We start from the raw sequence: 50,958 nt of genomic DNA, 5'->3' as shown, positions 1-50,958 counted from the left end.
AGGTAAATTCAAATTAGGAACTGATTTGAAAAGCGCTAAGGTATCTGCTACGATCCTGTCTCATTTAAAAGGTGATAAAGTAATTATCTTCAAAAAGAAAAGAAGAAAAGGTTACAAGAAAAAGAACGGTCACCGTCAGCAATTTACCAAGATAGAGATCACTGGTATAACATTATAATTAAAGTTTAATCGGGGGCCGTTATAGCTCCATAAAGATATTAAGAAATGGCACACAAAAAAGGGGCCGGTAGTTCCAGAAACGGCCGCGAGTCACATAGCAAACGTTTAGGTATCAAGATATTTGGTGGTCAGCCGGCAATTGCAGGTAACATCATTGTTCGTCAGCGTGGCACCAAACACAATCCGGGCCTTAATGTAGGTATCGGCAGAGATCATACCTTATTTGCATTGGCTGAAGGTATTGTAACATTCAAAAAGAAAGCAGACAACCGTTCATACGTTTCTGTGTTACCTTTTGAGCTTGAGCCTGTTGCTGAAGTTGCAGCACCAAAACCAATTGTAAAAGCTGAGAAAAAAGTAGTTGAAGCAAAAGTGCCTGTAGCAGAAGCTGCACCAGCAGTTGAAGAAACTCCTGTTGCTGAAGAAGCAGCTCCAAAAGCAAAGAAAGCAGCTGCTCCTAAAAAGAAAGCAGCTGATACGGAAGAAAAAGCAGCTGAGTAATCAGCATAAGCTAATCATATTGAAAAGCCCGGATTTATTTTAAGTCCGGGCTTTTTTTTTTGCTGTAGTTTTACCAATATTTATTTTAAGCTTCCTTCGGCACACAAGCGCTCCATCTCTTTGTCCTATGCTGCTCCTCGCCAGATTGGGCCAGATCTCGCAATCGCAAGCCCAGTCTCTATTTTACTCTTACAAAGTCAACATCTTGCCAATACACCTTATTTTTAGTAGTAAATACTAATTGGTTATCGACATCCGCACGTTCAACATAACAATCGTTAAAGTCAGTGAGTTTTATCGTAAAATAGTTTGACTTTGTATCTAATTTATAGTCATCAAAGATGTTGAAATAAATTCGCTGATAACATCTTCCATTCAATTTACAATTAAGTGGAGAAAGATCCTGAATTGTTAGACCCAAATGATAATACAGATTACCGTTTTCAAATATCTTTTTCTTGGGAAGAACTATAATATGGGCTGTTGATTCCAAGAAATCTATTTTACCCATTACTGTAATTTGATATTTAAATCTCCCATCAAAAAAAGCATCATCTTTAGGTAAGTCTATCTTTAGATAAATGCTGTCTCCGGATAATCTATTTTCCTCCGATATGTTAAATCTAACGTTCTGAAAAGCTTTATCATTAGATAACTTTAGTGCCGATTTCGAAAAAAAATGCCAAGTCCCTTTTGAAATTGTGTCACAACCAGAGATGGCCGCATCAAAGGCTTTATTGTGCCCTTTCAACATACAGAAAGAGCTGTCTTTTCCAATAACAAACTCCAGCCCCTCATTAGATTTGTATTGACCTACTGGATCTTTTATATGATAATTTTTATCATTAGTTTGTGGATACGCTTTAGTTAAAATCAACAAAGATGAAAGAAATAATAAAAAGTGAATGCTGATCTTTTTCATATATTATTTTTGCTGATATAATAAGTGCAAGAACTAAATCTTCTCGAATTGTCAGCCATCGGATCGATCATATTAAATCAACCAATTACCGGATCATAGAACCTTGCGCCATAATCAATCTTATCATTCTATAATCACCTTTTTCAAATAATAAGTATCCGCATCAATAACAGGCATTGTCTTACTATCAACCCTGATCCCTTTACTATCTACTATCATTCGTTTTGTACCGGCATCAGTTGTAACATCAATGGGTAATGGAATAGAAATGTTGTCAAGCTGAATTAAATACTTATCTCTCGGTTGCTGTTTAATATGCACCTCAAGCTTCTTAACTGAACGCAAATAAAGATCGAACAAAGGTTTTAAATCTTTTCCTGATTCCTTGCTGAAAAATTGCTCTACATCATCAGTATTTACCAGGTTGCTGTAAGTGTATTTTGGGGATGTGACAAACTTTTTAAGCGCAGGGAAAAATGTACTATCATCCATTATATAACAAATAGTATGCATGAAGAAAGCCCCTTTACCGTAGATATCACCGTTGTAGGCTGCTTCTTCATCAATATCTTTCCCTATTACAATTGGGATCTTATTTCCAAAGGTAGGCGCAGATCGCTGGAAGAATTTGATATAGGCCTCTTTACCTTCAAATTCTCTTACGTATAAAGCATCGCCGTAGGTGCAGATCCCTTCATGGATCCAATAATCTGCCCAGTCTTTTGCAGTTACTTTGTTGCCCCACCACTCGTGTCCAAACTCGTGGTGCATCAGTCCATCATAATCAGTGCCGCCAACCTTTGTGTAATGGAACTTATTGCCATAAGCATTCATGGTTTGGTGCTCCATACCCAGGTGAGGTGTTTCGCAGATGGCAATTTTTTCTTTTGCCCAGGGGTATTCGCCAAAATATTTTTCCTGTTCGTGGATGGTTTTTTCAAATATATCCAGGTGATGCTCTGCTTTTGAAAGATGCTCTTTTAATACATAAAACTGCAGGGGTGTAACATGCCCGTCAATAGTAGTGTATTTACGACTTACAACTGCAAAATCACCGACATTAAACAGGATGCTGTAATTATTAATGGAATAATTAGTTTTCCAGTGGAAGGTTGCGGTTTCGCCGTGTTTAGTTACTTTTTGTAGCAAGCCCGGACCTGCAACTACCAGATCTTTTGGTACAGTAATTATCAGGTCTACACCCTCATTCGGTTCATCAGAAGGATGATCCTTGCATGGAAAATACAGCTTACCACCTGTTCCCTCGGCTGTAATGGCCATCCATTGGTGCCCGGTTGAGTCCCTTGACCAGATGAACCCATCATCCCAAGGTGGTCTGCGGGCTACATGGGGCTTACCACCGTAGATCACTTTTACGCTGGCTTTACCGGCAGGCAGCTCATTAGCAAGGTTGATCCTGATTAAGTTATTTTTATATTCAAATGGTTGTTTTTTATTATTCACCAAAACCTGGCTGACATTTAATGAATCAAGCAGATCGAATAGTAATACATGTGTTGGCTGCGCCATTATAACATCAATGGTTGCAGAGCCATCGATTGTTTTTTGCTTGAAATCTACATTTAAACTGATGGTGTAATGTCTTACATCCATAATGGCCTGCTCTGGCTTTAATTTGCCGCCTGAGGTAAGTTCCTGGGCGAAATTTTTGCCTGCAAGTATTAGAAAAATGATTGTGAATAGTTTACGCATTTGTTTGGTGATAATTATCCAGCAGTATAAAATTTGATTGGAACGGTATATTTTGATTTGATAAACTTATTGTTTTTCATAGCTGGGATCCATTTCGGTGAAAGGTTTATAACCCTTAATGCTTCTTCATCAAAAGCTGCACTCATACTTTTGGCAACCTTTATTTCTGATAAACGACCATCTTTTTCTACAAAAAAACTTATAATAACTATACCTTGCGATTCACCGCCATCAGCTGTTGGCCATTTTAAATTTTTGTGCAAAAATGCGCTGAATGCCTCCTTGCCTCCCGGAAATTCGGGTGGAGTTAGAACTTGTGAATAGGCTTTTTCAATAAAAGAAAATAATAAAACAGCAATAATGGTTATCAGTAATCTTTTCACGCATTAAATATAATTAATTCTCCCGTACCAACAACCCATCCGCAAAATCGCGCAGGTATTGTTTGTGCTCTTCGGGTAAATTAATGGCATCAAGTGCATCAAAAGCCTTATCGGCATAGGTTTGCATAGCTTCTTCGGCGTATTGCCTGATATTCAAAGAATTATAGATAGAGGTAACGGCCTCAATCTTTTCGCTGTTATCAAACTGTTTTGAAGTAATCCAATTATTTAATTCAACAGTTTGTTGCTTATCCGCCAACTCCAATGCTTTTATTAAAAGGAATGTTTTTTTGTTGGAGATAATATCCCCACCAACCTGCTTGCCAAACTTTTCAGGGTCGCCGTATATATCAAGGATATCATCCTGCAGTTGAAATGCCAGTCCCAAATGCTCGCCGAAGCTGCTCAGCAATTCTGCGTCCTTAACATCGGCACCGCCTATTAATGCGCCTATTTTTAAAGCGCCTCCCAGTACAACTGCTGTTTTCAGGCGGATCATGTTCATATACTCATCAATATTTACATGGCTCAGCATTTCAAACTCCATATCCAGTTGCTGGCCCTCGCATACACCAACAGCTGTGGTATTAAAAATATTGAGTATAGGACGCAGTAAACGGTCTTCAACCTGCATCATTAATTTATAACCCTCAACAAGCATAACATCACCAGATAGGATAGCTGCATTTTTATTCCAGCGCTCGTGCACAGTAGTACTGCCCCGGCGTAAAGGCGCATTATCCATAATGTCATCATGCATTAAAGTGAAATTATGGAATACCTCAATGGCAAGGGCAGGAGAGATAGCCGCATCCACATCACCGCCAAACAAGTCGCAGGCCATTAAAAGCAGGGCGGGGCGCATCCTTTTGCCACCCAGCGAAAGAATATAGCTTATGGGGTCATATAACGCCGCAGGATACAAGGGAAAGCTAAGCTTGTTAACAGCCTCACTTATTATCTCCTGCAAATCTTCAAGTTTCTTCATTTATTTTTTGGATTTCACCGATGTAAGGATGATTTCACCGATTTAATTTTGATCGATTAAGTGAACGGTTAGAGAAATTTAACTTATCCAACTCAATCAACCTAATCTAACTTATTCAACCCCTAATTACTCCTGTACCAATGTAAAGTCGATTTGTTTTTTAGTCAGATCAACATTTTTTACTCTTATTTTAACTTCATCACCCAGCTGGTAAACTTTCTTTTTACGCTGACCGATGATGGCATAGTTTTTTTCGTCTAAAGTATAAAAGTCATCTGAAATATCGCGCAGGCGGATCATACCTTCACATTTATTTTCGATGATCTCTACATACATACCCCATTCAGTAACGCCGGATATAACGCCACTGAATACATTTCCAACCTGGTCGCGTAAATACTCCGCCTGTTTATATTTTACCGATGCGCGTTCAGCATCGGCTGCCTTTTTCTCCATTTGCGAGCTATGCTGACACAGTTTTTCATAATGCTCTTCGTTGGCAGACTGCCCACCGTTTAAGTAATGAAATAACAACCTGTGCACCATCACATCCGGGTAACGCCGGATAGGAGAGGTGAAGTGGGTGTAATGATCAAATGCCAGCCCGTAATGGCTGGAACTTTTAGTGGTATAAATAGCTTTAGCCATTGAGCGGATAGCAAGCTGGGTAAGCACGTTCTGTTCTTTCTTGCCTTCTACATCCTCCATTAAAAAGTTAAGGGATTTTGCAGTTTCTTTATCAGATTTTGTGTTGATCTTATAGCCAAACCTTGCAGCAAACTGGGCAAAATTAGCCAGGGCCTCGGGCTTGGGTGTATCATGCACACGGTAAACAAAAGTATATTTGTGCTTGCCTTTGCCCATTTTGCTTACGTATTCGGCAACCTTGCGATTGGCCAGCAGCATAAAATCTTCAATCAGTTTATGGGCATCCTTGCGTTCTTTTACATATACGCCTGTTGGTTTACCGTGTTCATCAAGCTTAAATTTTACTTCGGTAGTTTCAAAGCTGATAGCACCGTTTTTAAACTTGCGTTCACGAAGTTTGTAGGCTAATGCATTCAGCATCAGGATCTCCTTATCAAAATCGCCAACCTCGTTTTCTATTACTTCCTGCACCTCTTCATAAGCAAAGCGCCTGTCGGAGTGGATCACTGTTTTACCGAACCATTCGTTTATGATATATGCATTTTCATCCAGCTCAAAAACTGCTGCAAAACAAAGCTTATCTTCTTTTGGCCGTAATGAACATAATCCGTTTGATAAACGTTCGGGCAACATTGGTATTACCCGGTCAACCAGGTAAACAGATGTGCCGCGATCAAGTGCTTCTTTATCCAGTGCGGAATCCGGGAAAATATAGTGCGATACATCAGCGATATGCACACCAACCTCATAGTTGCCATTATCTAATATTCTGAATGACAGCGCATCATCAAAGTCCTTGGCATCAAACGGGTCGATAGTGAAAGTGGTAACATTTCTAAAATCGCGCCTTTTGGCAATTTCTTCATTTGTAATTACATCAGATATTTCTTCCGACTCATGCTCAACTTCTTTTTGGAAAGATAACGGGAAGCCATATTCCGCTAATATGGCGTTCATTTCCGTATCATTCTCGCCCTGCCTGCCTAAAATGTGCTTTATCCTGCCTATCGGGTTTTTGGCTTCAGCAGGCCAGTCGGTAATCTCGGCAACCGCTTTTATTCCATTTTTAGCACCGTTGAGCTCGCTCATCGGGATAAAAATATCATGCATCATTTTGCGGTCATCCGGAATAAAAAAGGCAAAGCGCTCGGATAATTTTACTATCCCTGTAAACTCCATTTTGGCGCGCTGCAGGATCTCAATTACTTCGCCTTCTTTATGTTTGCCTTTGCTTTTCGCATATACGTAAACCTTAACGCGGTCGCCATTTAAGGCATTTCTAAGTTTGCGGGGAGCAACAAAAATGTCGCTTTCAAATTCATCGTCGGTAATTATAAAAGCTGAGCCATCATTAGTAAGATCAACCTTTCCTTCAATAAATGTTTTAAGTTCCAGTAATTGAAACTTACCCGGAGCTACTTCTTTTAAGGCGCCTGTTTTTGTTTCATCCCTAAGGATCTCAAAAATTATATCCCGGGAATCCGGGTCGCGAACGTTTAATTTAGCAGAAACTTGTTTGTAATTTAACGGTGTATTACCGTTTTGTTCAAATATATCAAGTACCATTTGAGTAAGTACTTTTACTATAGATGAACTGTTTTTCTTTTTAGACATATGTATTATTTGTGCAAAGATACGATGTTTTCAATGCGGAAGGCGGAATGTCGATTGCGGAAGTTTTGAATGCGGAAATCGGAATGCCAATTGCGGAAGTTTTTTTAAAGAGCTTGCAGCTCGGAATGCCGATTGCAGAGGTATTTAAAATGTGGAGTTTGAACGTCTAATTTTCATTTCGCAATCCACATTCTGATTTCTGCATTTAATCTCCTTTATTTTTTCTTGCTATTTAAATTATTTTCCTTGGCTGTTTTGCCAGAGCTTGTAAAAATTGCTGTTAATTCGTTCGATTCTTTATGCAGGAATTTGGTGAAATCATTAATTAAAGTTTCTGATTCCATAATCAACTCTAACCAGAGTGTTGTTTCGTCTGCTTCTTCTTCTACAATTGTAATTTTTGAAATAAAATCGGCCTTTGAACGGGCTTTGCATGCAGATCTATAATTAGCAGCCACAGAAGTACCAGAACGTAAAATTTGATTGCCTAGTACTCTTCCAATTCTGTCTTCAGGCATTGCCTTAACTAATTTAATAATATTAAGAGCGAATGTTTTGTTCTAAATTTAAGGTCGTTTAAAGGTTGCATATGAAATGTTTTATGTGGGTTAATTAATCCCAAATTATGAAATCTCTTAATAACTTAACACATTTAATATTCTAATTTCACATTAAAAAGTTTTTCAATTAAAACTTCCGCAATCGACATTCCCACTTCCGCATTACAATATTCCCGGAATAGAACTGATCAATTTTTTCGTATATTCCTCTTTCGGATGATAATAGATCTCATCCGGGTCGCCCATTTCAACAATTTCTCCTTTGTTCATAACCATCATGCGGTCTGAGATGTGTTTAATCACAGCAAGGTCATGTGAGATAAAAATATAGGTCAAATTAAATTCCTGCTGTAATTCGCGGATCAGGTTAAGTACCTGGGCCTGTACGGAGACATCCAGTGCCGAAACGGATTCATCACAAATAATAAACTTAGGTTGTAAGGCCAATGCACGCGCTATAACAATACGTTGTCGCTGACCGCCTGAAAACTCATGTGGATAACGGTTAAAATGCTCTGGTGAAAGGTTTACCCGCTCAAGTAATTCCAAAACCTTCTTTTTTCGCTTACTATCATTTGTATAAAATTGATGTACCTGTAAAGGCTCCATTAATGAATCACCAACAGTTAAACGAGGGTTAAGTGATGAATATGGGTCCTGGAAGATAATTTGTATATCCCTGCGGATCTCACGTAAATCATCTTTTTTAAGGCTACGCAAATCAATGTTTTCAAAGTGGATGCTGCCGGATGTAGGTTCAATCAAACGCAAAATGCTTCGACCTAAAGTAGTTTTACCACAACCTGATTCGCCAACCAGACCAAGCGTCTCGCCGGGATATACATCGAAGCTTACCTGCTTAACGGCTTTTACAAATTCCTTTTCCCGGTTAAAAAAACCATTATTCACCGGGAACCAGGTATTAAGGTTGCTTATTTTTAACAAAGGCTCTTGGCTGTATAGTTTACTTTTTCTCGCTTTAATTTCATCAGTTGGATAAGTATATTCTTCTCTTATTTTTTCAATACTTACCGTTTTTTTTGCATCGGTATCTAAAAAGTCGGCAATAATGGGCAATTTTTTTAAATGCAGATCAGGGGATGGGCGGCAGGCTAATAATCCTTTTGTATAGGGGTGTTTTGGATGTGTGAACAATTGTTTTACAAGAGATTCTTCAACTACTTCGCCTTTATACATTACAAGCACACGGTCGGCAATTTCGCTGATCACTCCAAGGTCATGCGATATAAAGATCAGGCTCATATTGCGTTCGGCTTTTAGCTTTAGCAATAGCTCGATTATAGCTTTTTGTACGGTTACATCAAGGGCGGTAGTTGGCTCATCGGCAATCAGGATCTCCGGGTTGCAGGATAACGCCATCGCTATCATTACCCGCTGCTTTTGCCCGCCCGAAATTTGGTGAGGATAGCTGTCAAAAATAGCTTCAGGCCGGGGTAACTGCACCTCTTTAAATAATGCTATCGTTTTTTCTTTGGCTTCGGCTTTTGTTGTATTGAGATGTAATTGTATGGCTTCGGTTATCTGGTAGCCACAGGTTAAAACCGGATTTAGCGAGGTCATCGGTTCCTGGAAGATCATAGCCATTTGATCTCCTCTTACCTTACGCATTTCACTTTCAGGCAGTTCGCATAAACTAATGCTATTCAATAAAATACGACCACTTATTAAAGCCTGGTTTTTATCCAGCAATCGCATCAGCGCAAGTGAAGTAACCGATTTTCCGGAGCCCGATTCGCCGACTATGCCAATAGTTTCACCTTTTTTTAGATTGAAAGAAATGTCCTTAACCGCCTCGAAAAGACCATTTTGTGCTTTGAATTTAATGTTCAGATTATTTACCTGCAGCATTATACCCCAACTATGGTTATACACTCATCTGTAATCAGCTCTTCTCCACGATAGCGCCTTAATAATTGGGCGGTTGCGACCACATCCTTTTGGCAATAGATGCAAATTCTTTCCAGCTCATTATCAATCCAGTAAACTTTGCCCACCATGCTGCCATCAATATCGTCTTTTGGGGTGGGAATATTAAAAATTGCGGTAAGTAAACTTAACGAGGTATAGTTTTTATAATCGCCAAACTTCCACAGCTCCATAGTATCCAGGTGATTTATCTCCCATGGTTTTTTGCCCGATAGTTCTAATTGTGATGGGATCTTAATACCATTTACCAGCATGCGGCGGCAGATATAAGGAAAATCAAATTCCTTACCATTATGGGCGCAAAGGATCAAGCTCGCAGGCTGACTAAGCAACAGCGCCGAAAACTCTTCCAATATCTCTTTCTCATCATGCGACGCAAACGATTTTACCCTTAATCCAACGTTGCGGCCATTAATAAAGATCCCGACTGAAATACAAATAATCTTCCCAAACTCAGCCCAAATTCCGGCCCGTTCATAAAAATCCTCTGCAGTTTCTTCCTTTCGCTGATGCACCGTTTTTAAATCCCATAGCTTTTGAAAATGCTCCGGCACCTCATCAAAGCTCTTGTATTGAGGAACGGTTTCAATATCAATAACCATCAGGTTATGAAGGTCGTATTGTTCAAGCATTGGGCAGTATTTATTTTTTGAGCAATATAAGGAATCAGTTTGCAGTTTTTAGTTGGCGGTTTGCAGTTTTTTGTCAAAATATAGTGAACTACGCAGAATAACACCTCCTACAAATGGCCTGCTGCTCACTGTCAACTATTTCTGAAGTACCTCAAACCCTATGTGAACTGTATTGCCATTTCCATCCACAAGGGTAAGCTGATGTTTGCCTGGTGAAGGATTTAAAGCCATCTGGTGAAAATCCTTAGTTTCACCTACATATTTATCATCCAGGTGCCAGAAGATCTTAACACCTGCCTGCCTGTGGGCAGCATTAAAGATCACCCTGCCGCGACTGCCATCCGCTTCCAATGGCACATATATTTTTGCACCGTCTTTTGGGTAGATAACTTCCATTGGTGCAGCATTTTCGGCCTGTACACAATCCGGTCTGAAAGGTGGTAAAACTCTGTATTGGTAGTTTTTGGTCTTATAATAATATTCCATTGACGGAGGCAGCACAAGCCAGTTTTTATTAACGATTTGGTTTGGCGGGGCACAGTTGCCGGTTACCTGCCATTTTTCATCAGCACTTAAGTGTACCAATTGATGATAAGGGCAAACAAGTGCTTTTAACCCACTTTTAGGTACCCACATATCATCTGTATCATTGCAATATTCCCCGGCGCGGTAACCGCTTTGATGACATACTTTTATTTTTACCATCTCGCCAACCGGCATCTCAAACCAGTCGCGGGTAACGGGCAGTAGCCGGAAGATCTCAAAAAGGGCTGGGGCAGCAGTGCTGATCCCTGTTAAATTGGGTCTTCCTTCGCCATCAGTGTTACCAACCCATACGCCAACTACATATTTTGGTGTAATGCCAATTGCCCATCCATCCCTAAAACCAAAGCTGGTGCCTGTTTTCCAGGCAACCCGCTGGCTTGAGCTAAATTGCTGCCACAACATTTCTTCGCCTGGGCGCATAACTTCTTCCATAGCCTGAAAAGTATAATAAATTGAACCCGCATCCAGCAAGCCTGACTTTTCAAAGTCAGGATTCTTTTTTTCTGATGAGACGCTGTAAACCGGGTTATGATAATCCGTCGGATCATACCTGCCATTATATTTGCTATAATGATTTAGTATGCGCGCCATATCAGCATATACGCCACTTAGTTCCCACAAGGTGTTTTCGCCTCCACCCAAAATAAGCGACAGCCCATAATGATCTGCCGGCTTTTTTAATGTGGTGATCCCCATTTTTTGCAGCACATCGTAAAAGCGTTCATACTTAAATTGCTGCAGCATTTTTACCGCCGGCACATTTAATGAACGTGACAATGCCCTTGATGCAGGCACAGCGCCATCATACCCCAAATCAAAATTCTCCGGGTGATAACCAGCAATTTGTGTAGGGATATCAGGCATTAAGCTATTTGGCAGCAGCAAACCATCATGCAGCATTGAGGCATACAGCATGGGCTTTAATGTACTTCCCGGGCTTCGGGGAGCATTTACTACGTCTACATCACTCTCCATTTCCGGATCTTCCGGGTGGGCAATATTGCCGGCGTAGGCCAATGTTGCACCTGTTTCCACATCCAGCACAACTGCAGCAATATTATTTATATCATTAGCTTTTAAAACTTGGTGATGCCGTTCTAAGATCTCATTTACCTGTTGTTGTAATGCTGAACGAATACTGGTTCTCAATCTTGTTTCACCATGCCCGATAGTCTGATAATCTGATTTAAAACGTTGCAGCAGGTGAGGGGCAAGTTGCGGTAAAGGCATAGGCCTGTCGGGTACGGGCTCAAATTTGGCAAGAGCTGCTGTAGTAGAATCAATTATTCCCTGGTGATAAAGCTTATCCAAAAGCAGGTTACGCTTTTTTAACAGGATAGCCCGGTTTTTTCCAGGATGTACGAGCGAGGGCGAGTTTGGCAGTACCGCCATCGCTGCCATTTCACCCCAGGATAGTTTATCCGGACTGCGGCCAAAATAACGCCAGGATGCAGCATCAAGCCCTATAACATTACTGCCAAACGGGGCATTGCTTGTATAAAGAGACAGGATCTCGTTTTTGCTATAGCCTGCTTCCAGTCTCATCGCCATAAACATCTCGATCAGCTTATTCCAGATATTGCGTTTATGTTTAGTTGCCAGCCGGACTACCTGCATGGTTATGGTACTGCCACCACTTTTTACCCTTTTTGAATGAAAATTTTGTTTGATCGCCCTGCCTAATGCTAAAATGTCAAAACCCGGATGGCGCATAAAGCGCTTATCTTCAAAAGCTATGATGCATTCTTTAAATTTCTCTGGTACATCGGCATTGGGCGGGAACCGCCACTGCCCGTCGGTAGCAATGGCAGCACCGAGCAGTTGCCCGTCAGTATCGTCAATAACATAGGAGGTTGGACTATTGAATAATGGCTTTGGTAAGCAAAACCAGAATAGCAGGAACATGGCCAATAAAAACGAAAGTATTATTATTACTTTTGGTTTTTTAAGATAAGTTTTAATTCGATTTAAACCCAGTCGCATTTATTGGAATGAAGATAGAGAAATTATCAATTATTATCCCTGCATACAACGAAGGTAATACGATCCATTTAATTTTAGATAAAATTAAAGCTGTTAACCTGATTGATAATATTCGAAAAGAAGTGATCATTATAAATGATTTCTCTTCTGATCATACAGAACAGGCGGTCCAAAGCTATCAGCAAAATAATCCGGAATTATCTATAAGTTATTTTAAGCACGAACATAACAAAGGTAAGGGTTCTGCCTTGCACACAGGAATCTCAAAAGCAACAGGTGAATACCTCATTATCCAGGATGCCGACCTTGAATATGACCCTGAAGAATACAATGATCTGTTAAAACCAGTTTGTGCCGGATTTGCCGATGTAGTTTACGGATCCAGGTTCATGGGAAGCAATCCGCACAGGATCTTATTTTTCTGGCACACCATTGGTAACCGCTTGTTAACATTTGCATCAAACATGTTCAGTAACCTTAACCTTACCGACATGGAAACCTGTTATAAATTGTTTGATACCAAAATAATCCAATCCATCAAACTAACGGAGCAACGTTTTGGTTTTGAGCCGGAGGTTACCCAAAAGATTGCCCGCGTAGCTAAAATCAGGATCTACGAAGTTGGGATCTCTTACTATGGCCGCACTTACGAGGACGGTAAAAAAATTGGCTGGAAGGATGGAGTAAGGGCGATATACTGTATTTTGAAGTATGGGTTGTTTAAGATATAGTTGATTAAGTTGGATGGAGTTAGATTAAGTTGATTTAGTTAAGGTTTAGAAAGTTAATCCATCTCATTATTCTTTTTTCTTTTAATAAATTGAATATACCCATTTAATAGTTTGGAGCATTGGTCATATTCTGCCTGAAATGACTTTAGGAATTCCTCTGTTATTAATTCCTCATCCAATGCAACTATCATATGATCAAGTGTTTCAGATAATGAACCTCTTGCTATAATGCAAAACCGGATATTGTCCTGGTAATGAAAGCGTCCATGTCCCTCAGCAATATTATTTCCTATTGATCTTGAACATCTTATTATTTGATCAGTGAGCCTAAATTTTTCCTCCGATGGGAATTTTTTCACCAAAGCAGATACAATATTTCTTATCTTTCTTGCTTGTTTCCATGTTTCCAACTCTGTAAATGAAGCCATTCTCTAAGTAACCTTCCTAAAATTTTATAACCTAATCAACTCAATCTAACTTAATCACCCCAATCCAACTTACTTAACCACCACCACCCATTGCCCCTTTATCAAGGCAGTAATCGAATTATTATACATCGCCTCGCAATAGGTTGCGGGTAAATAATATTTACCGGCATAGGCTGCGTTTAGCATCACATAATAAGTCACTTCTTTGCCTTCCATCAAACTGAAATAAGTATTCACACGGTCATCCCTTATATCCCGGTAATCTGACGGGGAGGACGGAAATGCTTCTGCGCCGTTCATCATCCGGGTGTTCAGGATCTCCCATCCTGATGGGAAGATCTGTGTAAGTGCCAAATTATCATACCGACCACGTTTACCTGGATTCTTTATAGTTACCTGTGCTACAAAATCGGTTCCCTGTTTCAGACTGGCAGGATCTAATTGTTTGCCGCCAAGGGTGGTGTAGGCAATACGCATTTGTAAAATATCTTCATTAATCCGCGTTTGTACATCTTCTCCGGATGATGGCTGCCCCTGCTGGATCAGCCTGATGTACAGTTTATTGTTGCCGCTGTTTTTTAATGATACATTACCGCCCCTGGCATCAATAGGAAGCTGCCATAAATATGACTGTGAGCTAACGGTTAATTTTGAATTGCCCGCCTGGTAACTAAAAGATAACTTTGCTGAAGATTTGTGTTCGCCGCAATATTGAGCAATAGCAATCAATGAATAAGCCGTGGTTTGCGTGCTATACCAGCGGTCTTCTGAAAGTTGTGTAGCCACTGTTTGCAACAGACCGGAAGCTTTTTGCTGCTGCCCAAGCAAGGTGAGTGTCTCCAATATCATAGCCTCATCGCGCAGATCGGAACCATAAGTGCCATACATGGAATTGTAAGGCTTAACAGTTAACGGTAAGCCCGCAATCATTTGCAAGCCAATTTCTGGCTGACCAGCTAGTTTATAAGCTGCTGCCAACCGCCATTTTGCTTCAATACTCAAATATTTAAATTCTCTAAGCCGGTTCATCGCGCCGAGCTCTGGCGACCGTCCAAGGGCTAACAAATACAAACGGTAAGCCTGGACGAGATCCGCGCCATAAAAGCTCCTTGGATCAGGCGCCCAGGTTAGGGCCTTTTGTTTTTGATATTTTTTCCACTGATCTATAAAACCAAGCGGAAGACTATAGCCTTTTGCTTGTGCCACCAGCATAAAATGCCCGGCATAACTGGTGCCCCATTCGTCGGCCTCGCCAACACCCGGCCAATAGCTTAAGCCGCCACCGTTTACCTGGAAACCATTTAACCGGTTTATAGTCGCTTTTATATTACGTTCGGTTTCTGCCTTTTGCCTTGCTGTAAGGTCAAGCAACTGGTTAAGGAACAATTGGGGGAACGCCGATGATGTGGTTTGCTCAACACAGCCATAAGGATATTCTATCAAATAACTCAATCGTTTGGTAAGGTTTAAGGGTGGGATGGAAGCAACTTCTAACATAGCCTTATTGGTGCCATTTATGCCAATTGCTGAATATGCAGCGCTCCAGACTTCACCGGGTTTAAGCTCTTTCTCCTGGAGCCTGGTAACAGGCGGATTTGGATTGCGTACATTCAGTTCCACATCATAAGCAGCTGTTTCACCGCCACTTTTTGCTATTATCCTTACTTTACCAACGCCAACAAAATCTTTAACGCTAAGATCAAATGTTACCAGTTGATCGCCTGTTTTTGCAAAGGTGATCGTCTTTTGATTATTGCCGCCCAGGTTACTGAATGCGTTAGACTGTACCTGTATACTTACCGTTTTGATTCTGTTTTCCATAGCGAAAACAGTTACCGGCAACTGGATCTTTTCTGACGGGCCTAAAACCCTTGGCAGTGTAGCCAGGATCATTAAAGGCTTCTTAACCGCTACCACTTTCTCTGCACGGCCGTAACTACCATTGTGCCCGGCAATAACCATTGCTTTTACCGAGCCGATATACTGTGGTAAGGTAAAGGTATGTGTTTGCTTATCGCCTGCATCTAAATGGAACGGTCCTAAAAACTTCACAACCGGTTTAAAGCGGTTTACAGAAACGTTGCGGTTGGTGCCTGCTGTTCCATCACCGCCAATGCTTAAAATCCGCTCCAATCCGCCTCCGTAAGCGCCAATTATGTAATCAAACAAGTCCCATGTTTTTACACCCAGGGCTTCACGCGCATAAAATGTTTCATGCGGATCAGGGGTTTTATAATTGGTGATATCCAGCAAACCTTCGTCAACTATAGCAACCGTGTAGGTCATTTCCTTGCCCGATGCTTCTGATACGGTAATTGACGACTTCGTTTCCGGCCTGATCTTGTCAGGCATGCTGATAACCGGCTTTAAAATAGTTTCGGGGTTGTCAACGGAGAGCGGAATAGTGCCATACATCCTGATCGGCAAGTCATTAACTGTTTGCGAATGGCGCTGCAACAATGTAACGTTCACGAAAATATTGGGCGCCATATTTTCATCAATTTTAAAAGTATAGCGGGTTTGCCCTTTTTTGGTGTCTATCCATGCAGTTTTTAAAACCTTGCTGCCGGTTTCAAAGCTGATCAATGCCCGGCCATCGCTCATTGTAGGAATAGTAAGCGTAGCATTCTCACCAACTTTATAATTGGTTTTATCAGCTGTAAATGATAGCATAGCAGCTTCGGTAGGGTTGGTTTGCTGTAACCTTTCCGACCAATTTGACCAATCAACATACAATATTTTACCGGTTGAGTGCCCGGTTTCCTCGTCTTTAACCCTTATAAGGTACCGTCCCCAATCAGCCTGGTTAATATGCAGGTTCCATTTGCCGTGCCCGTTCACCACCTTTACCGTTGCTGTTTTTATCAGCTTGTTATATTTATCCTGGGTGAAATTGCTCATTTCATTGCCCGTTTCATCCCACCACCAGCGCCATTGAATCTTGTAAAGCTCCAGCTCAACATTACGTGTGCCTTCAAAAGGCTTGCCATTTACATCCACATCGGCAATGTCAATATCATGGTCTTTGTCAGTCACCAGCATGCCAGAAAGATCGCTGCCCTTTTCTGTTTTGATCCCCACATAACCCGGGTAAACATTGTATGGCATGCTTAATGACTGAATGCTAAAATTTCCGCCCGGTTCAAATACCTTAACTAAAAAGTTTGCGGTTAGCTGACCGGGAGCTTGTTTTTCAATGTTAATGTTGGTGTTTACTGATGCTTTCCCACTTTCATCAAGCCTGCTATCAAATATGGTTTGGGTTTGCGTGGTAAAGGCAAGGGTAGGATCATCAAAAACATAATCTTCGTAATTTTTAAAAGATGTTGTTTTGGGGGATAAAAAGGCATCAACTTTAGCCTTTAAGCTTTGCGCCGTGCCGCCAAACAGCCATTGTGCAGTTAAGTTACCGATCACATCACCACCCTTTGTTAATTCTTTTGCACCGCCAAATGATAAACCGATCTTCAAGCGGTTAGGCATTATGGTTTCAATCTTAACGCTCTTTTCAAATACAGCACCACCAACTTTTACCTTAGCCGACCAATTGCCTGTCGGAGATGAGGTTTCTGTAGCTGTATGAAAACTATAAAAGCCATCCAATGATTTGGTTTGGGTGATCCGCCGGTACAATTTTCCGTTAACATCATACAATTCAAACTGAACGGGAAGATCTGCCGGTAAGGTTTTTAGCTTATCTTCCAGTATAAACGACATAAATATCGAGTCGCCGGGGCGCCATACCCCGCGTTCGCCATAAATAAATCCCTTTAGTCCGCTTTGGATCTGCTCGCCTCCAACATTAAAGCGGGAAAGGGGTAACGAGCTGCCATCATCCAGCTTTAAATAGCCGCGTTCTTTGCCGTTTTTAGCAACCAGCAAGTAAGGCTTGCGCTTCATATCGAATTTGGCCAGGCCATCGCCATCTGTTTTGATTTTAAATATTACCTGTTTTTGGTAATCCAGCAATTCCAACTCAACGCCGCTCATTGGTTTGGCGCTTAGTATATTGGTTACTGCCACCAGCATGCCGTTATCGCTGCCGCGTTTGGCTATTAAGCCAATGTTTGATGCGATGATATTCCTAACAGCCCAGCGCTCTTTGGAGAAGTATGAATTGGTACAGGGATCATCGCGGTCCTTCCAGTTATAGCCATCAGGATAATAATTATCATATTTCGACCAAAAATTATCATCTTCATCGCTTATTGTGCCTGAATTACTACCAAAACTTCCGCTCCCTTCATAACCATATTCATCATCACCCTCTGTTTTTAACACCGGAGAACCGGCTTTACAATTGTATATGGAATAATCCTTTCTGAACCCGATTATTACCCGGTAAATAGCGCCGGGTTCGGTACGTAAAAGCTGGTCAATATCCAGCATAAAGCGGTTCTTTTTGCTTAGATTAAGACTTTTGTCCGCATCAAGCCTGATGATTTTTTGAACTACCGGCTTTCCAACATGCCGCAACTCTTCGCCGCCGTTAAAGCCGTTGTTCTGGAAATATTGGGGTACATTGTTCTCGTAGATCTTTATAATGCTTACGTCTACCGCATTCAGATTTGTGGCTTCAAAGGGCATCATCAGCTTACCAGAATCAGGCAAAATAACGCCTTTACCCGGAATAGTTACTGTAGGCAAGCGATTTTCAAAAAACACGTTGGCAGTAAATGCTTTTGTGATCTTTTTGCGCGATATATTTTCAACGCCCTCGTTTACAAATACGCTGTAATTTCCTTGCAGGCGCTCAGGCCCATAAACTTTTACAGTACTGCCTTCTATGGTGTATGCAGCATCGGCTACATTGCCAAGGCCTATCAATCCATTTAATTCCTGTCCGATCATTATGTTATCTGAGAACTGAACCAACACGTATTGATCGTTGTCCTGCATCGCTTTGATATCAAGCACCCTAAAATCACCAATAGCAGGAATGTCAAAACCCTGGTTGCCTTTTTTATCGATATTTAAGCTACTGCCATCCCAATTAACGGTGAGCTTGTTTATTATTCCGTTGCCGCGGTTTAATTGGGTTACTATAAAATGATGGGTTTTAGTAATGGAATTATGCTGCCAGGTTATGCTAACAGGATTTACAAAATTTGTACTGATTATCTTTTCTATTTCAGCAGGGTCTTCATTATCAGCAGTCTGGACGATACCACCAAGCTTCATTTTGTCGAGAGAAGTATTTGTAGCTGTTTGTAAACCGATAAAGGTTACTGTGTAGTCGGGTTTTATGGTTTGGAAATTGAATTTAAAATCTTTAAATTTTCCAGGTACATCAATTATTTTTTTTAATTTAAAATCGCCCGTGTAATTTTTATCGGGATCAAGTTTTCCTTCTGGTCTAAACTCAATGGTGCGGGCATCTATCCAGTATGCTTTACCCTTAATGGATGGAGAGAAGCTAAAGATATTATCACTCAATTGCGCATTCTGCTCATGGCTTACCTGTACCTCGCTGGCCAGCCTTATTTTAATGGTGCTCCTTTTGGATATTATCCCTGTGGTGTATGATTCAATGTATTTGCTGAATTCAGGATCGACGCTAGTTTTTTGGCGCTGGCGGAAAACTATAAAAACGACCAGAATTGCCAGTATAAGAAAAATACCGAGGCCGATTAATCCTTTCCGGCTACGGAAAAGGCTGTAGAAAGTATCCATGGATAGGTTATTTATTATCATGTAAATTATAAAATTAATGACAATAAAAAGGGTTGATTAAAAAAGATTTTTTGATCGCTGATTTAGATAATTCCAGGCTAATTCATTAATAAGAAAGCGAGATAAATTTCAGATTTCATCAGTTACAGAATATGAAATTTTCGTAGGTTCTACATTAGGCACACAGAAATTGGGGAAACTCCTGGAAAAAATAAAAGTATTTGCATTGATCAGGATGCAGTTAAAATAGCTGTTGAAATCAACAGTAAATTAAAGCTAAAAATTGATTTTACTAGTTATTTATAATGTGATTACACCGGTTGTTTTTTAAAATCGGTGTAATCAATCCAAAAATCAGTGTAATCCTTATAAAGCTTCTGATACAACCTCTGTAACCTCAGGCACCATACGTTTCAGTAAGTTTTCAATACCCGCTTTAAGTGTTACGGTAGATGAAGGGCAACCACTGCATGACCCACGCAACTCTACTGTTACCACACCTTCATCAAACGATTTATAAGTAATTGCACCACCATCCTGCTCAACAGCCGGGCGTACATAATCATGCAGTATCTGCTGGATCTTAACTTCAGTTTCTGAACCTTCAAAATCGCCTGCTTCGGCTTGTTCCTCTTCCTGAACTTTTAACTCAGACTCTACAGCACCCTTTACAAATTCCTTTAGTATTGGTAATATATCTTCCCAGTTGTCATCCTCAAACTTGGTTACGGTGACAAAATTGCTGGCAAAGAAAACACCGTTCACAAATGAAAACTTAAAAAGCTCTTTGGCAAATGGTGATTTTTCGGCACTTTCTTTTGTAGCAAAGTCAACGCTCCCATTTATAAGCAACTTGTTCACAATGAACTTTGTTGTTGCCGGGTTAGGGGTCGATTCTGTATATACGTTAATGTTCATCTTATTTTTTAATTAGTCTTATGTTAACAAATTTAAGCAGGTTTTTGATTTAAATATGCTTATTTTATTGTTATGACCGGATTGTGACTGATTGAGCGGAAAGCCGAAAGCAAAAAGCATAAAGCGAAAAAAGCTTTATGCTTTCACCTTTTCGCTTTATGCTTAAATCCCTGTATAATTACTTGGCGTTATCTTCTTCAGTTCTTCTTTAATAGCATCACTTACCTGCAGGCCATCAACAAAAGCGGCAATTGTTTGGGCATTAACTTTTGTGTTTGTACGGGTAAGCTCTTTTAATGCTTCGTAAGGGTTTGGATAAGCTTCGCGGCGCAATATGGTTTGGATAGCTTCGGCAACAACCGCCCAGTTGTCTTCCAGGTCGGCACTAATAGCGTCATTATTAAGCAACAGTTTGTTCAAACCTTTTACGGTTGATTTAATGGCAATTAAAGTATGTCCAACCGGTACTCCAATATTACGGAGCACTGTTGAATCGGTAAGGTCGCGCTGTAACCTTGAAATAGGCAGCTTGGCTGCAAAATGTTCGAACAATGCATTGGCAATACCAAGGTTACCCTCAGAATTTTCAAAATCAATAGGATTAACCTTGTGCGGCATTGCCGATGAACCAATTTCGCCCTCTTTTATTTTTTGCTTAAAGTAGTTCATGGATATATATGCCCACATATCCCTGTCCAGGTCTATCAGAATGTTATTGATCCTTTTTAAGGCATCGCATTGGGCTGCAAAATTATCATAGTGCTCTATCTGTGTAGTAAACTGCGAGCGGCTTAACCCTAAAATATCATTTACAAAATGATTGCCGAACGCTTTCCAGTCAATTTCAGCATAGCCAATATAATGCGCATTGTAATTACCTGTCGCACCGCCAAATTTGGCAGAATAAGGTATTGGTTTTAAATGGTTCAGCTGATTTTCAAGGCGCTCAACAAAAACCATTATTTCTTTTCCCAGGCGACTTGGTGAAGCCGGTTGTCCGTGGGTGCGCGCCAGCATAGATACCTTTTCCCAATCTGTTACATACTTTTTCAGTACATTAACCAGCTCATCAATTGCAGGGTAGTATGAATTATTTAATGCTTCCTTAAAGGAATAGGGGATTGCAGTATTGTTAATATCTTGCGATGTTAAGCCAAAATGAATAAATTCCTTATAAGCTTCAAGCCCAAGGTTATCAAATTTCTTTTTAATAAAATACTCAACTGCTTTAACATCATGGTTGGTTGTTTTCTCAATCAGTTTTATACTGGCCGCATCTTCTTCGTTAAAGTTATTATAAATGTCGCGTAACTTTTCTGCTGCATTTTTATCAAACTTTTGTAATTGCGGCAACGGATGTTCACAAAGGGCTATGAAATATTCAATTTCAACAAACACCCGGTATTTGATAAGCGCATATTCAGAAAAGTAATCAGCAAGCTCTGCTGTTGTATTACGGTAGCGGCCATCAATAGGTGAAATTGCTGAAAGAGGAGTAAGGGTCATGTTCTTTTAAATTTTTGCAAAGATAAGGATTTGGGTGATAGTAGCAGTTTTAAGTGGCAGTATTGAATTAGTGGCAGGTTTAAGTAGCAATAGCAGTTTTAACTAAAAAAATACTGCTACTACTTACTGTCACTGCTACTTCCTCCACAGGGATTGTCAGGTAAAGGTAATTTCAAATGGAAACTTTGAAATCTAAAAATGTTTCCTTAGTTTTGACCCTGAAAGTCAATGAGTCAAATAGAAAGAATAATTCAGGGCGGCGAGGAACTGTTTTTAACAGCAGGGATCAAGAGCGTAACGATGGATGATATAGCCAAACATTTGGGCATGTCAAAAAAAACCATCTACCAGTTTTTTAAGGATAAAAATGAACTGGTGATAGCTTTGGTAAAGAAAAAGCTAAAGGAAGATGAAGACCAGATATCGTCTATTATTAGTCAGTCGGGCAATGTTATTGAAGAGTTGATTAATATGATGAAGTGTTCAGAAGATATTTTTTCAAGGATCAACCCGATAGTTATACATGATATGCAAAAGTATCATCCTGATGCCTGGGCAGAGTTTCAAAAGTTCAAAGCCGAAGTTTTGATCAGCACGCTGGAAGAGCTTTTAACAAAAGGTATTAAGCAAGGTTACATAAGGCCTGATATTGACGCAAGGATTATAGCCAGGATGCGGGTGAGCCAGGTAGAAATGGGTTTTAATACTTCCATATTCCCGATGGCTGAATTTAACCCATGGAAGGTACAGGTGCAATTTTTAGAGCATTTTAATTATGGGATATGCACGCTTAAAGGTTATAAGCTTTTAAATCAGTATAAAAATATAAAAGAAGAATAAAAACACTGCTGACATAGGGCTGTCATTAATAGCCGCGATTTTTGGATCAGCATAAAAATAATAGCAAACAAATCACAATTATATAAAATGAAATATATACTAATACTAATGTGCCTGTTATGTGGAATGGTCTTAAAAGGCTTTTCGCAGCAAGCTCGACCCGATACACAAAAATTTAATTTTAGCATTCAGGATTGTATAAACTATGCTTATGAGCACCAGGATTCTATGCTAAACGCGTCGCTGGATATAAAAAGCGCCGATTACAAAGTAAAAGAAACTATCGGCATTGGATTACCCCAAGTAAGCGGATCGGCAGTTTTTCAGGATTATTTAAAAACGCCTACAGTTATTTTTGGTGGGCAGAAATTTAGTATTTACCAAAGATATAACAACACAAACAGTATCAATTTAACCCAGATCTTGTTTGACGGATCATATCTGGTCGGTTTACAAGCAGCTAAAACATATAAAGAATTATCACAACGTAGCTACACGCGGTCTAAAATTGAAGTGAACGTTAATGTAACCAAGGCTTATTACCAGGTACTTGTTAGTAATGAACAGCTTAGATTACTTGATGCCAATATTAAACAAATAAAGCAGCAATTGGACGAAACGATACAGCAAAACAAGCAAGGCTTTGTAGAAAAGATTGATGTAGACCGTTTAACCGTTCAATATAATACCTTGATTAGCAATATGGAAAATACTGTTCGTCTGCTCGTTTTAAATTATCAAATGTTGAAGTTTCAAATGGGAATGCCAATTGAAAACGAACTTATATTAAAAGATAAACTTGAGGATGTTAATCTCGCCAATAATCTGGCTGATTTTACAAGCGACACTACATTTTATCGCAACCGTATTGAATACGGACTTACCGAAACTAATCTGAAATTGAATCAATATGACCTGAAACGTAAGAAAACGACTTTAATTCCAACATTATCATTTAATGGAAGTACTGGATTACAATTTCAAAATGAAGCGATCGGGAAATTATTTAATACTAGTTATCCCTCAACTTACATTGGCGTTACTTTAAATGTTCCGATTTTTAGCGGTTTTCAAAAATCTAATCAGATAAAGCAATCGCAAATAACCGTTCTTAAATCTAAAAATGACTTGTACAACCTTAAAAATGCTTTAAGTCTACAAGCAAGTCAAGCGAGAATTACATATGTAAATGGCTTGCAAACCCTAAACGTCCAGAAACAGAACCAGGCGTTAGCCGAAGAAGTTTTGCGGGTGTCAAGAATTAAGTATCAGCAGGGGGTAGGCTCGAGCATCGAAGTAACCCAGGCTCAATCTGCGTTAGAAGACGCTGATAATAAATACATACAAGGCCTTTATGACGCGCTAGTTAGCAAAGTTGACCTCGATAAAGCATACGGACGAATAAAATAAATCAAACAATCACAATATACTATAGAACATGAAAAAAATATTATATATACCAGCTTTAATTTTACTTGCAGCTTGCTCCAATAAGCCAAAAGATAAAAAAACGGAGCTTGCCGAGCTGAAAAAACAACAGGCGGATCTAAGCTCAAAAATTACAAAATTGCAAGCGGAAGTAGGCACTACCGATTCAGCCAAAACTACAGATGTTAGCTCTGTAGTATTAAAGCCGGCAAATTTTACCAATTATGTCCAGATCCAGGGTAAAATTGATGCTCAGGATAATGTTACAGCTTACCCGCAGGCACAAGCTATTATTACCGGCATTTATGTTAAGCCCGGCCAGCATGTTAGCAAAGGACAAACATTGGTACAATTGGATAATAGTGTATTACAGCAAAATATTGCACAATCAGAATCACAGGTCACTTTAAATCAAACTTTGTTCCAGCGTCAAAAAAACCTATGGGATCAGAAAATAGGAACCGAGGTTCAATATTTACAGGCACAAACAACATTGCAAAGCAGTAAGAAAGCTTTGGCAGCACTTAAGCAACAGGCAGACCAATACCGGATTGTATCGCCAATTAACGGAACTGTTGATCAAATGGACCTTAAGCTTGGCCAGGCTGCGGCACCGGGACAAACAGGCATCCGTATTGTAAATGCCGATATTTTAAAAGTTAAGGCTGATGTTCCTGAATCATATGCAGGCACCGTTAATACAGGCAACACGGTAAAAATATTAATTCCCGATGCAAATGATTCATTGGTTACAAAAGTAACTTTTGCAGCCAAGGTTATTGACCCAACTTCTCGTAGCTTTGGTGTAGAAATAAAATTACCGGTGCGTAAAACTTTACGCCCGAACATGACGGCTATTATACAGATTGCCAATTACTCAAAGCCAAATATTATAGTGGCCCCGGTAAAAGCAATTCAAAAATCGGAAGCCGGTGATTATGTTTTTGTTAATAACAGCGGAATTGCAAAAAGAGTAAATGTTAAGGTTGGCGCTACTTATGGCGGACGGTCTGAAATATTATCAGGTTTAAAAAGCGGTGACGAATTGGTTACCGAAGGCGCCACTGAAATTGAAGATGGCGACAAAATAAAGATTTTAGCTTCTGGTAATTAATTAAATAACAATTGATCTGTTTATTATGAAAGATCTGAACAAAGAATTTGGGCCCTCAAGCTGGGCCATCGAAAACAAAACAGCCGTTTATGTACTCATATTTTTGATTACAGTATTGGGGCTTATCAGCTATAATAATTTGCCAAAGGAAAATTTTCCGGATATAGCGCAATCAAAGGTGTTTGTAACGACCCAGTTTTTAGGTCAGTCGCCACAAAACGTAGAGAATTTAGTTACGAGGCAAATTGAAAAGCAATTAAAATCATTAAAAGGTTTAAAGAAAGTAACCTCTAATTCAGTTCAAAATGTATCTATAATTACAGCTGAATTTCAGGCGAATATCAAAGTTAAAGATGCTAAAATTGATGTAAAGGATGCAGTAGATAAGGCTAAACAGGATTTACCGCAGAATGACGTCAATCTTAAGGAATCAGTTATATCTGATATTAACGTTGCCGATCTGCCTATTTTATACATTAATATATCAGGCGATTACGATCTGAAAAGGCTTAAGGAGTATGCTGACATCCTAAAAGATGAAATAGAAAGCTATAAAGAGATCTCTAAAGTTGATGAAGTGGGTGCTTTAACCCCCGAAATTCAAATCAATGTCGACATGAATAAGATGGCTGCTGCTCAAATCAGCTTCAATGATATTATTCAGGCAATAGGGAACGAAAATATTTTATCATCTGCAGGCAGTGTTAAAAGTGATGGCGTACGACGCAGTATTGACATTAAGCAGGATTTTAAAAATGCAGATGAGGTAAAAGCAATGGCTATAAGAAACCCCAAAGGACAGGCAGTTTATCTGCGTGATATAGCCGATGTAAAAGATTCATTTTTAGAGCAGGAGAGCTATGCACGTTTAAAAACCAATGATAACCCAAACTTTAAAAATGTAATTACATTAAACGTTAGTAAAAGGGCCGGCGAAAATTTGATCGAGGCATCAGACAAAATAAATCAACTAATAAAGCAAAAACAAAAAACAGTTTTCCCTAAAGGATTAAATATCACCGTTACCGGGGATCAGTCTGATAAAACACGTACCACGCTTAATGATTTAATTAATACAATTGTAATCGGTTTTTTGCTGGTAACCATAATCCTGATGTTTTTTATGGGGACTACCAATGCCATATTTGTAGCATTATCCGTTCCTTTATCTTGTTTTATTGCCTTTTTAGTGATGCCGGTCATCGGGTTTACGCTAAATATGATCGTGCTGTTCTCCTTCCTGCTGGCATTAGGTATTGTTGTTGATGATGCCATTGTGGTAATTGAAAACACGCACCGGATATTTGCCAATGGGAAAATACCGATAAAGCAGGCAGCTAAAATGGCTGCAGGTGAGGTGTTTTTACCTGTGTTTTCGGGTACAATGACTACCCTGGCTCCATTTGTTCCATTAGCCTTCTGGAATAGTTTGATAGGACACTTTATGTTTTTTTTACCTATTACGCTGATTATAACCTTACTTGCATCATTGGTGGTAGCTTACATTATGAATCCTGTATTTGCGGTGGATTTTATGAAACCGCACTACGAAGGTGAACATGATAATCCCAAATTTGACAGGAAGGTAAAACGTGCATTAATATTTTTAGCTATTGCAACTGTTCTTGGTTATCTGATCAACGTAGGGTTTGGTAATTTCATGGTACTCATCATATTTTTATACCTGCTAAATCACTTTGTGTTGCTGAGGATCATTGACAAGTTTCAGAAAAATGCCTGGCCACGCTTCAAAAACTGGTACGCTAAATGGCTGGAGCGAGCTGTTCGTCGTCCGGTGCTGGTGCTTTTTCTCACTTTTGGCTTATTTATATTTGCCATAGTATTGATGGTTGTTAGAGGTAAAACCCCTGAATTTTTCCCTTCGGGTGATCCTAATTTTGCTTATGTTTATATAACGATGCCAATTGGCACTGATCAGGCTTATACCAATGAGGTAACCAAAAAACTCGAAAAGCGTGTTGCAGAAGTGGTTGAGCCCGATAAGGCTATTGTAACATCCATCATATCCAATGTTACCAAGGGCGTTACCGATCCAACTGATGAAGATCAGGGCGATTACGAAAATAAGGGAAAGGTAACCGTTGCCTTTGTAGAGTTTGGTAAACGAAATGGGAAAGACACTAAAAAGGTTTTGGCTAATATTCGTGCAGCAGTACAGGGTGTTCCCGGTGCAAAAATATCCGTAACCCAGGAAAACAGCGGGCCGCCAGTTCAAAAGGATATCAGTATTGAGCTTATTGGTGATAACCTTGACTCATTAGTAAAAACGGGAAATCGCTTAAAAGCATTCATCACTAAGCAAAATATTGCTGGTATTGAAAATCTTGTTGCCGATGTACAAAACGACAAACCTGAAATTGTTTTTGATATTGATCGTGAAAGAGCTAATCGTGAAGGCATTTCCACAAAAACAATTAATGATAACCTTCAGGCAGCTGTTTTTGGAATTCCTGCTGCAAATTTCAGGAATACCAAGGAAGATGATTATAAAATACAAGTAAGAGCGTTAGAAAGTCAACGTGGAAATATTGATGAACTCCGTAATTTGAAAGTTACTTATCGCGACCTTGCAACGGGAGGCGCTATCCGACAGGTGCCGATATCCGCTTTTACAGATGTCCGTTATACCACCACATACAGTAACATTAAACGTAAGCAGCAAAGACGCGTACTTACCTTAGGTTCAAACGTGATCAAGCCATTTAATCCCAATGATGTTAACGCAAACATACTTCGGGCTATAGGTAATTTTAAAGCACCTGATAATATTTCCATCAGGCAAGGCGGTGGTCAGGAAGATCAAATGGATGCAATGAACTTTCTATTAGGTGCATTAGCCACATCATTCGGTTTAATATTGATCATATTAATGATGCAGTTTAACTCTGTTGGCAAAACATTTATCATCATCAGCGAGATCTTCTTTAGTATAATTGGGGTATTGCTGGGGGTAAGCATTTTCGGGATGACTATGTCTATTGTAATGACGGGTGTGGGTATTATAGCGCTGGCAGGTGTGGTAGTGCGAAACGGGATCTTGCTGGTTGAGTTTACCGATATGCTGATAGCGCAGGGCGTAAGCCTTCATGATGCTGTTGTGGAAGCCGGGCATACCCGTATGACTCCGGTATTATTAACAGCAACTGCTGCCATATTGGGTTTAATACCCTTAGCAGTAGGTTTCAATATTGATTTTGTTGGCTTATTCACCCATTTTGCGCCGCATATTCACTTTGGTGGTGATAACGTAGCTTTCTGGGGCCCGTTAGCATGGACAATGATCTTTGGTTTAGGCTTTGCAACCATTATTACCTTAATATTAGTGCCTTGTATGTATATTATAAGGGTTAACATTAAAAATAAATTATTCGGCAAAAAAGAAAAAGTAACAGAAGAAGAATTTGAAGAAGCTACTGCCTGATAATTGAGAATCCGACATTAAAAACAGCCTTTCAATAATCTGGAAGGCTGTTTTTTATTGATCCGAAATTTAAGATCTGTTTTTCAGGTTAGTTACCTACGCAGTATATTAGCCAGTTTATAAAAACGTCTATGATACCTGGATCTTGTATAAAGAGCATCATAAACAACGCCGGTTGCCAGGGCATATACTGCATGGTGTAAACCATCAATGGCTATAGCCCCAGGGGCTTGTTCGATAACAGGCGGACTGGCCTTAAACGCCGGCAGCATAACCATAGAAGTACCCCAAATTGTTGCGAAATGAACCGCCGTTGCAGGTAAGCCTTTTAAACCTATAAGGCCAATTATTCCGCGGGCTATGCCCCATACAGTACCGTATGCCCAATGAATTTCCTGTGATACTTTTTCTTTTTGTTCTTCATCTGCAGGTTTAATGCCGGCGGTTTTCTTTGCTACCTTAACAGGAGCTTCACTTGGCTCCCTTTTAGTTATTTTCATTTCAATTGCCTGCGATAAAGTAATGGCGGCCGTACCTGCCAGGCCAGCAAGCAGGCCAATCCCTATCGCTGCACTTAATTCGCCTAAAACATTATTTTCACGAATTTTCATATTGTTGATGTTTATTCTATGAGTAACAAAAATTATCAATTATTGATTTATAATTATCATAAACATTAAGGGAGTACTATTTTAGGAATGATTGTTGTATTTGTAATTACTAAAAGATTAGTAAAAAAAAAATCAGGTAGTATGAAACAGCTGAAAATATCAAAACCATTTTGTCAGGTATTAGCATTAGGTGTACTGGCAGGTACGCGCGCAACTTCGGCACCTGTTATTACCAGCCACATTTTAAGTCGGCATCAATCTAAACAACTTTCTAAATCACCGTTAAGCTTCATGCAATCGGGCAGTGTAGCCCTGATAATGAAGATCTTAGCGGCGGGTGAATTGGTAGGTGATAAATTACCTAATACACCAAACCGTACCAGCGCCGGCGGAATAATAGGCAGGTTCTTGTCAGGTTCATTAGCGGGAGCATCTATCTATAAAGCAACAGGCAAAAACGCATTAACAGGGGCCTTGCTGGGTTCAGTAGCGGCACTTGGCTCAACATTTGGAAGTTACTATTTACGCAAATTTACAGTTAATAAAACTCATGTTTTTGATCCTTATATAGGTGCAATTGAAGATGCTTTAGTGATAGGTGCGGGCACCGGCTTAATCATTACAGCGTAATTTTGTTACCATATTGTAGCATTCATCTGTTCAGAATCGTATGTATATTTAGAAAAATTGATAGTTTTGTTAAAAAAGTCAGGATATAGGATGACCAATTTACCTTACACAGTATACTACTATATAATTACTTAAAATGATTTCAGCTACAGATCAGCAGGATGTAAAAAAGGAGAAGATTTTAGAAGCTGCCCACCACAGGTTTTTACACTTTGGTTATTCAAAAACCACGATGAATGAAATAGCTGGCGACCTTTCAATGTCAAAGGCGTTGCTTTATTATTACTTTCCGGATAAAAGTCAGCTGTATGTTGCTGTTATGCGTAAAGTTGCAGATGATTATTTAAAAAAATTAGCTGATAAAATAAACACCTTTGCTGATTTAAAGGAAGCTTTTATATTCCAAATTGATACGCAACATGATTTTATTGTAACAAACTATAATTTTTTTGATTTCTTCAGGTTGAATGAACAAAATTTGCCCGATATGATTTGGGAAATTGTTAAGCAGGTGCATGAATCAGAAATAGAGTTGTTGGTTAGCGCTATAAAGACAGAGGTTGAAAGAGGGCAGATTAAGCCGGTTGCCAATCCAAATGAAGTTGTTGATCTTTTGTTGGATGCTTTGCATGGGGTTAGGGCGAAATCTTTATCCCATAAAAAAACAATGTTCCCCAATAAAGAGCACCTGGATGAGATCAGATCAAAACGGTTATTGCTTGCCGATATATTCATTAAAGGATTGATGTATTAATCTCATCTTGCCGGGATACTGTCACCTGCCAGTCAAAAGAAGCCTGCAAATATTTAATAGAAAAACATTATTTAATATATTTGACTAAATAATTTATTTAGTCAAAAACTATTTGAATTATTTAAATACTTCTAATTATAGAGGTGATTGTTTTAGAGTGATTGAAGCAGGCCCGAAAATATTCCGGGCCTGCTTTTTTAATTTACAGGCCTTAAATTTTATGTCTGTTTCAACCTGTCAGAATTAACCAAAGAACAAATAAGCAACAAAAATTGCTGCAATAATTCCGGCAAGATCGGCAAATAAACCGGCCGGAATAGCATAACGGAATTTTTTGATCCCCACAGACCCGAAATAAAGGGCTGCAATATAAAATGTAGTATCAGCCGAACCGTTGAATACGCAGCCGAGACGCCCGGCAAAACTATCTGGCCCATAGGTAGTCATGATATTTATCATCATCCCTTTCGAGCCTGATCCGCTGAGCGGCTTCATATACGCTACCGGCATGGCATCAACAAAGCGGGTATCCAGGCCCAATTGAATCACAACCCACCGTAAGCCATCATTCATATAATCCAAAGCGCCGCATGCACGAAAAACAGCTATACCAACAAGCATAGCAACCAAGTAGGGTATTATTTTAACAGATGTTTCAAAGCCGCTTTTCGCACCATCAATAAAGGCTTCAAAAACGTTTATCTTTTTTAATAGGGCGCCTGTAATAAATATAACAGGTATTGAATACAGCATTAAGTTACTGGCCACTTTTGATACCAGGCCAATTTGCCCCTTTGTTAAAAACTCAGTAAAATACCAAACCAGTAAAACAATAAAGCAGGTAATGCCACCAAGCCAGCCAATTATCACCCTGTCAAACAGGTTTATTTTTTGTTTTATGGCAACCAGCAGCATGCCCGACATTGCTGATACAAATGTTGCTATAATACAAGGAATAAAAATGTCAGTAGGGTCTTTTGCGTTCAAAATGGCGCGCTGGGCAATTATGGTAACCGGCAATAGCTGCAAGCCAGAGGTTAGCAACACCAGGTACATTATTTGCGCGTTTGAAGCAGTCTCTTTGTCTTTATTTAAATCCTGCAGGCTGCTTATAGCTTTAAGGCCAAGCGGGGTGGCTGCATTATCAAGCCCTAATAAATTTGCCGAAAAACTCATTAGCACCTGCCCGGTAGCCGGGTGGTTTTTAGGAACTTCGGGGAAAAGTCGGCTAAAGAACGGGCCTACTATGCGCGAAAGAAACCTGATAGCGCCCGCCTTTTCACCAATATTCATAATACCCAGCCACAAAGCCATGTTACCTGCTAAAGGCAATGCTATAGTCATTACTGATGACTTGGACGAATCAAACATCGCGCTAACCAAGTGTGAGAAGATCTCGGTATCACCAAAAAATATAAGCCTGGTGAGTGCTATTACAAATGCAATAAGGAAAAATGCTATCCAGATATAATTAAGGGCCATGTTAAATATTCAAGGTTTGAAGATAAAGTTTTTTGATAATTAATTGCGAATAACCATCTTTAAATTGAATTTAAAACTTCGGTGGCTTTGATCCGTTTATATATAATTTACCATGATTGATACTGTAAAAAAATTGAATGATACCATTGACTATCTTTTAAACGCAGATATTGATGCTATTAATTGGACATACAAGCCAGGGCCCGAAAAATGGTCAAAAAAACAAATTATCGGCCATTTAATAGACAGCGCTCAAATTAACCTGCAACGCTTTGTGCGTTGCACTTATGAAGAAAATTTCAGGTTGACATATGAGCAGGTGAAATGGGTTGATGCACAGCATTACCAGAAAGCGAATGTTAATGAATTATTAGGTTTATGGAAATTATTAAACCTGCAGATTGCACGTGTATTATTAAACTATCCTGCCGAAAGATTACAGGCAAAATGTGATAACAGCAAAACAACTGCAAGCTTGCATTCGGTTGAGTGGCTTGCTGCAGATTATGTAGAGCACATGAAGCATCATTTAAAACAAATAATTAATTTAAAAGAGCTATGAACACGCTAACTGAAACCTGGCAAATTCACAACCGCATTAATTTGTATTTGCTTGATGGTATTGATGAAGCGTATTTGAATGATGTATCTGCTTCAAAAGGGCGAACTGTTGGTGAGCAATTTGCGCATTTACATAATGTACGTCTGATGTGGTTAAAAGTGGCAGACCCTTTACTTTTAGGCACACTTATTAAAATAGAAAAAGAGAATATAAGCAAGGATATATTGGTAACAGGGATGAAAACCAGTGGGATTGCAATAGAAACGTTGTTTGAAAATGCTTATGCCGATGGTAAAATAAAAGGCTTTAAACCGCATGCTACCGGTTTTTTAGGATACCTTGTTTCACATGAATCTCATCATCGCGGACAAATTATGCTTGCTTTAAAACAATCAGGTCATCCGGTAGATAAAAAAGTACAATACGGTATATGGGAATGGGGGACAAGATAATAACACAGCCGACAGGGTATTCGGGTACCCCGTTAGCTAAAAAGCTGGGCATTAAGCCGGCATTTAATATGATGCTTATCAACGCGCCTGCTTATTATTTTGATCTGTTTACTGATTTACCTGCTGATGTGCAAATAAATGATGATGTGATAGATAAAAAAGACCTCATCCATTTTTTTACAAAACAAAAAGATGATTATATAAGCATATTGCCCGGGCTAAAGGATCAAATTAAGCCCAACGGTATTATCTGGATCTCGTGGCCCAAAAAAGCATCTAAAATTGTTACTGATATTACAGAGGACATCATTCGTAACTATGCCATACAAACCGGACTTGTTGATATAAAAGTATGTGCTGTTGACGAAATATGGTCGGGCTTAAAATTGGTTATACCCGTTAAGGATAGGGGGTAGTTGGAATTGTTGTAAGGGTTGTAGAAGTTAAAATGTAATATTTTTTACAACTATTACAACTTCTAAAACCCTTACAACCTCTCCCAACTAATTATATGCCGTAATATGCTTATCACCAACAACCTGGATATCATAATCCTTCCTCATGGGGTCATAAGGCATAGTATCATTTATAGTGATGTAAATGTTGCCCAGTTCTTTTACCGTGTACGTCTGAACATCAGCAGCCATACCGTCTTTTATCAAATATTGAGAAATAGATTCGCGGATGAGGTTGTATTGATTTAGCTCATTTGTTTCAATTTCAATAAACAGGCGTCTTCCATCTGCCCGGAGAGAAATATTATTGTGAGTGCCCCCTGGCAGCGTTAAGGCATATTTCCTGTTTTTTGTATCATTATCCTTTTTAGCGATGATATATCCTTTGGCTATCAAAAAAGTATCAGCCTGGTGTATATTATTGTTTAGCAGGTATTTAATATCATCGTATGAGATCAGGCTTTTTTGGCTGAAGCCTTGCAATGCTGATAATATTAAAATGACAAAAAAGATACACCTCATAATACGATGTTAATATTACATCCAAGTTAAACTTTCATCCCGGTAAAGTATTACCTTAGCTTCATTGTTACAAAAAAGTATATGCCTAAAATAGAACTTTCTCGCGTAAAAGGCGATTTCGGCTTCGAGGCCAAAGATGAAAATGGACATGTTGTAAGGATGGATAGCAGCCCTGAAAGCGGTGGCTGGGATTTTGGCGTACGCCCCATGCAAATGCTGCTTATGGGGCTTGCAGGTTGTTCAGCCATTGATGTTATTGCCATATTAAAGAAACAGCGCCAGGAAATTAAGAATTACAAAATGATTGTTAATGGTGAGCGGGAGGCTGGGAAAGAACCATCGTTATGGAAAGATATTAATATTGAATTTCACCTATATGGTAATATTGACGAAAATAAAGCCATAAAAGCTGCAGAGTTATCACTTAATAAATATTGCTCCGTAGCAGCCACTTTAGATAAAGCAGGCGCCCAAATTAAGTGGCGGGTATTTGTACACTCGGCCTGATAGCAGGTACAAATTTGTTACAACATGCTATGAGTAAGCTGTGCCTATTCAAACGCTGAACCTATTCCCTGTTTTAAACAATTTGCTGATCGAACTGCTTACTTCGCTTGAGCCGGGTGACTGGAACAAACCTACCATAGCGCCGTTGTGGACAGTTAAAGATATTGCCGCCCATTTGTTGGATACCAATATGCGTGCAATAGTCTCAGCTAATAATTACAGTGGCAAATCTCCCGAAAACATCAAGTCGTATACTGACCTGGTAGGTTACCTGAACGAGCTTAATGCGGTTTGGGTAAAAGCTATGGACAGGGTTAGCCCGCAGAAACCGGTGAACCATATTTTAACTATTTAGCATCACTTGATCCATTCGGTACTGCTAAATATGCTGTTTCCTGGGCAGGGGAAGAGCAATCCGAAAACTGGTTTCATATTGCAAGGGAGTATACAGAAAAATGGCACCACCAGCAGCAAATTCGGGATGCGGTCAACAAACCCGGTATAATGCACAGGGAGTTATTTATCCGTGCATGGAGACATTTATGCGCGGGCTGCCACATACTTACCGCAATATTGCGGCCGATGAAGGTACATTGATAGAGGTTACTATAAATACCGAAGCAGGTGGAAACTGGTATTTGCAAAGAAACACAGAGAACTGGATTTTAATTAAAGATACAGAAGGTAAAACCCCCGACGCAGCAATTACAATTAAGCCTGATACAGCCTGGAAATTATTTACCAAAGGTATAAAGCAACAAGCAGCAATTAAGGAAGCAAATATGAGGGGCGATGAAAAACTAACAGAGGTTATGTTTAATATGATCTCGGTTATGGCTTGATAAAAGGGAGACCGTTTAACATAATAAAATTTATTATACTTTAATGAACCTTAGTTGCCGGTAGGATTGAAATGCTTAAGGAAATAATACTACAAAGTGTACACTTTTAAGCTCATAAAAGGAGGGAAGATGCTTTTTTTGTATGCAGGCTGTTTTATGTGAATGAATTTGCCTGGTTTGATTTTTATAGTCGGTGTTTATCAACCCTTTACAGCCTGTATTTAATTAATAGTTACTCCCTGGGTTACTGATGTGTTTTCATGATATATTTTATATGGCATTAATGTTGCCAAAAGGGTATATGTTCTAAAAAGAACATATACTTAAATTAAAAATCATGAAATCAAATTTAAAGAAAGCCAGCCTGCTCCTGACGGGACTATTGGTAGGTGGCCAATTATTCGCTCAAACCATTGATACAACCAAAACCTCCACAGATTATGTAAAACCATTTTCAGGCGATAACGCATTTAACACCTGGTCTATAGGTGTAAGCGGTGGCATTTTAACGCCATATACAATCTTCGGATCTAACAGGAAACAGGATTTTACATCGCCAAAAACACAATTTGGATACGGCGCCTATGTTAAAAAGCAAATACTTCCATCGTTTGGTCTTCAATTAGACTTTTTTAGAGGAAAATTGCAAGGTGAAAACTCTCAGACTTTGCCAGATGGTTCAACCCCTTTTAGCAAGTACAGTACCCAATTGCAATATGCTGCGAGTTTAAGTGGTAACTTTACACTGGCTAATATTAACTGGCATTATAAGTCAACCGGCATCCAGCCTTATTTTACCGCCGGTGGTGGATTTATGGGTTATAAACCGGTATTTACCAGGACAACCGGAGAAACAACAAATTTTAAAGTAGATAATAACGGAAACATACATGAATTTTTTGTACCTGTAGGATTAGGAGTAAAGCTTAACGTTGCCCCCGGAATAAACATAGATTTAGGGTACCAGGTGAACTTTGTTTATTCTGATAATATTGATGGATACAACTATGGCTCAAATAACGACAGATTTTCATATGCACATGCTGGTTTAGAATTTGCATTAGGTAAAAAATCCAAACCACAATTGGCTACACATAATCCTGTTTCATCAATGAGAACAGAATATATGATGGAAAATCAAAACACAAAAAATCAACTACAAAGTGAAATTGATGCCCAGAAAGCCCAGAACGATCAGTTAAAGGCCGACCTGGCAACTACAAATGCTAATCTTGCCAAATTCACTACTGATAGTGATGGTGATGGTGTACCTGATTTTTATGACAAATGTCCTAACACACCAGCCGGAACAAAGGTTGATGGTTCAGGTTGTCCGCTTCCTGTTGCTAAAGATGTAAAGGTTTATGTTACTGAAGCAGATAGACAAGTTGTTAGAGAAGCAGTAAAAAACCTGGAATTTGATTTTGGTAAAGCAACAATACGCAAGCATTCTGATGAAAGCTTAAACAAATTAGCTCAATTGATGGTTGCAAAAAAATTCAGCTTAAAATTGTCAGGATATACTGATAATGTAGGATCTGTTGCAGCAAACCTGAAATTATCAAAAAATCGTGCTGAAGCTGTTAAAACATACCTTGCAACCCAGGGTGTTGATCCGTCAAAAATTACAGCAGAAGGTTACGGAAAAGCCAGCCCTATTGCAACTAATAAAACTGCAAAAGGCCGTCAGCTAAACCGTAGGGTTGAATTTAGTTTATATTAATAGAAGTAAACCCTCTAAGCAACAAAAGCCGCTCTTTCAAGCGGCTTTTGTTGTTTATTACATTCTGATAAATTAATATTCTACCTCAAAAAACTCTGCCAGGGAGCCAAAATAGCTATTATCCCAGCCTTCGGCAAAGCCTTCATATTCAGCGTCAGGAATATTTGTATGCTTTAACTCAACAGATGTTCCGCCTTTATCGGGATGTAGTTTAATGGTTACGATAGATTCCTCAGGCTGCCCGTCGAAATACCATTGCTGAACTATCTTTTTACCTTCTTCAAACTCAAGGTTTTTACCTGAAATGCTTCCTTCCCACATGGAAAACTCGGAGCCGGGTTCGATTGACATTTCTGCAGTTTCGCCAGTCCATAACTCAATAGTAAGCGGATTGGTTAACGCGGTGTAAACCTCCTCTGGTGTTGCGGGCAGTCGGTAATATTTTTTAAAGTCTTTCATTTAACACGATTAATTGATTTAAAAGATTTTCAGGATAGTGAATTTCAAATATTAAATCTTAGTTTCAATTTGTAAAGATATTAAAGCTCGGTAATTTAAATCTTGTAAATCCTTAAAATCCCTAAATCGTGTTTTATCCAAGCGGCAATACCGTTTTGCCATAAACTTCATTTAATACATTGGCCATACCGGCATAAACAGCAGATGCTCCGCAAAATATACCTTCATATCCAGCCAGTTTGCCTATACTTTCATTCCCGGTGCCGTGTTCTGCCGCCAATAAAAAGAAGAGTATAACCAAACTGCCAAAAACAACCTGCAGGGCGCGGTTTAGTTTAAGGGTGCCGAAAAACAGGAATAAAGTAAACAGACCCCACATTAACAAATAGGCGCACATAGCACTTTCTGAAGGTTTTGCTGCCCACCCAAACTTTGGGATAACAATTAAGCCTACTAGAGACAGCCAGAAGAAGCCATAAGAGGTAAAGGCTGTTAATCCAAAAGTGTTATTCTTTTTTGCTTCAATAATACCGGCAATTACCTGTGCCAGGCCGCCATAAAAAATACCTACAGCAAGTATCATCGAATTCATTTCAAAGAAACCGGCATTGTGCAGATTTAGTAGAACTGTGGTCATGCCGAAAGCACAAAGACCGAGTGGGGCAGGGTTGGCAATGCCTTCCTTTACCGCAACTGGAGTTGTTGGGATCATAGTTTAAAGGTTTTTTAGTTGGTTAATCGTGCAATTTAATGGTTCTGAATGCATTTAACAATTTTTTATGCAAACTGATCTGTAACTTTATAGTTAACCATTTAGCTATGCAAAAATTAGTACTGTTGCGCCACGGTGAAAGTGTATGGAATAAAGAAAATCGTTTTACAGGGTGGACGGATGTAGACTTGTCAGCAGAAGGGCTTAACCAGGCAAAAAGGGCGGGGAAGCTACTAAAGAAACAAGGCTATAATTTTGATATCGGCTTCACTTCGCTTTTAAAAAGATCAATAAAAACTTTACACATTGTACTGGAAGAGCTGGATCATTTGTGGATCCCGGTTCAAAAATCATGGCGGTTAAATGAGCGTTTTTATGGTGCATTGCAGGGGTTAAACAAGGAAGAAACCACTGCCAAATACGGCGCTGAGCAGGTACGGAAGTGGCGCCGTGATCCCCACGAGCTGCCTCCAGCCATAACAAAGGATGATGATCGTTATCCAGGCAAAGATATCAGGTATAAAGACCTTACAGAACGTGAACTTCCTTTAACCGAAAACCTGAGTGAAACTATGGTTCGTGTATTGCCTTTCTGGAACGAATTTATAGTACCGGCCTTGCGGAGGGATCAAAAAGTAATTGTATGCGCCCATGGGAATAGCTTGCGTGCACTGATACAATATATCGATCATCTTACTGATGAAGAAGTTGCGCAATTAGATCTGCCGACCGGAGTTCCTTTAATTTATGAATTGGATGAAGGACTGAATAGGATAAAGCATTATTATTTGGAGTAATTTTTATCGATTTTCTTAGATAGTTGAAATTACCTGGATATTATTACATTTGATAAACCTGCCCCCTCAATGGAGTTTAAAATCCGCTACAGCAATACCTTTGTAATGAATATGTCCCTGATAATTATTGCCTTATTGATGGCGTCATGGGATTTTATTTCACCTACTTTTCAACATGGATTTTTGCATTACAAATATATTTTATGGTTGGTACTTGCTCTTGTAAGGTTTCTTCATTACAGAAAATATATTTATTTAGGATTAGCTAACAAACCTGTCCTAATAGTTAATGAAACTTATATTTACGATTTAACAAAGAATATAAAATACTATTGGGAGGACATAAAAGAGGTTTATGAAAGAAATGCATACCTATATATAAACCTTTATAAACCAGACGATTATTTGGATAATTTCCATAACCCGATTAAAAAATTAATAGCAAAGAATATTATTGCCGCCAAAGACAGAACTCCGTACAATATAAACATTGATCTAATTAATGTTAATCCCAATGTTTTTTTGGAAATTCTGGACGATTACAGCATCAGGCATTAGTTGCAAATGATTGAATAGTTATGGATGAAGAACTAAAAAGAAAAGCCTACCTGGAAGGCATGAAGCTTAGAAAGGCAGGTTTAGATAACGAAGTTATTTATGCACGCCTTGAAAAGCAGGGAATCCCTGATGAGCTAATAAAAAATGTGCTTCAAAACATGAGCATTCAAAAAAAGATTGATGTAACTGAAGAGCAAAAGCCCTCTTATTATTCAGGGCTTTTGAAGGCCGGGCTTGGCTTTTTATTAGCAACAATAGTTTATTTTATATATCCGGGTGTTATAATTATCCCGATTGGCCTCATTATTAGCGGTATTGCATATGCCATTATATCTAAAGGTAAAATAAGGTGATGCAATTACCCCATCGCCTTATTCAACGCAATAATCGCCGTATCAAAATCCTCACGTGCTATTAAAAACTGGATGTTTACTTTACGTAATGCAAAGCCGGCACTTTTAATGTTTATACCATTTTCGGCAAGTGCATTTGCTGATTTTGCCAATAAACCAGGCCTGTCCATATTTGAGCCTATTAAACATACCATAGCCGCTTTTTCAACGGTTACTTTTTCGAAGCTTTCTTCCAGCTCATGGATCAGTTTTTTATTAAAATCTTTTTCCCAGATAACTATTGAGATGCTGTTGGCATTAGTTGCCTTAAAGTTATAGCTGATATTATGATCATAGAAGGTTTGCATGATGCTCAAATCGCTGCCGGGTGTGCCCACCATTGACGGATCATAAATATCAATGATCATCACCTTTTCGGTACCGGTAATTACTTCAACCCGTTTATGCTCGCAAATGTAGTCTTTTGTTATCAGCGTGCCGGGGTGTTCCGGATCAAAAGTGTTTTTAATCCGGAGATTTATATTGTTGATTTCCAATGGTTTTGATGCCTTTGGGTGAATAGCTTCCATACCTACATCAGCCAACTGATCGGCAACGTCATAATTGGTATTGCCTACCGGGTAACAGTTATTAATACCCACCAAAACAGGGTCGGCGGTACATAAATGGTATTCCTTATGGATGATGGCTTCCTTGGGGTTAACAGCAACGGCTATTTTACTAAAAGTAACTTCCGAGTACCCACGGTCAAACTCACGCATGATACCTTCCGTCCCTTTTGCATAACCTGTTACTATACATATAGTATTCTCAAAATCAATATGTTGCAGCTCTCTTTTAATGCGCTGGTCAATAGTATAGGAGTGATGGTCATGAAAGCCGCTCAGGTCAACCAGCGTAGCGTTAATACCCATGTTTTGCAAAATATTGGCGAAGTTAAACGCTGAATGACTTTCGCCAATAGATGCCAGTATTTCACGCGCAGCCTGTAAAATACCTTCGTTGCTTACATATCCGGATGTAAGGATATTTGCAAGATTCTCCAAATAAGTTTGTGCTTCCTTTATCCGCATTTCAATAAACCCGTCGGCTTCGGCTATATTTAAACCGAGGCTTTGATAGCTCTTGTTGATCTGCTTAAGTTTTACTACAAGGTCTTTTAACGGTTTATGAAAATCCTTGAAATTAGCCAGGTTATGATAAACACCAGGCTCGCCTGTTTTTTTATTTTCGAGCAGCAGGTTGGTTACTCCTGAAAATGCAGACACTACAAAAATGCGGTTGTACAATTCTTTACCGCTGCGATTAAAAAGGATGATGTTGTTTATTACATCATTTAATGCGGTCATGGAGGTGCCGCCAATTTTTTCTACTGTTAACATTTTTTAAAATATACGCTTTGAAGCGCAGGTACTAAAATTATGCCCGTTACAATAAATAGTATATTATAAATTGATTTACAGGTTGTTATGATTGATATTGAAATGATTAGTTTAAAACTTTTTGGTGTTATTTGGTAAGCTTGTTATTAAAATGGAATGCTTTATTCCGGCTTATGATAAAGTTCGCCTGCTTTTGCAGCAGATAACTTTATTCCCTTTATCATTGCAGAACTGAAACCATTATGCTCCATCTCGTTTAACCCCGCAATAGTACAGCCGCTTGGTGAGGTTACCTTATCAATTTCCTGCTCAGGGTGCGATGCAAGCTGCAATAACAGGTCGGCTGCGCCCTTGGCCGTTTGCGCTGCCATCTTCAGGGCATCATGCGCATGAAAGCCAATTTCGGTACCACCCTGTGATGCTGCACGGATGGACCTTAAAAAGAAAGCTATTCCGCAAGCACATAAAGCAGTGGCAGAGGTCATTAATTCTTCATTTATCTGTATGGTTACACCCACTGTATCAAAAAGTGACCGTACAAAATTTATATTCTTTGGTGTGCTGTTGTCGGTGGCAATACACGTCATGGAGTGCCCTATGGCAATAGCTGTATTAGGCATAGCACGTACTACCTGCACATTAAGGTCAAGCTGAGTACGGATATCGCCACAGCTAACGCCTGATACAACAGAGATGAGCAGTTGCTTTTCTGCTTTTATTGATGGCTTTATTTCATCCAGTAATTTATTTAACTGATGCGGCAAAACGGCCAATACTATAAAATCGGCTTTTCTTACAGCTTTTAGGTTATTATCGGTTGTATGGTAACCCAATTCCGCATATGGAACAAGCGCACCAATATTTCTGCGGGTTAAGGAAATTTGCTGCGGCTTGCAGATCCCCGCCTTAACCAATCCTTTAGCTAAAGAAAGGCCTATATTACCACTGCCTAATATGGCTATATGTTGTTGTGAGTTCATTTGCTTTTGCTTAAAAGTGTTCCAAATGGTTTATTGTGTTTCAATTTACCCAGATCATTTGAGTGGCCTATAATTACAGCTTTAACCCCGCATGCTATTGCAGTAAATGCATTATCCAGCTTGGGCAGCATCCCGCTGTGAATTATTTGCTGTGTTTTTAGTTCTTCATATCGTTGAGGGTCAATTTCCTTTATCAGCGAATCCTCGTCATTAATATCTTTTAATACACCCTTTTTTTCAAAGCAGTAAATAAGAGTGGTATGGTATAATCCCGATAAAGCAACAGCCAATGCTGATGCAATTGTATCGGCATTGGTATTTAATAGCTGGCCTTCACCATCGTGCGTTAATGCACTAAAAACAGGGGTAAAGCCGGCCTCCATCAGGCTTTGCAGGTTTTTAGGCTTAATAGAGTTTTCATCGATATCGCCTACAAAACCATAATCAATAGCTTTAACAGGGCGTTTTTTTGCCCGGATAAAATCTCCGTCTGCTCCTGTAAGGCCAATTGCATTGGTCCCAAACCGTTGTAACTGCGCCACAATGTTTTTATTAATGAGGCCACCGTATACCATAGTTACCACCCGCAACGTTTCAATATCAGTGATCCTGCGGCCATCAACAAGCTTAGGCTCAATGCCTAATGTTTCTGAAAGCTGCGTAGCAACTTTACCGCCACCATGTACCAATATTTTAAAGCCCTCAAGCGCTGTAAAATCCTTCAAAAAATTATGCAGGTTTTCGGAGTTATCAATAACGTTTCCGCCAATTTTTACAATATAAAGACTGTTATTTGCCTTTACCTTATCATCCTGACTTAAAACTTTGCCAATTCGACCCATATTTAACCTGCTATTATCAAATAGAAGTTAAAAAACTTCTATTATTTCCTCCCTGCGGTTAAAAATAGCAAAAAAAAGCCTATTTGTTTAAATAAATGGTGAAAAAAAGCTCATTTTATTGTTAAACCCTATTTTAACATAAGGTTGTGACAATTTACCCCATTTAAAAATTTATATTGTTTGGATAGGCAATTTAAAAACTGATGAGTCAGCCAATTGTATATAAATGGCACGACGTGATAAGTTTATATCAGGTTAAAGAAAGATTGTGTATAATTGAAATTTATAAGTAGATATGTTTACTGTTACATCCGAGAATAAAAATAGCGGTTCCAGGCCAAAAGTTGTGATAATAGGTGGAGGATTTGGTGGTTTGGCCTTAGCACAAAAACTAAAAAAAGCACCTGTTGACATATTGCTTCTTGACAGACATAATTATCACACCTTTCAGCCTTTACTTTACCAGGTTGCCATTGGCTCGATAGAAGCCGATTCCATTGGGTTTCCTATCCGCAGGATCTTCACAAAACAAAACAACTTTAGCTTTAATGTTGCCGACGTACAAAAGATCAATCCTGAAAGCAACACTATAACTACAGATATTGGCACTGTACATTACGACTACCTGATAATTGCCACAGGTTCAAACACTAATTTTTTCGGAAATAAAGAAATTGAGCATTTTGCTATGCCGATGAAGAATATTCCCGAGGCATTAAATTTGCGCAGCCTTATTCTTCAAAATCTTGAAACCGCATTGGTTACCACTGACATGCGCGAGAAATTTGCGTTGATGACATTTGTGGTAGTAGGTGGAGGGCCCACGGGTGTTGAATTATCTGGTGCGCTGGCAGAGATGCGGCATTTAATTTTGGGTAAGGATTACCACGGTTTAAGTAAATACGATATGCGGGTTTACCTGGTTGAAGGTAAAGACAGGCTGCTGGCTGCGATGTCGCCCCAGGCATCAGAAAAGGCAAAAAAGTTTTTAACCGATGGCGACGTAATTATTTATAACAGCGCACATGTGCAAAGCTATGACGGCTTTTATTTGACTATTGATAATGGCAAAACTATAAAAACCCGTAATGTATTGTGGGCGGCAGGTGTAAAGGGCGAAGTTCCTGAGGGTATTCGTCCGGATATTATAACAAGGGGGACCCGCATTCAAACAGATGAGATAAACAGGGTAAAAGACTATCAAAATATATTTGCTATAGGCGATGTTGCCGCAATAATAACCGATGAAACACCATTCGGGCATCCGGGTGTTGCGCCGGCAGCCATACAGCAAGGCCAATGGCTGGCTAAAAACCTGGTTCATATAATTAAAGGCGAAGCTGCCGAGCCGTTTAAATATGTTGATAAAGGTACATTAGCTACCATAGGCCGCAACAAGGCCGTTGCCGATTTGGGCAAGCTTCGCTTCCAGGGTTTTTTTGCATGGCTTTTGTGGGGATTTGTACACATTATGTCGCTGGCAGGATTTTCAAATAAGGGTATTATATTTTTTAGCTGGTTTTTAAATTATTTTACTAAAAATAGTGATAACAGGCTGATAATAAGAGAATTTAATACTGAAACCAGAAAGACTAACCCGGAATCCACATAGAAAATAGTTCGTTTTAAAAACATTGTTCCGTCAATTACATTACTAAGATAATTAATTGCCAATGGGATTATTTTTAATCATTGCCCTGCTGATAATAGTCAGCGCCTTTTATTCATACATCAATGCCCGTTTTTTTAAGTTACCGGGCACAATTGGCATTATTACCATAGCTATAATTGTTTCGGTAGTCACTATTATTATTGATAAGCTCGACCCGACTATAGCGCATTACCTCACTATATTAGCAAAACACATTAATTTTTCGGGCACTGTTTTGAACATAATTCTGGGCTTCCTGCTTTTTGCTGGCTCATTTAATTCGAACACCAAAAAACTAAAGAGAGAGTTAAAGCCGGTATTTGTTTTAAGCACACTCAGCGTAATTCTGTCCACAATTGCTTTTGGTACCTTATTTTATTATGGTACTATGCTGTTTAATATCCACATGTCTTTTGTGTATTGCCTATTATTTGGCGCATTGATCTCGCCAACAGATCCGGTTGCTGTAGGTGCCATCATTAGAAGCTCAAAGCTGCCTGCAAATCTTGCTACCATCATTTCGGGCGAATCATTATTTAATGATGGGGTAGGCCTGGTGCTTTTTATTACCATTCTCGAAGCTATAAATTCGGGTATTGATAATGTGACTTTTGCACAAACTGCGCTGTTATTTTTAAGAGAAGTTTTTGGCGGCATTGCATTGGGTATAATTTTAGGCTTTATAGCTTTCAAGCTGATGAAGTCGATAACAGATTTTCAGACCATTGTACTGGTTTCATTATCGCTGGTGATGAGTGTTTCGGTTATAGCGACCTATTTGGGTTTGTCTATTCCTTTAGCCGTAGTATCCGCAGGATTGTTTATGAGTAACAGGACGATCAATATTGATGAAAAAGAACGGTCGCACGAAGCGCTCGAAAAATTCTGGCAGCTGATTGATGAAATGCTGAATACTATTTTATTTGTAATGATAGGCTTGCAAATGGTAAACCTGCCTTACATTACCAATTATTGGCTAACCGGCGGTATCGCCATAATACTAATTCTGATAGCCCGCTGGATAAGTATTTTGCTGCCGCTCACCTTTCTTCGTCAAACATTAAATGTAAATTATAAGCATATTAATATCCTAACCTGGGCGGGGGTAAGAGGTGGAATTTCCATTGCTTTGGCCTTATCATTGCCGGCCAGCCCTTACCGGCATGTTATACTTTGCGGGAGCTATTTTATAGTGATATTCTCTATTGTAGTACAGGGTTTAACCCTAAATAGGCTGATCAATTCATCATTGAAGAAGCAGGAAGTAAATTAGCTACTTCTTTAATGAAGACATATAAGCGGCAATTTCCTTTTCATTTAGATTGCCCGATCTGCCTAAATCATCAATAATGTTTTCCTGTTCCTTTTCGGTCCTATTTTGGCTCAGTTTCTTTTTTGCCTGCAGGTCATCCACAATAATTTGAAAAGCGACAATGCCCTTCATCATTCTTTGTTTATAATCATCAGGAAGGCTTTCATATTGTTTTAAATAATCAGCTTCGTAATATTTAATGGTTTCCTTCAATAAAGCTGCTTTATTTGCTTCACCATCCAATAGTATGCAATTGCCATAAGCATGTACTGCTAAATAGTTCCAGGTTGGTACGTTAGTTTCCTTTTCGTAATTTTTAGGTGAGATATATGCATGTGGCTCGGTAAAGATAACTAAGGCCCTGTTATCAATAATATCTGCGGATTGTGGATTTGCCTTTGCAAAATGGGATGAGATAACCACCTGTCCGTCTGTTTCTTTTACCAGGAAAGGTAAATGTGTAGCGGACGGAACACCATCTTTAACAGTAACTATAGTTGCAAAGCTGTAACGCTGCATAAAGCTGATAGCTTCCTGCTGGTTTGGGAACTGGTTAAAAGATGGGATATACATATTTTAGTTGTAATGGTTGTAAATGTTGTAAGAGTTATAATCGTGGTTTAAACCTAATCGACTTAATCCAACCTAATCTAACTCAATCAACTTAAAGTCTCCAGCATCCGCTTCAACACTGCTTGCGCTGCCCAAACGCGGTTTGCGGCTTCATGAACCACTATAGAATTTTTACCATCTAAAATCTCATCAGACAACTCCAAATTACGCCTTACCGGCAGACAATGCATTATTTTTGCATTATTGGTGATTTTTAACCTTTCGTTGGTAAGCATCCAATCTTCATTGCCGGAGAAAATCTTACCGTAAGGCTCATAGGCCGACCAGTTTTTTACATAGATAAAATCTGCATCAGTTAAAGCCTCATCCTGGTTATTGGTAATTTTGGCGCCTTGTGTAAAATTGGTACTAAGTTCATATCCTTTTGGATGTGTTATGGTAAAATCAACATCGGCTTTGCACATCCATTCGGCAAATGAGTTGGGTACAGCTTGTGGCAATGGTTTTATATGTGGCGCCCAGGTCAAAACCACTTTAGGTTTGCTGCAGGTTTTTAATTCTTCAATAGTAACCAGATCTGCCAGGCTTTGCAGCGGGTGACGGGTAGCTGATTCAAGGCTTACAACAGGCACACCACAAAACTCAACGAATTTGTTAAAGATCATTTCACTATAATCTTCGTCACGGTCTTTTAACCCCGGAAATGAACGCACCCCAATAATATCTGCATACTGACCTATAACAGCAGCCGCTTCGCGAATGTGCTCAACAGTAGTGCCATTCATTATTACATTATCACGCAGCTCTAATGCCCAGCCTTCCTTATCCATGTTCAACACCATCACATTCATGCCCAGGTTAAGGGCAGCTTTCTGCGTGCTCATGCGGGTGCGAAGGCTCGGATTCAAAAAGACCAATGCCATTGTCCTGTTTTCTCCCAGATCTTTGTAGGCATAAGGGTATTGTTTAAGATGCAATGCCTCTTTAACAAGCTCATTTATATCAGGAACATCGTTTACGGAAGAAAATAGTTTCATGGCGTGGTAAAATGGTGATAGTTACTGATTTAGTACAGTAATAAACGTCTCTAAAAATCTGTCGGCGTGGGCTTTAGTTAAATTAAGCGCAGGTAACAGCCTTACCACATTTGGTTTGGCCTCACCGGTAAATATATGGTGCTTAAATAACAGGTCCTTGCGTACATTGGCAAGTTCGGCAGGCAACTCAATGCCAATCATTAATCCACGGCCCCTAACTTCGGTAACTTGTTTAATCTTTTTAAGCTCACTTATTAGGTAGCCGCCAACTTCTGCAGCATTTTGCATCAGGTTATCCTGCTCCATTACTTCAAGTACGGCTAAACCGGCAGCACAAGCAAGGTGGTTACCACCAAATGTAGTACCCAGCATGCCATAAGCAGGCTGAATTTTTGGCGATATAATGATACCGCCAACGGGGAAGCCGTTACCCATACCTTTTGCCAGGGTATAAATATCGGCATTAATGCCTGCAAAATCATGTGAGAAGAATTTGCCTGTCCGGCCGTAACCGCATTGCACTGAATCTGCAATAAAAACGGCATTGTTCGCATCGCATAATGTCCTTATCTTTTGTAAAAAACTCTCAGGCGCTACCTGGATGCCGCCAACTCCCTGGATGCCTTCGATAATTACAGACGAGATTTCATTTTCGGCAAATGCCTGTTCTAATGCTGCTTCATCTTTCCAATGCAAAAAGATAGCATTGTCGGTCTCGTTTACAGGAGCAACAATTTTAGGATTATCAGTAACGGCAACAGCTAATGAGGTGCGGCCGTGAAAAGCTCCTTTAAAAGCAATTACTTTCTTTTTCCCGTTATAAAACGATGCCAGCTTTAGCGCATTTTCGTTAGCTTCTGCACCTGAGTTACAAAGAAATAATTGGTAATCCTCTTTACCTGAAACATGACCCAATTTCTCAGCCAGTTGTTTTTGCAAAGGAATCTCGATAGAGTTTGAGTAGAAACCTATCTGGTGCAGCTGATCTTCCAGGCGTTTTACGTAATGTGGATTAGTATGCCCGATAGAGATAACAGCATGACCGCCATAAAGATCTAAATACTCAGTGCCTTTGTCATCATATACCAGGCTGCCAACACCTTTTACAATATTTATTGGATTGATAGGATAAACGTCGAATAGTTTCATATGCCCCAAACCCCTAAAGGGGCTTTAAAAAGTTAAATAATCAATTTATAACAATGCCAACCACAATTCCCCCTTTAGGGGGTAGGGGGCTAAAATCCAGTCGCCTTTAAACGAAGGCCAGCCTTTTCATCCAGCCCAAACATCAGATTCATATTTTGTACAGCTTGACCAGATGCACCTTTTAGCAAATTATCCAAAATACTAATGATCAAAAGCTTGTTACCATGTTTCTTGACCTGGATAAAGCATTTATTGGTATTTACAATTTGCTTTAAGTCGATATCATGACTGGTTACATGCGTGAATGGGTGCATATCATAATATTGATGATACAGCTTTAATGCGTCAGCTTCCGGCAGATCGGTATCTACATACATAGATGCAATTATGCCTCTTGTAAAATCACCACGATAAGGAATGAAATTTATTGGCTGGTTAAAGCCCGATTGTAATTGCCTTAGCGATTGACCGATCTCATTTAAATGCTGGTGTTCAAACGCTTTATAAACTGAAAGGTTATCATTACGCCAGGTAAAATGGGTCGTTGCCGATGGACTTTGCCCGGCACCGGTTGAACCTGTGGTAGCAGTAACATGTACCTCGCTATTTAATATACCTTTTGATGCCAATGGGAGGAGACCTAATTGTAAACAGGTAGCAAAGCATCCGGGATTAGCAATATTGGTTGCTTGTTTAATAGCATCTCTGTTTAACTCCGGTAATCCATAGGTAAAGTTTTTTGCTTTAAGCTTCGAGCTTTGAGTCAATCTAAAGTCCTGGCTAAGATCAATGATCTTAATGTGGTCAGGGATTGGGTTTGCTTCCAAAAACTTTTTAGTATCGCCATGTCCGACACAAAGAAAAAGCACATCTATATTATAAGCCAGTTCAGCGGCAAATTTAAGATCGGTATCACCAAACAGGTCGGTATGCACATCATAAACGTGGTTACCGGCATTGCTGGTGCTATGCACAAATGAGATCTCTACATTAGGATGGTTGATCAGGATCCGCAGCATTTCGCCTCCGGTGTAGCCTGCTCCACCAACAATTCCTGCGCGTACGTTGCCCCCCCCGCCCCCTAAAGGGGGAGCTTGATTAGCATAATCATTGCTTTTTGAATTCATAATGTTTTCTGTTTAAGAGTTTAAAGAACTCCCCCTTCAGGGGGCTGGGGGGCATTAACCTTATGATAGATCATTACCTGGTTGCCAAATATTTTTGAGAACCCTTTAACATCTTCGCCGCTCCAGGCATTGTTCATCTCGCCGTAGCTTCCGAATTTATTAGACATCAGATCATGTGCTGACTCAATACCTATAACCTGGAAACGATACGGGTGGAGCTGTACAAATACTTTACCGCTTACATACTGCTGTGTATCTGATAAAAAAGCCTCGATGTTACGCATGATAGGGTCATGAAACTGTCCTTCATGCAGCCAGTTGCCATAGAAAGATGATAACTGATCTTTCCATGAGAGCTGCCATTTGGTGAGCACATGTTTCTCTAAAGTATGGTGCGCCTTTATAATAACCATTGGTGCAGCCGCCTCAAAGCCTACACGGCCCTTTATGCCTATAATTGTATCACCTACATGGATATCCCTGCCTATGCCATAAGGTTGCGCAATAGCCTGTAGTGCCTGGATAGCTTTTGTTGGATGATCAAACCTTTCACTGTCGATTCCAATTAGTTCCCCTTTTTCAAATACTAACTCAATACTTCTGACTTCAGACTCAGTGACTTGAGTTGGCCACGCCTCTTCAGGCAAACCGAGGTTTGATGTTAATGTTTCCTTACCGCCAACTGAAGTTCCCCAAATGCCTTTATTGATAGAGTATTTTGCTTTTTCAAAGTTCATCTCCACGCCATGATCTTTCAGATACTGGATCTCTGCCTCACGGCTTAATTTT

The 50,958-nt window shown here is 39.5% G+C and carries 47 protein-coding genes and 1 pseudogene (1 of these 48 cut by a window edge); 22 read left to right on the top strand and 26 right to left on the bottom strand.

The window, feature by feature from the left end; genetic code table 11:
* Both rplU and rpmA read left to right on the top strand, forming a co-directional pair.
* Window positions 1-178 (top strand): 50S ribosomal protein L21 (gene rplU, locus JWQ54_RS28765; RefSeq protein ID WP_299591518.1); only part of this gene is annotated, 178 nt, incomplete at its 5' end.
* Window positions 179-225: 47 nt separating this feature from the next.
* On the top strand, window positions 226-681 hold the full coding sequence (gene rpmA, locus JWQ54_RS28760) for a 50S ribosomal protein L27 (protein WP_299591514.1): 456 nt from the start codon (window positions 226-228) through the stop codon (window positions 679-681).
* Between the two features lie 178 nt (window positions 682-859).
* Here rpmA and JWQ54_RS28755 read toward each other — a convergent pair whose 3' ends face one another.
* The 5 genes from JWQ54_RS28755 to rnr all read right to left on the bottom strand — a co-directional run bounded on the left by JWQ54_RS28755 (window position 860) and on the right by rnr (window position 6,949).
* Window positions 860-1,603 carry a hypothetical protein gene (locus JWQ54_RS28755; protein ID WP_299591512.1) on the bottom strand — a complete coding sequence of 248 codons (744 nt, stop codon included), beginning with the start codon at window positions 1,601-1,603 and terminating at the stop codon, window positions 860-862.
* Between the two features lie 123 nt (window positions 1,604-1,726).
* A complete protein-coding gene (locus JWQ54_RS28750; protein WP_299591510.1) occupies window positions 1,727-3,316 on the bottom strand; it encodes a M1 family metallopeptidase in 1,590 nt (529 codons plus the stop codon).
* A gap of 14 nt (window positions 3,317-3,330) precedes the next feature.
* Window positions 3,331-3,699: an energy transducer TonB gene (locus JWQ54_RS28745; RefSeq protein ID WP_299591508.1), complete on the bottom strand. Its 369-nt coding sequence runs from the start codon at window positions 3,697-3,699 to the stop codon at window positions 3,331-3,333.
* 13 nt (window positions 3,700-3,712) lie between these two features.
* Window positions 3,713-4,687 carry a polyprenyl synthetase family protein gene (locus tag JWQ54_RS28740; protein WP_299591506.1) on the bottom strand — a complete coding sequence of 325 codons (975 nt, stop codon included), beginning with the start codon at window positions 4,685-4,687 and terminating at the stop codon, window positions 3,713-3,715.
* Window positions 4,688-4,813: 126 nt separating this feature from the next.
* Window positions 4,814-6,949: a ribonuclease R gene (rnr, locus tag JWQ54_RS28735; RefSeq protein ID WP_299591504.1), complete on the bottom strand. Its 2,136-nt coding sequence runs from the start codon at window positions 6,947-6,949 to the stop codon at window positions 4,814-4,816.
* 11 nt (window positions 6,950-6,960) lie between these two features.
* Between rnr and JWQ54_RS28730 the strand changes: the two genes are divergently transcribed.
* Entirely contained in the window at window positions 6,961-7,119 is a 159-nt protein-coding gene (locus tag JWQ54_RS28730; protein WP_299591502.1) for a hypothetical protein, read from the top strand.
* Window positions 7,120-7,164: 45 nt separating this feature from the next.
* On the opposite strand, the pseudogene JWQ54_RS28725 reads toward JWQ54_RS28730, so the two are convergent.
* The 4 genes and pseudogenes from JWQ54_RS28725 to pbpC all read right to left on the bottom strand — a co-directional run.
* A pseudogene (locus JWQ54_RS28725) lies at window positions 7,165-7,491 on the bottom strand (four helix bundle protein); the annotation flags it as partial.
* Window positions 7,492-7,671: 180 nt separating this feature from the next.
* The gene (locus tag JWQ54_RS28720) at window positions 7,672-9,378 is read right to left on the bottom strand and encodes an ABC transporter ATP-binding protein (protein WP_299591500.1); all 1,707 of its coding nucleotides are present in this window, start codon (window positions 9,376-9,378) and stop codon (window positions 7,672-7,674) included.
* Entirely contained in the window at window positions 9,378-10,088 is a 711-nt protein-coding gene (locus JWQ54_RS28715) for a 3'-5' exonuclease (RefSeq protein ID WP_299591498.1), read from the bottom strand. Before JWQ54_RS28715 ends, JWQ54_RS28720 begins: the two co-directional genes overlap by 1 nt.
* A 135-nt stretch (window positions 10,089-10,223) precedes the next feature.
* Complete coding sequence (gene pbpC, locus JWQ54_RS28710; protein ID WP_299591496.1) at window positions 10,224-12,539, bottom strand: penicillin-binding protein 1C; 2,316 nt, start codon at window positions 12,537-12,539, stop codon at window positions 10,224-10,226.
* Window positions 12,540-12,625: 86 nt separating this feature from the next.
* Here pbpC and JWQ54_RS28705 point away from each other — a divergent pair, with 86 nt between their 5' ends.
* Window positions 12,626-13,348 carry a glycosyltransferase family 2 protein gene (locus JWQ54_RS28705; protein WP_299591494.1) on the top strand — a complete coding sequence of 241 codons (723 nt, stop codon included), beginning with the start codon at window positions 12,626-12,628 and terminating at the stop codon, window positions 13,346-13,348.
* Window positions 13,349-13,401: 53 nt separating this feature from the next.
* Here the strand turns inward: JWQ54_RS28705 and JWQ54_RS28700 are convergent, their stop codons facing one another.
* The 4 genes from JWQ54_RS28700 to purB all read right to left on the bottom strand — a co-directional run bounded on the left by JWQ54_RS28700 (window position 13,402) and on the right by purB (window position 21,873).
* Window positions 13,402-13,776 carry a four helix bundle protein gene (locus JWQ54_RS28700; protein WP_299591492.1) on the bottom strand — a complete coding sequence of 125 codons (375 nt, stop codon included), beginning with the start codon at window positions 13,774-13,776 and terminating at the stop codon, window positions 13,402-13,404.
* A gap of 69 nt (window positions 13,777-13,845) precedes the next feature.
* Entirely contained in the window at window positions 13,846-19,449 is a 5,604-nt protein-coding gene (locus tag JWQ54_RS28695) for an MG2 domain-containing protein (protein WP_299591490.1), read from the bottom strand.
* 366 nt (window positions 19,450-19,815) lie between these two features.
* A complete protein-coding gene (locus JWQ54_RS28690) occupies window positions 19,816-20,367 on the bottom strand; it encodes a NifU family protein (RefSeq protein ID WP_299591488.1) in 552 nt (183 codons plus the stop codon).
* 162 nt (window positions 20,368-20,529) lie between these two features.
* Window positions 20,530-21,873 carry an adenylosuccinate lyase gene (purB, locus tag JWQ54_RS28685; RefSeq protein ID WP_299591486.1) on the bottom strand — a complete coding sequence of 448 codons (1,344 nt, stop codon included), beginning with the start codon at window positions 21,871-21,873 and terminating at the stop codon, window positions 20,530-20,532.
* Window positions 21,874-22,101: 228 nt separating this feature from the next.
* On the opposite strand from purB, the gene JWQ54_RS28680 reads away from it, so the two are divergent.
* From JWQ54_RS28680 to JWQ54_RS28665, 4 genes are all read left to right on the top strand, one after another.
* Window positions 22,102-22,713 carry a TetR/AcrR family transcriptional regulator gene (locus JWQ54_RS28680; protein ID WP_299591484.1) on the top strand — a complete coding sequence of 204 codons (612 nt, stop codon included), beginning with the start codon at window positions 22,102-22,104 and terminating at the stop codon, window positions 22,711-22,713.
* 87 nt (window positions 22,714-22,800) lie between these two features.
* Window positions 22,801-24,123, top strand: a complete 1,323-nt coding sequence (locus JWQ54_RS28675) for a TolC family protein (RefSeq protein WP_299591482.1) — start codon at window positions 22,801-22,803, stop codon at window positions 24,121-24,123.
* A gap of 28 nt (window positions 24,124-24,151) precedes the next feature.
* Window positions 24,152-25,255, top strand: a complete 1,104-nt coding sequence (locus tag JWQ54_RS28670; RefSeq protein WP_299591480.1) for an efflux RND transporter periplasmic adaptor subunit — start codon at window positions 24,152-24,154, stop codon at window positions 25,253-25,255.
* Between the two features lie 25 nt (window positions 25,256-25,280).
* On the top strand, window positions 25,281-28,697 hold the full coding sequence (locus JWQ54_RS28665; protein WP_299591478.1) for an efflux RND transporter permease subunit: 3,417 nt from the start codon (window positions 25,281-25,283) through the stop codon (window positions 28,695-28,697).
* Window positions 28,698-28,789: 92 nt separating this feature from the next.
* Here JWQ54_RS28665 and JWQ54_RS28660 read toward each other — a convergent pair whose 3' ends face one another.
* Window positions 28,790-29,308, bottom strand: coding sequence for a hypothetical protein (locus tag JWQ54_RS28660; RefSeq protein WP_299591476.1), 519 nt, complete (start codon window positions 29,306-29,308; stop codon window positions 28,790-28,792).
* A 141-nt stretch (window positions 29,309-29,449) separates the two neighbouring features.
* On the opposite strand from JWQ54_RS28660, the gene JWQ54_RS28655 reads away from it, so the two are divergent.
* Together JWQ54_RS28655 and JWQ54_RS28650 are read left to right on the top strand one after the other, a co-directional pair.
* On the top strand, window positions 29,450-29,938 hold the full coding sequence (locus JWQ54_RS28655; protein WP_299591474.1) for a DUF4126 family protein: 489 nt from the start codon (window positions 29,450-29,452) through the stop codon (window positions 29,936-29,938).
* Window positions 29,939-30,074: 136 nt separating this feature from the next.
* Window positions 30,075-30,692, top strand: a complete 618-nt coding sequence (locus JWQ54_RS28650; protein ID WP_299591472.1) for a TetR/AcrR family transcriptional regulator — start codon at window positions 30,075-30,077, stop codon at window positions 30,690-30,692.
* A gap of 243 nt (window positions 30,693-30,935) precedes the next feature.
* Here JWQ54_RS28650 and JWQ54_RS28645 read toward each other — a convergent pair whose 3' ends face one another.
* Window positions 30,936-32,174 (bottom strand): nucleoside recognition domain-containing protein, encoded by a 1,239-nt coding sequence (locus JWQ54_RS28645; RefSeq protein WP_299591470.1) that lies wholly within the window; start codon window positions 32,172-32,174, stop codon window positions 30,936-30,938.
* A 112-nt stretch (window positions 32,175-32,286) separates the two neighbouring features.
* Here JWQ54_RS28645 and JWQ54_RS28640 point away from each other — a divergent pair, with 112 nt between their 5' ends.
* The 3 genes from JWQ54_RS28640 to JWQ54_RS28630 are packed head-to-tail and all read left to right on the top strand — an operon-like array spanning window position 32,287 to window position 33,604.
* A complete protein-coding gene (locus tag JWQ54_RS28640) occupies window positions 32,287-32,736 on the top strand; it encodes a DinB family protein (protein ID WP_299591468.1) in 450 nt (149 codons plus the stop codon).
* Window positions 32,733-33,188, top strand: a complete 456-nt coding sequence (locus JWQ54_RS28635) for a DinB family protein (RefSeq protein ID WP_299591467.1) — start codon at window positions 32,733-32,735, stop codon at window positions 33,186-33,188. The genes JWQ54_RS28640 and JWQ54_RS28635 overlap by 4 nt, the downstream gene beginning before the upstream one ends.
* Window positions 33,173-33,604 (top strand): DUF3052 domain-containing protein, encoded by a 432-nt coding sequence (locus JWQ54_RS28630; RefSeq protein ID WP_299591465.1) that lies wholly within the window; start codon window positions 33,173-33,175, stop codon window positions 33,602-33,604. The genes JWQ54_RS28635 and JWQ54_RS28630 overlap by 16 nt, the downstream gene beginning before the upstream one ends.
* Window positions 33,605-33,691: 87 nt before the next feature.
* On the opposite strand, the gene JWQ54_RS28625 is transcribed toward JWQ54_RS28630, so the two are convergent.
* Entirely contained in the window at window positions 33,692-34,165 is a 474-nt protein-coding gene (locus tag JWQ54_RS28625; protein ID WP_299591463.1) for a hypothetical protein, read from the bottom strand.
* A gap of 81 nt (window positions 34,166-34,246) precedes the next feature.
* Between JWQ54_RS28625 and JWQ54_RS28620 the strand changes: the two genes are divergently transcribed.
* From JWQ54_RS28620 to JWQ54_RS28605, 4 genes are all read left to right on the top strand, one after another.
* Complete coding sequence (locus JWQ54_RS28620; RefSeq protein ID WP_299591461.1) at window positions 34,247-34,672, top strand: OsmC family protein; 426 nt, start codon at window positions 34,247-34,249, stop codon at window positions 34,670-34,672.
* A 40-nt stretch (window positions 34,673-34,712) separates the two neighbouring features.
* A complete protein-coding gene (locus JWQ54_RS28615; RefSeq protein ID WP_299591459.1) occupies window positions 34,713-35,027 on the top strand; it encodes a maleylpyruvate isomerase N-terminal domain-containing protein in 315 nt (104 codons plus the stop codon).
* Window positions 35,028-35,127: 100 nt separating this feature from the next.
* Window positions 35,128-35,514, top strand: coding sequence for a hypothetical protein (locus JWQ54_RS28610; protein WP_299591457.1), 387 nt, complete (start codon window positions 35,128-35,130; stop codon window positions 35,512-35,514).
* A gap of 337 nt (window positions 35,515-35,851) precedes the next feature.
* The gene (locus JWQ54_RS28605) at window positions 35,852-37,237 is read left to right on the top strand and encodes a DUF6089 family protein (RefSeq protein ID WP_299591455.1); all 1,386 of its coding nucleotides are present in this window, start codon (window positions 35,852-35,854) and stop codon (window positions 37,235-37,237) included.
* Between the two features lie 72 nt (window positions 37,238-37,309).
* Here the strand turns inward: JWQ54_RS28605 and JWQ54_RS28600 are convergent, their stop codons facing one another.
* Window positions 37,310-37,696: an SRPBCC domain-containing protein gene (locus JWQ54_RS28600; protein WP_299591453.1), complete on the bottom strand. Its 387-nt coding sequence runs from the start codon at window positions 37,694-37,696 to the stop codon at window positions 37,310-37,312.
* Window positions 37,697-37,829: 133 nt separating this feature from the next.
* Window positions 37,830-38,408, bottom strand: coding sequence for an acetate uptake transporter (locus JWQ54_RS28595; RefSeq protein ID WP_299591451.1), 579 nt, complete (start codon window positions 38,406-38,408; stop codon window positions 37,830-37,832).
* Window positions 38,409-38,515: 107 nt separating this feature from the next.
* On the opposite strand from JWQ54_RS28595, the gene gpmA reads away from it, so the two are divergent.
* The 3 genes from gpmA to JWQ54_RS28580 all read left to right on the top strand — a co-directional run bounded on the left by gpmA (window position 38,516) and on the right by JWQ54_RS28580 (window position 40,116).
* Window positions 38,516-39,205, top strand: coding sequence for a 2,3-diphosphoglycerate-dependent phosphoglycerate mutase (gpmA, locus tag JWQ54_RS28590; protein ID WP_299591449.1), 690 nt, complete (start codon window positions 38,516-38,518; stop codon window positions 39,203-39,205).
* 69 nt (window positions 39,206-39,274) lie between these two features.
* Window positions 39,275-39,763, top strand: coding sequence for an STM3941 family protein (locus tag JWQ54_RS28585; protein ID WP_299591447.1), 489 nt, complete (start codon window positions 39,275-39,277; stop codon window positions 39,761-39,763).
* A gap of 20 nt (window positions 39,764-39,783) precedes the next feature.
* Entirely contained in the window at window positions 39,784-40,116 is a 333-nt protein-coding gene (locus tag JWQ54_RS28580; RefSeq protein WP_299591445.1) for a hypothetical protein, read from the top strand.
* Between the two features lie 5 nt (window positions 40,117-40,121).
* Here JWQ54_RS28580 and JWQ54_RS28575 read toward each other — a convergent pair whose 3' ends face one another.
* The 3 genes from JWQ54_RS28575 to argB form a co-directional block, all read right to left on the bottom strand.
* Window positions 40,122-41,498, bottom strand: a complete 1,377-nt coding sequence (locus tag JWQ54_RS28575; protein ID WP_299591443.1) for an aspartate kinase — start codon at window positions 41,496-41,498, stop codon at window positions 40,122-40,124.
* A gap of 161 nt (window positions 41,499-41,659) precedes the next feature.
* On the bottom strand, window positions 41,660-42,478 hold the full coding sequence (proC, locus tag JWQ54_RS28570; protein WP_299591441.1) for a pyrroline-5-carboxylate reductase: 819 nt from the start codon (window positions 42,476-42,478) through the stop codon (window positions 41,660-41,662).
* Complete coding sequence (gene argB, locus JWQ54_RS28565) at window positions 42,475-43,320, bottom strand: acetylglutamate kinase (protein ID WP_299591439.1); 846 nt, start codon at window positions 43,318-43,320, stop codon at window positions 42,475-42,477. The genes proC and argB overlap by 4 nt, the downstream gene beginning before the upstream one ends.
* 295 nt (window positions 43,321-43,615) lie before the next feature.
* On the opposite strand from argB, the gene JWQ54_RS28560 reads away from it, so the two are divergent.
* Together JWQ54_RS28560 and JWQ54_RS28555 are read left to right on the top strand one after the other, a co-directional pair.
* A complete protein-coding gene (locus JWQ54_RS28560; RefSeq protein ID WP_299591437.1) occupies window positions 43,616-44,932 on the top strand; it encodes an NAD(P)/FAD-dependent oxidoreductase in 1,317 nt (438 codons plus the stop codon).
* A gap of 61 nt (window positions 44,933-44,993) precedes the next feature.
* Window positions 44,994-46,244 carry a sodium:proton antiporter gene (locus JWQ54_RS28555; RefSeq protein WP_299591435.1) on the top strand — a complete coding sequence of 417 codons (1,251 nt, stop codon included), beginning with the start codon at window positions 44,994-44,996 and terminating at the stop codon, window positions 46,242-46,244.
* Here JWQ54_RS28555 and JWQ54_RS28550 read toward each other — a convergent pair whose 3' ends face one another.
* The 5 genes from JWQ54_RS28550 to argG form a co-directional block, all read right to left on the bottom strand.
* Window positions 46,245-46,856 (bottom strand): FMN-binding negative transcriptional regulator, encoded by a 612-nt coding sequence (locus JWQ54_RS28550; RefSeq protein WP_299591433.1) that lies wholly within the window; start codon window positions 46,854-46,856, stop codon window positions 46,245-46,247. It lies immediately after the preceding gene.
* Window positions 46,857-46,942: 86 nt separating this feature from the next.
* Window positions 46,943-47,893, bottom strand: coding sequence for an acetylornithine carbamoyltransferase (locus JWQ54_RS28545; protein WP_299591431.1), 951 nt, complete (start codon window positions 47,891-47,893; stop codon window positions 46,943-46,945).
* 21 nt (window positions 47,894-47,914) lie between these two features.
* The gene (locus tag JWQ54_RS28540) at window positions 47,915-49,042 is read right to left on the bottom strand and encodes an aminotransferase class III-fold pyridoxal phosphate-dependent enzyme (protein ID WP_299591429.1); all 1,128 of its coding nucleotides are present in this window, start codon (window positions 49,040-49,042) and stop codon (window positions 47,915-47,917) included.
* A gap of 89 nt (window positions 49,043-49,131) precedes the next feature.
* Window positions 49,132-50,169, bottom strand: a complete 1,038-nt coding sequence (gene argC / locus JWQ54_RS28535) for an N-acetyl-gamma-glutamyl-phosphate reductase (RefSeq protein ID WP_299591426.1) — start codon at window positions 50,167-50,169, stop codon at window positions 49,132-49,134.
* Between the two features lie 20 nt (window positions 50,170-50,189).
* Window positions 50,190-50,958 carry the 3' portion of an argininosuccinate synthase gene (argG, locus tag JWQ54_RS28530; RefSeq protein WP_299591424.1) on the bottom strand. 446 nt of this gene lie beyond the right edge of the window, so the window shows 769 of its 1,215 coding nt (coding positions 447-1,215); the start codon falls outside the window, past its right edge; the stop codon is at window positions 50,190-50,192.

Source organism: Mucilaginibacter sp. (assembly GCF_028288225.1).
Classification (GTDB): domain Bacteria; phylum Bacteroidota; class Bacteroidia; order Sphingobacteriales; family Sphingobacteriaceae; genus Mucilaginibacter.
Note: the sequence above shows the minus strand (reverse complement) of the source record. Positions and strands in the feature narration are given on the sequence as shown.

Excerpts from the sequence above, each read along its gene's own strand:
- rpmA (WP_299591514.1), top strand. The coding sequence starts at position 226 with ATGGCACACAAAAAAGGGGCCGGTAGTTCCAGAAACGGCCGCGAGTCA.
- JWQ54_RS28755 (WP_299591512.1), bottom strand. The coding sequence starts at position 1,603 with ATGAAAAAGATCAGCATTCACTTTTTATTATTTCTTTCATCTTTGTTG.
- JWQ54_RS28750 (WP_299591510.1), bottom strand. The coding sequence starts at position 3,316 with ATGCGTAAACTATTCACAATCATTTTTCTAATACTTGCAGGCAAAAAT.
- JWQ54_RS28740 (WP_299591506.1), bottom strand. The coding sequence starts at position 4,687 with ATGAAGAAACTTGAAGATTTGCAGGAGATAATAAGTGAGGCTGTTAAC.
- rnr (WP_299591504.1), bottom strand. The coding sequence starts at position 6,949 with ATGTCTAAAAAGAAAAACAGTTCATCTATAGTAAAAGTACTTACTCAA.
- JWQ54_RS28720 (WP_299591500.1), bottom strand. The coding sequence starts at position 9,378 with ATGCTGCAGGTAAATAATCTGAACATTAAATTCAAAGCACAAAATGGT.
- JWQ54_RS28715 (WP_299591498.1), bottom strand. The coding sequence starts at position 10,088 with ATGCTTGAACAATACGACCTTCATAACCTGATGGTTATTGATATTGAA.
- pbpC (WP_299591496.1), bottom strand. The coding sequence starts at position 12,539 with ATGTTCCTGCTATTCTGGTTTTGCTTACCAAAGCCATTATTCAATAGT.
- JWQ54_RS28705 (WP_299591494.1), top strand. The coding sequence starts at position 12,626 with ATGAAGATAGAGAAATTATCAATTATTATCCCTGCATACAACGAAGGT.
- JWQ54_RS28700 (WP_299591492.1), bottom strand. The coding sequence starts at position 13,776 with ATGGCTTCATTTACAGAGTTGGAAACATGGAAACAAGCAAGAAAGATA.
- JWQ54_RS28695 (WP_299591490.1), bottom strand. The coding sequence starts at position 19,449 with ATGGATACTTTCTACAGCCTTTTCCGTAGCCGGAAAGGATTAATCGGC.
- JWQ54_RS28690 (WP_299591488.1), bottom strand. The coding sequence starts at position 20,367 with ATGAACATTAACGTATATACAGAATCGACCCCTAACCCGGCAACAACA.
- purB (WP_299591486.1), bottom strand. The coding sequence starts at position 21,873 with ATGACCCTTACTCCTCTTTCAGCAATTTCACCTATTGATGGCCGCTAC.
- JWQ54_RS28680 (WP_299591484.1), top strand. The coding sequence starts at position 22,102 with ATGAGTCAAATAGAAAGAATAATTCAGGGCGGCGAGGAACTGTTTTTA.
- JWQ54_RS28675 (WP_299591482.1), top strand. The coding sequence starts at position 22,801 with ATGAAATATATACTAATACTAATGTGCCTGTTATGTGGAATGGTCTTA.
- JWQ54_RS28670 (WP_299591480.1), top strand. The coding sequence starts at position 24,152 with ATGAAAAAAATATTATATATACCAGCTTTAATTTTACTTGCAGCTTGC.
- JWQ54_RS28665 (WP_299591478.1), top strand. The coding sequence starts at position 25,281 with ATGAAAGATCTGAACAAAGAATTTGGGCCCTCAAGCTGGGCCATCGAA.
- JWQ54_RS28660 (WP_299591476.1), bottom strand. The coding sequence starts at position 29,308 with ATGAAAATTCGTGAAAATAATGTTTTAGGCGAATTAAGTGCAGCGATA.
- JWQ54_RS28655 (WP_299591474.1), top strand. The coding sequence starts at position 29,450 with ATGAAACAGCTGAAAATATCAAAACCATTTTGTCAGGTATTAGCATTA.
- JWQ54_RS28650 (WP_299591472.1), top strand. The coding sequence starts at position 30,075 with ATGATTTCAGCTACAGATCAGCAGGATGTAAAAAAGGAGAAGATTTTA.
- JWQ54_RS28645 (WP_299591470.1), bottom strand. The coding sequence starts at position 32,174 with ATGGCCCTTAATTATATCTGGATAGCATTTTTCCTTATTGCATTTGTA.
- JWQ54_RS28640 (WP_299591468.1), top strand. The coding sequence starts at position 32,287 with ATGATTGATACTGTAAAAAAATTGAATGATACCATTGACTATCTTTTA.
- JWQ54_RS28635 (WP_299591467.1), top strand. The coding sequence starts at position 32,733 with ATGAACACGCTAACTGAAACCTGGCAAATTCACAACCGCATTAATTTG.
- JWQ54_RS28630 (WP_299591465.1), top strand. The coding sequence starts at position 33,173 with ATGGGGGACAAGATAATAACACAGCCGACAGGGTATTCGGGTACCCCG.
- JWQ54_RS28625 (WP_299591463.1), bottom strand. The coding sequence starts at position 34,165 with ATGAGGTGTATCTTTTTTGTCATTTTAATATTATCAGCATTGCAAGGC.
- JWQ54_RS28620 (WP_299591461.1), top strand. The coding sequence starts at position 34,247 with ATGCCTAAAATAGAACTTTCTCGCGTAAAAGGCGATTTCGGCTTCGAG.
- JWQ54_RS28610 (WP_299591457.1), top strand. The coding sequence starts at position 35,128 with ATGGCACCACCAGCAGCAAATTCGGGATGCGGTCAACAAACCCGGTAT.
- JWQ54_RS28605 (WP_299591455.1), top strand. The coding sequence starts at position 35,852 with ATGAAATCAAATTTAAAGAAAGCCAGCCTGCTCCTGACGGGACTATTG.
- JWQ54_RS28600 (WP_299591453.1), bottom strand. The coding sequence starts at position 37,696 with ATGAAAGACTTTAAAAAATATTACCGACTGCCCGCAACACCAGAGGAG.
- JWQ54_RS28595 (WP_299591451.1), bottom strand. The coding sequence starts at position 38,408 with ATGATCCCAACAACTCCAGTTGCGGTAAAGGAAGGCATTGCCAACCCT.
- gpmA (WP_299591449.1), top strand. The coding sequence starts at position 38,516 with ATGCAAAAATTAGTACTGTTGCGCCACGGTGAAAGTGTATGGAATAAA.
- JWQ54_RS28585 (WP_299591447.1), top strand. The coding sequence starts at position 39,275 with ATGGAGTTTAAAATCCGCTACAGCAATACCTTTGTAATGAATATGTCC.
- JWQ54_RS28580 (WP_299591445.1), top strand. The coding sequence starts at position 39,784 with ATGGATGAAGAACTAAAAAGAAAAGCCTACCTGGAAGGCATGAAGCTT.
- JWQ54_RS28575 (WP_299591443.1), bottom strand. The coding sequence starts at position 41,498 with ATGTTAACAGTAGAAAAAATTGGCGGCACCTCCATGACCGCATTAAAT.
- proC (WP_299591441.1), bottom strand. The coding sequence starts at position 42,478 with ATGAACTCACAACAACATATAGCCATATTAGGCAGTGGTAATATAGGC.
- argB (WP_299591439.1), bottom strand. The coding sequence starts at position 43,320 with ATGGGTCGAATTGGCAAAGTTTTAAGTCAGGATGATAAGGTAAAGGCA.
- JWQ54_RS28560 (WP_299591437.1), top strand. The coding sequence starts at position 43,616 with ATGTTTACTGTTACATCCGAGAATAAAAATAGCGGTTCCAGGCCAAAA.
- JWQ54_RS28555 (WP_299591435.1), top strand. The coding sequence starts at position 44,994 with ATGGGATTATTTTTAATCATTGCCCTGCTGATAATAGTCAGCGCCTTT.
- JWQ54_RS28550 (WP_299591433.1), bottom strand. The coding sequence starts at position 46,856 with ATGTATATCCCATCTTTTAACCAGTTCCCAAACCAGCAGGAAGCTATC.
- JWQ54_RS28545 (WP_299591431.1), bottom strand. The coding sequence starts at position 47,893 with ATGAAACTATTTTCTTCCGTAAACGATGTTCCTGATATAAATGAGCTT.
- JWQ54_RS28540 (WP_299591429.1), bottom strand. The coding sequence starts at position 49,042 with ATGAAACTATTCGACGTTTATCCTATCAATCCAATAAATATTGTAAAA.
- argC (WP_299591426.1), bottom strand. The coding sequence starts at position 50,169 with ATGAATTCAAAAAGCAATGATTATGCTAATCAAGCTCCCCCTTTAGGG.